The sequence below is a fragment of the Stenotrophomonas sp. YJH_SMC_105-26 genome (assembly GCF_059368915.1).
The window spans coordinates 1-42,121 of sequence record NZ_JCAFSD010000016.1 but is presented as its reverse complement, the minus strand read 5'-3'; the positions used below and the strand labels follow the sequence as shown (position 1 = coordinate 42,121).

The window sequence follows — 42,121 nt, the reverse complement described above, 5'->3', positions numbered from 1 at the left end:
GCGGGAGTGTCCGCGGCATGGATGCCGCGGCCAAGCCCCCATGGGTGAGGGCGCTTTGCTTGCGAAGCACTGCTTCGCAAGCGCCCGAACGCACAGCCGCCAGCGGCTGGGCCGGCCTGGGGGTTTACGGCGTCTCCCGCAGCCGGACCCAACCCGCCACCTCACGGAATGCACGCTGTTGCTGTTGCTGTTGCTTTGGCCTCGGCGGGTGCAGGGCGCAGCCCTGCCAAACCCTACCCCTTGGCCATTGCCTGCCACCACTGCGACAGCAGCTCCGGTCTACGCAGGCGCTCGCGCCACCACCGCAGTGCCGCGCCGTCCTCGCCGGTGCGCCAGGCCAGCCAGAACGTTTCCTCCGGCTTGTGTTCCTCCACCTCGCGGATCACCAACTGGCCACGCGCCACTGCAGCGCGCGCGCACGGCTCGGGCAGGAAGCCGAAGCCCACACCTTCGCATTGCAGCTTCAGTTTGCTGGCCATGTCAGGCACGGTCAGCATCTCCTGCCCCATCAACAGGCCCACCGTGCGCGGCAGCAACCGCCGCGCCGAATCAGAAACGGCGATCGCGCAGTGCTCGACCAGCTGCTCGCGACCGAGCACGCCCGGCACCTTGGCCAACGGATGATCCGGTGCGACCGCGAACACGAACTCCACCGTGCCCAGCGGCTCGACCACGTAACCACCGCCACTGGGCCCCTCGCCCGGCGCCCCGACCAGCAGGTCGGCGCGCCGGTCCAGCAGGGCCTCCCAGGTGCCGGACAGGGCCTCGCCGATCAGCCGCAGCCGGGTCGGCGCCTCCGCCTCACGAAACGCGGCGATGTCCGGGCCCAGCAGCCAGGTCGGGAACACCGAGTCCACCGCCAGGGTCAGTTCGGTCTCCCAGCCCGACGCCACCCGGCGCACCCGCAGCTCCAGCTCGCGGGCCGCACGCAGGAGATGCCGACCCTCGTCCAGCAGGGCGCGTCCGGCCTCGGTCGGTTCGGCACGCGGGCCGACCCGGTCGAACAGCTGAACGCCGAGGTCCTCCTCCAGCTTGGCCACGGTGTAGGAAATGGTCGAGGGCACCTTGTGCAGGGCCTTGCCGGCGCCGGCAAAGGAGCCGCGGCGGTCGATGGCATCCAGGATCTGCAGGGCATCGAGGCTGAGCTTGAGCATTCGAATTTTTCGATGATGGCCGTCAAAACTATCCGTTTTTCAAACCCCGGGCGCAAGCAGATACTTCTCTCCAACGGGGAAACACGGCAACTACCGCCTCACCCCGCCCCATCGAAACCATCGAACAAGGAGATTCCATCATGCTGCAGATCCGCAAGAGCGCTACCCGTGGCCTGGCCGAGCATGGCTGGCTGTCCTCGCGCCATACCTTCTCCTTCGCCAACTACTACGACCCCCGCTACGTCAGCTTCGGCCCGCTGCGGGTGATCAACGAAGACAAGGTGATCGGCGGCCAGGGCTTCGGCACCCATAGCCACAGCAACATGGAGATCGTTTCCTATGTGCTGGGCGGCGCGCTGGAGCACAAGGACTCGATGGGCACCGGCTCGGTGCTGCGCTACGGCGACGTGCAGCGCATGAGTGCCGGCAGTGGTGTCAGCCACAGCGAATTCAACCACTCGGCCGACGAGACCGTGCACTTCCTGCAGATCTGGATCTTCCCGGACCGCGAGAACATCACGCCGTCCTACGACGAGACCCACTTCGCCCCGGAGACCAAGCGCGGCCAGCTGCGCCTGATCGCTTCGCCGGACGGTGCCGACGGTTCGCTGCGCATCCACCAGGATGCCCGCATCTTCGCCACCATCCTCGATGGCGGCCAGAAGCTGCACCACGCGCTCGGCAATGGCCGTGGTGCCTATGTGCAGGTTGCCCGAGGCCAGCTGCAGGTCAATGGCATCACCCTGGAAGCCGGTGATGCACTGCAGGTCAGCGACGAAGCGCAGCTGACCCTGGAAAACGGCAACGACGCCGAAGTGCTGGTGTTCGACCTGCCGCTGTAACCACAACGCCCGCGATGCCGCAAAGCATCGCGGGCGCATTTCCGTAGAGCTGAGCCCACGCTCGGCTGCGGTGTGACAGCCAGCCGAGCGCGGGCTCGGCTCTACAGGACCCGCGTCAGAACCTGTACGTCATCGCCAGCCGCACATTGCGCGGCTCACCCCAGGTGTAGGTGCTGTACCAGCTGAAGATCGTGTAGTAGCGCTTGTCCAGCAGGTTGTTGACGTTGAGCGTGGCCGACAGGCGATCACTGAATTCATAACGCGCCATCGCATCCAGCAACCAATACGGTTGGGTGCGATGTACCACCTTGGCCTGCGTGGCCGGGTTGGTGATCTCGCCGAAGGTGGAATCCTGTCGTGCGGTGCGACGCGCCGCGCGGGCTCAGCCGCCGATGGCGGCGCAGGCCTCCAGGATCAGCGCGGTCACTTCCTTCGGCTGCGAGGCCAGCGAGGCATGGCTGGCATCCAGCTCCAGCAATCGCTTGGGCTGGATGCGCGTGGCCATGGCCTTCTGGTTGTCCGGCGCGATCATGCGGTCTTGGCGGGACAGCTGGTACCAGCTCGGCTTGTGCTTCCAGGCCGGATCGCTGACCGCATCACCGAAGGTGCTCGCCAACGGCGCCTTCTGGGTCACCGCCATCACCCGGCCCTCGTCGGCGCTCAGGTCCTGGCAGAAGCTCTCATGGAACCTGTCCGCACGCAGCCACAGGTAGCCATCGCTGTCGGGTGCCAAGTTCGGCGCTGCCTCCGGCAGGTGCTGCTGGGTGATGCCACCGGGGCTCTCGCCGGCATCAGGCGCGAAGGCAGCGATGTAGACCAGGCCCTTCACGTTGGGCTCGCTACCGGCCTGGCTGATCACCGCGCCGCCGTAGGAGTGGCCGACCAGCAGCACCGGCCCGTCGATCTGCCGGATCATTTTCCGGGTGCGTCCTGCGTCGTCGGCCAGCGAGGTAAGCGGCAGTTCCACCGCCTGCACACGGTCGTGGCCGTTGCGATGCAGTTCCAGGATCACCTTGGCCCAATGTGCGGCCCCGCCCCAGAATCCATGGACAAGGAGGATGGTCGGTGTCGTGCTCATGTACAGGTCTCCGGCAGCGGCCGGCGGAATGCCGACTGTGCAGCCACTGTCCGTGCGTGGCGTTAATCGCTGGTGACGCAATCGGGTCACTGCAATCGTATGCGTCGTTTGATGTCATGCATGGCACTTGCCGACCTGGCCTGATAACGATTTCATGGAGCTCTCCCGGAGCTTCGCATCAAGCATGACGCCTTCATCCCCACGTGCCCAGCAGCACGCCACCCGCGCCGCCTTCTTCATTCCCGGATTCGCCACCGCCGCGTGGGCGCCGATGGTGCCCTACGCAAAGGCCAAGGCCGGGCTGTCCGACGCCAGTCTCGGCGCCGTGCTGCTGTGCCTCGGGCTGGGTTCGTTGCTGGCGATGCCACTGGCAGGTGCGCTGACCGGGCGACTGGGATGCCGTCGGGTGATGGTGATCACCTGCGCGATGATGCTGGGCGCCCTGCCCTTGCTGGTGCTGGCACCCTCGCCCGTGGCGCTGGGCGCAGCGCTGTTCGTGTTCGGCGCCGGCGTCGGTGCATTGGATTGCGCGATGAACATGCAGGCCGTGGCGGTCGAGCGCGACGCCGGACGCGCGATGATGTCCGGCTTCCACGCCTTCTACAGCATCGGTGGATTCGTCGGCGCCGGCTGCATGACCGGGCTGCTGATCCTCGGCACGCCGCTGTGGCTGGCCGCGCTGCTTTCGGTGGCCGCGCTGCTGCTGGTTGCCGTGCTGTCGGCACCGCACTGGCGTCCGCAACGGATCCTGCACGAAGGCCCGCTATTGGCGCTGCCGCACGGCGTGGTCCTGTTCATCGGCGTGCTGGCCTTCGTGGTGTTCCTTGCCGAGGGCTCAATGCTGGACTGGAGTGCGGTGTTCCTGGCGGAAGTGCGGCAGGTACCGCGCGACCAGGCCGGGGCCGGCTTTGCGTTGTTCACCCTGGCGATGACCGCGATGCGCCTGTTCGGCGACGGCATCGTCGAGCGCCTCGGCCGGACCCGCACGCTGATCATCGGCGGCATCACCGCTGCGGCGGGCTTCACCCTGGCCACGCTGGTGCCCTCGTTCCCGGTGGCATTGGCCGGCTACGTACTGGTCGGGCTGGGCTGCGCCAACATCGTGCCGGCGCTGTTCTCGATGGCGGGCCAGCAGCGGGTGATGCCGGAGAGCATCGCCATCACCGCGGTGACCACACTGGGTTACGCCGGCATCCTCGCCGGTCCGGCAGCGATCGGCGCACTGGCGCATGCCACCAGCCTCGGTTTCGCCTTCCTGTGCGTGGCCGCGCTGCTGCTCGGTGTCGCGGCGTCTGCCCGCGCACTGGCACGACGCGTGGCCTGACAGAAAAAGGGGACGGAGGGGATTAAGTCGTTTCCCGCACGCCTGGCCTGGAAACGACTTAATCCCCTCCGTCCCCTTTTTCTCAGCTGCGCGCCAGCCACTCAGCCTGGGCCGGCAGCTGCGGTGCCGGGCACGCGCTCTGCGGATGGTGCTCGTCGCGCGCCATCCAGTCATCGACCACGCCCGCCAGCAGGTCCAGCCGCAGCGGCAGGGTGATGTGGTCCTCGCCGCGCATTTCGATGTAGTGCGCGCGCGGGTTGGCCTGGGCCAATTCGCGGCCCTGGCTGACCGGAATGTGCTGGTCGCCCTGCCCGTGCAGCAACAGCACGCAGGCGCGGGTATCGGCCAACGCACGCGCGACGTCCACGCGGTCCAGATCGACGTCGATGCGGCGGCTGGCGGCGGCGATCACCTGGTTGATGTCCTGGCCGCCGTAGCGCCAGCGCGCGTACGACGCCACCGCCTGCGCCTTCAGGCCTTCCGGCTGCAGCCCCATCAGGTGCGGGATCATGGTGCGGATCGCCACGCCGGCATTGGCGAACGATTCCATCGCCACCACGCCTTCGACCTGGTCACCCAGCTTGTCGGCGGTGAACACCGCCGTGGCCGCACCATAGGACACACCGAACAGGTACAGGGGCCCGGTCACTTCGCCGCGCGCGCGCAGCTCGCCGATCACATCGACCACGTCATCCGACTCATAGGTGCCATAGCCGGACGGGCCGGTGCCGGACTGGCCATGGTTGCGCAGGTCGAGCGTGACCACGCGGTAGCCGGATTCGGCCAGCTGCAGCGACCATGGCAGCATCGAATCACCGTTCATCATCCACCCATGCAGCAGCACCACGGTGCCGCGCGGCGCCTGCGCGCGGAACGGCTGCGGCACGGCCAGGCTCAGGCCGGTATCCAGCGGCAGGCCGTTCTCGTGGCGCTGCGGCAGGTAGCGGTAACGCGCGCCGTAGTCGCCCGGATCGAATACGCGCCAGAAGATCGGCACGCCATCGCGGCCCGCCGCGAAGCCATGGCGGTTGGGCAGTTCGGCGATGGCCGCGGCGATGCGCGGACGATCGAGCAGGGTCGACACGCCGCCCGGCGCGATCAGCTGATCGGCGAGTGAGGTGGACGAGGCGTTGATCGAGGATGAGCATGCGGCCAGCCACAGGCCGGCGCACGCCAGCAACAACAGCAGCAGGCGCTTCATATCACGTCATAGGGGTGAATCAGACAGATTGGGACGGTAACGCCCAATAGACCGGCCATCTATCGCGCACGGATGACGGCTTGATGACAACGCAGGAACGATTCAGTTTGGTGTAAAAGCTGTATCCGTTCAGTCATTGATCCGGATCAATGAACGCGCGCCCGGGAGTGCCCACAGTGCCGCCATGCGCATCTCGTTCAAGCTCGCCATTGCCCTGGCCGCCACGGTGGCCGCCGCCTACGGCATCGCCCGCAGCACGCCCTACTGGTTCGCACCGCGACAGACCGCGCAGGTCGACATCCACGATCCGGCGCTGATCGCGCAGGGGCGCTACCTGTCACGTGCCGCCGACTGCGCGGCCTGCCACACCGCGCCGGGCGGCAAGCCGTTCGCCGGTGGCCTGGGCATGCAGACGCCGATGGGCACGATCTATTCGACCAACATCACCCCCGATCCGGACTCCGGCATTGGTGCCTACGACTACGCCGATTTCGAACGCGCGGTCCGCCGCGGCATCCGCCACGACGGCCAGCCGCTGTATCCGGCGATGCCGTATGCCTCGTACGTGATCGCCAGCGACGCCGAGATCAAGGCGCTGTATGCCTATTTCATGGGCTCGGTGCAGCCGGTGAAGCAAAGCAACGCCGACAGCACGATTCCATGGCCGGCCAACATGCGCTGGCCTTTGGCATGGTGGCAGCTGCTGTTCGCGCGCCCGCGCAGCTTCAACCCGGATCCGTCGCTGGATGTGGGCCAGCAGCGTGGCGCTGAGCTGGTTGAGGGCCTGGCCCACTGCGGCGCCTGTCATACACCACGTGGGCTGGCGTTCCAGGAGAAGGCGATGGCCGACGATGGCAGCCGCCAGTTCCTGTCCGGCTCGGTGCTGGAAGGCTGGTATGCGAAGAACCTGCGCAATGAATCGACCGGCCTGGCCAGCTGGAGCGAGGGCGAGATCGTCGACTTCCTGCGCACCGGGCGCACCGATCGATCGGCAGCCTTCGGTGGCATGGCCGACGTGGTCGAGCACAGCACGCAGTACCTGTCCGACGCTGACCTGCTGGCCATGGCGCGCTACCTGAAGCAGCTGCCGGCGCGTGAGGGACGCAGTGCTCAGTGGTCGCCTGGTACCGACACCACCACCGCCGCGCTGCGTAGTGGCGACTATCGCGTGGCCGGTTCGCTGGCCTATGCCGAGCACTGCCAGGCCTGCCACCGTGCCGACGGGCGCGGCATGCCACGCGTCTATCCGGCCCTGGCCGGCAACTCGATCGTGTTCGCCGACGACCCCAGTTCGCTGGTGCAGGTGACCCTGATCGGGGGTCGCACGCCGCATACCCCGCACGACCGCATGGCCTTCACCATGCCCGGCTTCGAGCAGCTGCCGAACGCGCAGCTGGCACAGATCCTGACCTTCATCCGCAGCAGCTGGGGCAACCAGGCCAGCGCGGTGAGCGAGGTCGAGGTGGCACGCATGCGCCGGGTGGTGCGTGACAAGCCGGTGCACTTCGATCCGCAGGAGGCCGCACGATGAAGCGTTCGCGCAAACGTTCCCGCCTGCTGCTCGGTAGTGCGATCACCGTGGTGCTGCTGGCCGGTGCGGGCACCCTCGCCTATCGTCACCTGCACCCGGGCCTGGATGCCGCCGTAGCCAGTACGATCGATATCCTCGATGCACAGGGCAAGTTGGTCGCCCACTACCACGCGCCCAGTGCCGAGGAGATCGCCGGACTGGGCAATGCCGAATCGGTGATGCTCGGCCGGCGCATCCTCAACGAGACCGCGCGCCTGCTTCCGGACAACGTCGGCAACGATCTGAACTGCAATTCGTGCCACATGGCCGAGGGCAAGCGACCGTTCGGCAACCACTACTTCAATACCGGCGGCGGTGCCTATCCGCGCTACATGCCGCGCCCGGGCAAGGTGATCGGGCTGACCGAGCGCATCAATGGCTGCCTGCAGCGCTCGATGAACGGCAAGCCGCTGCCGAAGGACGCACCGCAGATGCGCGCGATGCTCGACTACATGGCGTGGCTGAGCAGCCCGGTGCCAGAGGGTGCAACAGTGGCCGCGCCCAGTGAGGGCCCCATCGACAGCACGCTGACTCCGGACCCGGTCCGCGGCCAGGCGCTGTATGCCGTGCAGTGCGCCGCCTGCCATGGCGACAACGGCGAAGGCCGACGCGATGCCAGCGGTGACATCGCCTTCCCGCCGCTGTGGGGCGACCACAGCTTCAACATCGGTGCCGGCATGGCGCGCCTGTACAAGGCGGCCGGTTTCATCAAGCACAACATGCCACCGGCAGTGACCCGCGCACCGCCGCTGGGGCAGCAGGTGATGCCGGACCAGGATGCGGTGGACATCGCCGGCTATTTCATCAACCAGCCGCGGCCGGACTTCGCCAACAAGGGCAAGGACTGGCCGCGTGACCCGAAGCCCAAGGACGCACGGTACTGAAGCAGGCGGCGGGTGCCGGCCGTCGCACAACACGATTCCTGCATCGCCACGTCATGCCGATGTCATTGGCGCTGCCGACACTCCGGGGCTTCCCTGCTCTGAAGGTCCGGTCTCGATGCGAACGTCTGCGCGCTTTCCCCGTGTCTCGCTGCTTGCCCTGCTGATCGCTCCCGCACTGGACGCCCTGGCCGAAGCACCGCAGGGCGATGCCGCTGAAGCGCGCAGCAGTGAGGCCCGCACCCTCGACCAGGTGCAGGTGATCGGCCAGGCCACCAGCTATGCCAAGACTTCGGTGCGTGCGGAAACGCTGAACCGGCAGACCGTGATGAGCAGCGTCAACGACGCGCTCAACGAAGTGCCCGGCGTGGTGGTCAGCGAGGCCGATGCCACCGGCTCGTCGGTGTGGGGCACGCAGATCAGCATGCGTGGCTTCGTCACCAACCGTGATACCCAGCAGATCGGCACCACCATCGACGGCCTGCCCAATGGTGGCTCGGGTTACGGCGGCGGCTCGCTGGCCAACCGCTACATCGACACCCTCGACCTGGAAACGGTGGAAGTCAGCCAGGGCACCGCCGATATCTCCTCGCGCTCGAACGAGGCCCTGGGCGGCACCCTCAACTTCCTCACCAGCGATCCGCTGCAGGACAGCCGCCTGCGCTTCGTGGTCGGCGCCGGTGACAACGAGGCGCGCAAGTACTACGTGCGCTACGACACCGGCCTGCTCGGCGGCCACACCCGCGCCTGGGTCAGTGCCTCGTCGGCGCGCGTGCATGACTGGATCGATGGCAGCGGCAAGACCAGCAATGACCACATCGCCGGCAAGTTCATCACCGAACTGGATCGCTGGACCCTGACCGGCTACCTGTCCTACAACGATGCGGACGAGCCGGAGTACACCAGCGTCTCACCGAAGGGCTTCGCGACCAATCCGGATCGCGACAACCTGGTCGGTACCCTCACCGGCATTCCCTACCTGGACCAGAACTACCGTTCCGGCTCGCGTGCGCTGCGCGAGAACACCTTCGGCTACCTGCGCGCGGCCTTCGACGGTGGCAACGGCTTCAAGGCCTCGGTGGCCGCCTACGGGCACCGCATGCAAGGCCGCGGCGACTGGCTGCCACCGTATCTGGCGCAGGTCAGCGATGACGGAGCCGGTCGCCCGGAGTCGGAATACCTCGGTGGCAAGACCGTGTACGGCGGCAGCAACCGTGGCCAGATTTTCTTCGTCAATCCCGATGGCAGTGCCGCGCAGCGCCTGGCCAGCTGCAGCCCGCGCCTGGGCTTCACCGCCGAGTACGATCCGAACTGCTACGCCGGCAACGTGCTGGGCGCGCAGTCGTATCGCCACACCCACTACGACAACGACCGCATGGGCGTGACCGCCGACGGCGAATGGCGCCAGACTTTCGGCGCAGTCGACAACACGATCCGCGGCGGCCTGTGGGTGGAGAAGCTGGACCGTTCGGCACGCCGCGACTGGCATCGCCTGCTCAACGTCGGCCAGGACATCGCCTTCGACCACCAGCCGTACTGGGTACAGTTCGAGGACAAGTACAAGGTCGACGAACAGATGTACTACGTCGAGGACGTGGCCCGCTTCGGCCCGTTCAGCGCGCGCCTCGGCGTGAAGCAGTTCTTCGTGGACCAGTCGCGCCGCCGCGTGATCGGTGCCAGCGAGCACGTCACATCCGACTCCAGGTCCGATCCGCTGCTGTCCACCGGCTTCACCTGGGCGCCCGGCGTGGAAGGCATGGAGCTGTTCGCGGGCTTCTCGCAGAACTTCGCCGCCATCCCCTCCGGCGTGCTCGGCGAGACCGACCCGCAGCGCTTCCGCAACGTCGAGCCGGAGACCGCTGACAACATTGAAGTGGGCATGCGCATCAGCCGCTGGCCCCTGACCGCCTCGGTCACGCTGTACAACATCAAATTCGACAACCGCATCGTCTACCTGCCGGCCGGCTTCGTCAGCGGCATCGACTACCTGGGCGAGACCGACGGCGTCTACGAGAACTTCGGCGGCGTGGAAAGCAACGGCCTGGAAGCGGCGTTCGGTTACGGTTGGGACAACGGCTGGCGCCTCAACGCCGCCTATACCTACAACCGCTCCAAGTACCTGGGCAGTGGCGATGCCGCGCGTGATACCCAGCTGGGCATCGTCGACGGCGCCAAGGTGATCGGCCAACCCGAACAGACCCTCGTACTCTCGGCGGACTGGCAGGGCGAGAACTGGAACTTCGGCCTGTCCGGCCGTTACCTGGGCACCCGCTACCTCGACGCCGCCAACGTCAACAAGCTGCCCTCGGCCACCGTGTTCAACGCGAACATCGGCTTCGACCTGCAGGGCCTGTCGCCGCGCCTGAAGGGCATGGGTGCCAACCTGGTGGTGAGCAACCTCACCGACAAGCGGTATCTTGCGGGGGTGGACGGCCGCGACAACGCCTTCATCGGCGCTCCGCGCACCGTCGGCATCTCCTTCCGTGTGGACCTGTGAGTGAGCCCGTGACCGATATCGGCCGACGCCGGTTGTTGCAGGCCGGCGTTGCCGCCGGCCTTTCCCCGCTGCTGCCCAGCATCGCCCGGGCCGCCGCGATCGCCCCCGCCGCGCAAACCCGCAGCCTGGAAGACCTGCAGCACATCGTGGTGTTCATGCAGGAGAACCGTTCGTTCGACCACTACTTCGGCACGCTGCCGGGTGTGCGGGGTTTCGGCGATCGCTTCGTCGCTCCGGCGCAGGCACTGCAGGCCGGCGCCCGCGCGCGCAACCTGTGGCTGCAGCCCGATGCCAGCGGCAAGCGCGCGATCGCGCCGTTCCCGCTGGATACCGCCGCGCACTTCGGCTACATGCGCGTGGAAGGCACGCCGCACACCTGGCCGGATGCACAGCGGGCCTGGGACCACGGACGCATGGGGCAATGGCCGAAAGCCAAGCAGAACCACTCGATGGGCTACTTCCAGCGCAGCGACCTGCCCTTCCAGTTCGCCCTGGCCGATGCCTTCACCATCTGCGACGCCTACCACTGCGCGATGCAGGCCGGAACCAACCCGAACCGGGTGTTCCTGTGGACCGGCCACAACGATGCTGCCGCCCGCGCCGGCGGCCCGGTGATCGCCAACTCGCACGACAACTTCCCCGAGCACGGCGGGCATCCTGCGTCGTACCGCTGGGCCAGCTATGTCGAACGCCTGCAGAAGGCGGGGGTATCCTGGCAGATCTACCAAGACATGGCCGACAACTTCACCGACAACCCGCTGGCCGGCTTCGAGGCGTTCCGCCAGGCCTACCGCGCTGCGCCGGGGCATGACCCGCAGCTGCGCGCACGCGGGGTCAGCACGCGTGGCCTGGCGCAGCTGCGCCAGGACGTCATCGACGGACGCCTGCCGCAGGTCAGCTTCATCATCGCCGACGCGGCCGGCAGCGAGCATCCCGGCCCCTCCAGCCCGGCCCAGGGCGCGGCCTATACCGCGCCCGTGCTGGATGCACTGACCGCCGATCCGCAGGTGTGGAGCCGCACCGCCCTGCTGCTGATGTTCGACGAGAACGACGGTTTCTTCGACCACATGCCACCACCGGCACCGCCTTCGCCGGTGGACGGTGGCTGGGCAGGTGCGTCCTCGGTCAGCACCGAAGGCGAGTACCACCGTCACCCGGCACCGGGTGACGAGAAGTACGATCTCGCCGAACTGCGTGGTCGCCCGTACGGTCTGGGACCGCGCGTGCCCCTGTACGTGATCTCGCCGTGGAGTCGCGGTGGCTGGGTCGATTCGCAGGTGTACGACCACACCTCGGTCATTCGACTGATCGAACGCCGCTTTGGTGTGTCCGCGCCGGACATCTCGCCGTGGCGCCGCGCGGTCTGCGGCGACCTCAGCACTGCGTTCGACTTTGCCCAGCGCGATACCCGCCCGTTCGTCCGCGGCCTGCCCGACGTGAGCGCGGTGGCCGCACGCGCCGCTGCTTTGCCGGGGCGCACCGTGCCCGCGCTGCCAGAGGGGCTGAAGCCAGCGAAACAGGAAAGCGGTGTACGCCCGGCGCGTGCCCTTCCCTATCGACCGCAGGCATCGATTGCTGCGGTCGACGTCGCGGGCGTTGACCTGGCGTTGTCCTGCGAGGGCGCAGCGGCAGTGCTGCATGTCTACGATCGGCTGCGGCTGGAGGCGGTGCCGCGCCGTTACACGCTGCTGCCGGGCATGCCGCTGCGCGAGCGTTGGCCGCTGGACGCCCAGGGCCGCTATGACCTGTGGCTGCTCGGTCCGAACGGCTTCCACCGCCACTTCCAGGGTGCGGCCAAGGCTCCTGCCGTGCAGGCTTCAATTGATCGCGCGGATGGCCAGCTGCGGCTGCACCTGCGCAATCTGGGTGACAGTGCACAGCAGGTGCGCGTGCATGGCGGCGCCTATGCAGGACACATGCCCGAACAGACATTGGCGCTGCCCGCACATGCGCAGACTTCATTGGCGTGGGATGCAACGCCTACCGCCGGCTGGTATGACCTGCGCATCAGCGCGGGTGGGAGTGTGCTGCGTTTGGCCGGCCGCGCCGAGGATGGTCGCCCCGGCACCAGTGACCCGGCGATGGGCACCGAACCGCTGCGGTTCGAGCACGATTGAAGAATCCCTGTAGTGCCGAGCCCATGCTCGGCAGCTTTCGCCCCGGTCGCATTGCCCCGAAAGAAGCAGCCGAGCGTGGGCTCGGCTCTACAGCGCAGACCGCTAGATTCAGGCCTCCTGCAGCCCCGGCCGGCCGTGCTCCACCGCGTAGCGCTTCCAGCTCTGCACGGTACCGTTCGGCCGCATCACCGTATCCAGCGTCTTCATGTCGCCGATCCACGCATCACGGGTGACATCGCACAGCACATAGCCACGCTTGTCGGTGGTCGCCTTCAGATTGGGGCTGTGCGCAAGCTGGTTGCGGGCGTAAGCGTCCACGCCCTGGCCATCGGCCCCTGAAGTGATCGAAGTGGCAAGGAACTCGCTGGAGACCACGCCCGAATCACGATGGTCCTGCACCAGGTCGCTGGCGTAATGCCGGTGCGCGTCGCCACAGGCGGTCACCACGTTGCCGAAGCCGACCTTCTGGATGTGGTCGAGCAGGCGCCGACGGCTGTCCAGGTAACCCGACCATTGGTCATCGGACGACTGCACCACGCCGTCCTTCTCGCGCATGTAGTTGCCCAGCGCAACCTGGTGGGCGATGGTGTGCCAACGCGGTGCGGCATCAGCCAGGCCATCGAACAGCCAGCGCTCCTGCTTCGCACCGACGATGCTGCGCTCCGGCGATTCCACGTCCTCACGCAGCGCCATGTTCACCTGCTTGCTGCGGTACTGGCGTGTGTCGAGCAGGTGCAGGTCCATCAGCGTTCCGTAGCGTGCGCGCCGGTACAGCTGCATGTGGCCATCGCGCGGGAATGCCGAACGGCGCAGCGGCATGTTCTCGTAGTAGGCCTGGAACGCCTGTGCGCGCCGCAGCAGGAACACTTCGCTGGGCGTATCGTCCTGGTCTTCGGCGCCGGCCCAGTTGTTGTCCACTTCATGGTCATCGAAAGTGACGAACCACGGTGCCGACGCATGCGCGGCCTGCAGGTCGGCATCGCTCTTGTACTGGGCGTAGCGGCGGCGGTAATCATCCAGCGTGTAGGTCTGCGGGCCGACGTGGTTGCGCAGGTTGATGAACGGCTGGCCGTTCATCTTCCGCAGGCCAGGCTGGCTTTCACCTTCGTAGATGTAATCACCGTAGTGGAAGACGAAATCCAGCGGCTCCTCGGCGATGCGCCGCCACGCGGTGTAGTGGCCTTCTTCGTAGTGCTGGCAGCCGGCCACCACAAAGCGCACGCGATCCACCGCTGCCGCGGCTGCCGGCAGCGTGCGGGTACAACCGACTGCACTGACGTGGCCACCCACGGTAAAGCGGTACCAGTAGGGCCGTCCGGGCGCCAATCCTTCCAGTTCCACGTGCACCGCGTGGCCGAGTTCGGGATGCGCGAGCGCCGAACCCTGGCGTACCACCTTGCGCATGCCTTCGTCCGCCGCCAGCTGCCATTCGACCACCATCGGCCGGGTCGGCATGCCACCGCCGAACACCAGCGGCTCGGTCGCCAGCCGCGTCCACAGCACCATGCCGTCGGCCGTGGGATCACCCGAGGCAACGCCCAGGGTGAAGGGCGTGCTGGCAAAGCGCGGCTTGGCCAGCAGGTTGCGCGGGTTCAGCGTGGTGGCATCGGCCTGCGAGGCCAGCGCGCGTGCCGTGCCCATCCAGGCGCCGGCAGCGGACAGGCCGGCCAGGGCCAGGAATCGCCTGCGATTGATCGTCTCCACGGCTGTGCCCTCAGTTGTAGATGATGTGGAAGTAGAAGAAGCGGCCGTAGTCGTCGATCTCGGTACGGAAGCGCCCGTTCGGGCCGGTGCTGTAGGTCGGCTGGGTGTTGAACAGGTTCTTGGCTTCGTACTTCAGCGTCACGTGCCTGCTGACCTTGTGGCTGAAGGCCATGTTGAAGGTCATGTACGGGTCGTAGTACGAGTCCAGCCACTGGGTATCGCCGAAGTCGACCAGCATCCGGCTGCGGTAGGTTCCGGACAGGCGCAGTTGCGAGTTCTTCCACGGCATGCGCCAGATCACCGAACCATTGAGCGACCAGTCCGGCTGGTACAGCAGCCGGTCCAGGCGTCGCTCGGTGCCATCGGTGATGCGGTAGTTGGTCCTGCCTTCCAGCCGCGTGGCGTTGAAGTACATGTCGAAGCGCTGGCGGCCCCATTGCAGGTTGCGGTTGGCCACCGCGAACTCGACGCCGCGCAGCCTGGACTCATCGGTGTTCATCGGTTGGGTCACCCGGTAACGGGTATCGCCCACGTTCTCGAAGGTGGTCAGGGTGTAGATGTCGTCCTTGATTACCTTGTCGAACAACGCCACCGAGACCAGGCCGTTGTTGCCGTTGAAGTACAGGTCCCATGCAAGGTCGATGTTGGTGGAACGGCGCGGCTGCAGGTTCGCATTGCCCTGCTTGATGGTGCAGAAGCCCCTGCCCTCCTCGTCATCGCCACAGCTGGTGCTGGTGGCCTGGGCAATGTTGCTCGGCGTCGGCCGGCCCAGCGTGCGGCTGGCGGAGAAGCGCAGGCGCTGGTCCTCGCTCAGCTTGAACGTCGCATTCAACGAGGGCAACAGGTTGTTGTAGCCACCGCTCGTGTTGCGGAAGGCGGAGGTATAGGTGGTGCCGCCATCATTGCTGAACGGGCTGTAGGCATCGAAGCGGGTGTGGTCATGGCGCAGGCCACCGATCAGCAGCAGCCGGTCCCAGGCGTAGTGCGCGGACACGTACGCATTGGTGATGTCCTCCACGTACCTGTAGTCACTGGTGAAGTTGGCATTCGGATACGCCGCATTGTTGTTGCCCAGTTCCGGTAGCAGTTCCTCGTTCCACTTGCGGTTGTCGATCAGCGGGAAGCCCGGCACGCTGCCCAGCAGCGTCGATCCCGGATACAGGTAATCGTTGAGCGTGGCGCTGCTCTTGAAGTAGTCGAAGTCGATGTCCTGCCAGATCTTCAGGTGGCGGTATTCGGCGCCGGTGGCCAGGCCGAAGCCACGCGCATCGGCGTCGATGTTGTAGCTGAAGTCGGCGCGCAGGTTGTCGATGCTCTCCTTGGCATCGCGCGGGGAGACATAGGCCTGCGCCGGATTGAGCTTGAACGCCGAGCTGGTCAACAGGCTGGAATCGGACACCGCTACCGCGTTGGGGAAACCGTGGCTGTCGTTCTCGTAGTCGACGAACAGGCTGCTTGGGTAGGCGCGCACACCCCAGTAGACCTGGTTGTTGTGGAAAGTCTCTTCGGTATGGCCGCCACGCAGGCTCAGCCGCGAACGGTCGCCGATGTCCCAGTTGAAGCTGGCGATGGCGCCGCGGTTGCTGCGGTCCCATCGGTCGTGTCGGTTCTTGATGTAGATGCTGTTGATCTGGGTGGTGCCGCTGTCCTCGGTCTGGTTGCGGATCGGAAACTTGGCGTTGCCGTACAGGTCGGTCTTGTTCATCGTCGAGTTCTCGTAGAACCGGTACGAGTACAGCAGCAGCGATGCGTAGAACGGATCGTCCGACGGCTTCCATTCCAGCTTGGCCGAGCCGCCGAAGTTGGTGATGAAGTTGGTGTAGGTGCCCGTGCTGAAATTGCCGGGCGCACGCAGCCCGTTCCAACCCTTGGCCTCATCCGGCCCGGTGGTGCCGTCGGTGAGGTACTTGCCGGCGTCGTTGTAGTAGTAGTTCGACTCCACCCAGCGCTTGACGCTGTTGCGCGAACGCTGCTCATAGCGTGCCACCGCAACAATGCCGAACTCCTGCCCGGCGCCGAACTGGTTGGAGAACACCATCTTGGCGCTCTTGCCGAAGTGGCCCAGGGTTTCGTGGTTGCCGCCAGCGCTGCGCTCGACGTTGGTCTCGGCCGTGGAATAGATGCCTGCCACGTCGGCAAACACGTACTTGCCGGACCGGTCGAAGGCACTGCGGCTGATGATGTCGATCACGCCGCCGATCGCATCCGGTGCCTGCTCCGCACTGAAGCTCTTGTAGATGTCGGTACGGGTGCCGATGTCGCTGGGAATCAGCTGCAGGTTGTTCATGCGCTCGCCGGAGCCACTGCCACCCACGCTGGCAATCGCGATGCCATCGATGGTGGTGTAGTTGAGATTGGCCTGTACGCCGCGCACCGTCACGTAACGTGGCTCGCCGGCATCCTCCACCGCACTCAGGCCTGGAGCGGCCATCAGGCTCTCGGCCAGGGTCTCGTCGCCGTAGCTGTCCATTTCGTCGTAGACCACCGAATCCTTGATCACCGGTGAGGTCTTCTTCTGGTCGATCACCTCGTGCGCGGCAATCACCTTCACCGTGTCCAGGGTCGGCGCCACCACCGCCTCGGCCTCGCGCGGCTTCGGTGCGGCGGGCTTCGGCGCTTTGCGTACCGGTGCCGGATCGATGGCGATGACATTGCCATCCACCACGGTGTAGCCCAGGCCGGTACCGGCCAGCAGTGCATCCAGCGCCTGCCTGACGGTGGCACCGCGCGGCACCGCACCGGCCATGCGGGCATCGCCATCGGCCGAGTACAGGAACTGCACCCCGGAACTGCGTGACAACTGCTCCAGTGCACGCGCCAACGGCTGTGCCGCGATCTGCGTGGACACACGCGCCTCCAGGCCATCGGCGGCGGCGGCGAAGGCCAATGGCATGCTGCCGGGAGACAGGGCGAGGATGATCGACAGGTAGAGCGTGTTGCGCATCACGGGTCCTTGGAAGAGAGAAGGCAGCAGGCGCCGCTGCGCGGATCGGCAGCGGCTTCTCCCAAGTAAGAGCCCGCATCCACCAAAGTGGAGAACGCGGATTCAATGAATTTTTTCTGACAGTCCACGGCCACCTCGGCCTCAGCGGCTGCCAACCCGCACTATGTCGCCCTCGCGGCTCACCACGAAGCGCGGGTCACGTTCGAGGAAGGCCTGCAGCGCACCGATGCGATGCGCATCGAGGCTGCCGGACAACCGTGCCGATGCCGCGCCCTCGTCCAGCACGCGCACCTGCACCTGGTTGTGCCGGTTGAAGGCAGCAGCCACTTCGTCCAAGCGCTCGTCAAGGAAGGACACTTTGCGCTGCTGCCAGTCCAGCAGCATCGACAGTGGCATGTCCAATGACTCCACCGCATGGCTGCGCGCGTCGACCTGCACCACCCGGCCCTGCCCCAACTGGGCCAGGCGGCGGGCGCCCGCGCCCTGGCTCCAGACCTCGACCTCGCCGGAAACCACACCGATGCGCGTGCTCTGCAGCCGTCGCGACACGTCGAAGACTGTGCCGATGTCCCGGATCTCCAGGCCGTTCACCTGCACCTCGAAGGGGCGGCGGTCGCGTGCGATGTCGAACGTCGCCTCGCCCTGCAGCAGTTCCGCCTTGCGACTGAACCAGCCCATGCGTACCCGCAGGCGGCTGTCCGCGTTGAGCCGCACCTGTGTCCGGTCAGGCAGCACCAGGTCACGCAGTTCACCGTGGTCGGCGCTGTACAGCTGTTCGGTGGGCATCAGCTGCGGAACCAGGCCCACGCCGAGCAGGGCGATGCAGGCTGCGGCAGCCATCACCCACCCGCGCGTGCGGCGGCGCAGCGGCGCGGCGTGCGGCGCGGCGGGGGCACTATCGAACAGAGGCACCACTTTGGCGGCCGCCTGCCGTGGCGGCGCCGGCGCCTCCTCCGGCAACGGCGATTGCAGTGCCTCGCCGACCTGCCGGTGCAGCGCGAGGGCGTGCATATAGGCGCGCACGTGCTCGGGCGAGCGCTTCATCCAGTCCAGGAACGCAACCCGCTCGGCCTCGTCCAGCGCTCCCTCGCGATTGCGCAGGAACCAGTCCATTGCCTCGCAGGCGAGCGTGTCGTCGGCCATGGGCGATGCGTTTCGGTTCATGCGTGCTCCCTGGCGCCCAGCGCCTTCCTGCAGGCATCCAGACCTTTGCCGATGTGCTTGCGCACCATGTGCACCGACACCTGCAACTGTTGGCTGACTGCCGGGCAGTCCAGCCCGTCGCGGTAATGCAGCTCCATCACCCGTCGCGTGGTCGCCGGCAGACGTGCGATGGTGCTGCGGATATCGTTCCAGCGCTGCGCGCGCTCGAACTCACCCTCGATGTCTTCTTCGCTTTTCAGCACTTCGGCCAGCTGATCCACGTCTTCCAGCGGCGGCAGCGACAAACGCGCGCGCGCGTGCTCGCGTGCCAGGTTGGCCGCGACCGTGAACAGGTAGGCCTCCGGGTTCTCGATCGCTGCGGCATTCTCGCCGGTGGCCCGCAGCAGCCGCAGGTATACCTCCTGCGCCAGGTCCTCGGCGTCTTCGCTGGCAGAACCGCGACGCAGGAAGAAGCCACGCAGCAGCCGTCGGCGCAGCGCGTAGCTCTTCTCCCAGATCCTCACGCTGTTCACGGCCGGCCAACACCCCGAGGCTGGAAAGCCCCGCAGGGTGACGGCCATCGATGACAGTGGCGTTGCAGCAGGCGGCCATGCCAGGCACTCTCCGCCCGGCACATTCGCCCATGATACGGCGCACCGTGCCAACCCTTGCTTGCCAGAGACCCAAGCCGGGCCCGCCTATCGAAGCCGCGGGGCCGGGCCTACGCTTGCCTCCCCGGTGGCCGCGACGGTCGCCCTTCGCGTCACGGCCCCGCCATTGCGACCCCGCTCCAGTGCTGTGCGCCCTGCCGGTGTTGTCGCCCAGGCAGAGCCGGCGCCCTCTGGAGACACTCATGAACCAAGCCCTGACCCCCTTCGATACCGACCCGCTGGAAACGCGGGAGTGGCGGGAATCACTGGAGGCGGTGATGCAGGCCGGTGGCCGGCCACGCGCGCATTACCTGATCGACCAGCTCAGCGAGCTGGATGCGCAGCGGCACGGCGATCTGCATGCGCGCGCGTGGACCGCCTACGTCAACACCATCCCGCCGGAGCGCCAGCCGGCCTACCCGGGCGACCTGGCCATCGAGCGCCGCCTGAACGCGATGATCCGCTGGAATGCGATGGTGATGGTGCTGCGCGCCGGCAAGCACTCCAACGTCGGCGGCCACATCGCCACCTACCAGTCGGCGGCGGTGCTGTACGACGTGGGCTTCGACCACTTCTTCCGTGGCCGTACCGACACCTTCGACGGCGACATGATCTACATCCAGGGCCATTCCGCGCCGGGCATCTATGGCCGTGCGTACGTGGAAGGGCGCATCGATCCGGCACGGATGGACAACTTCCGCCGCGAAGCCGGTCGTGACGGCCTGTCTTCGTATCCACACCCGCGCCTGATGCCGGAGTTCTGGCAGTTCCCCACCGTGTCGATGGGGTTGGGCCCGCTGACCGCCGCCTACCAGGCGCGCTACATGCGTTACCTCGAGTACCGCGGCCTGAAGCAGCACCAGGACCGCAAGGTCTGGGCCTTCCTCGGCGACGGCGAGATGGACCAGCCCGAATCGCTGGCGGCGATTTCGCTGGCCGGCCGCGAGCGGCTGGACAACATCGTGTTCGTGGTCAACTGCAACCTGCAGCGCCTGGACGGTCCGGTGCGCGGCAACGCCAAGGTCATCCAGGAACTGGAAGGCACGTTCCGCGCGGCCGGCTGGAACGTGATCAAGCTGATCTGGGGCAGTGGCTGGGACGACCTGCTGGCCCGCGACCACAGCGGCCTGCTGCGCCAGCGCATGATGGAATGCGTGGATGGCGACTACCAGACCTTCAAGTCGCAGAGCGGTGCTTACGTGCGCGAGCATTTCTTCGGCCGTTACCCCGAGCTGCTGGAGCTGGTCGCGCACATGAGCGACGACGACATCTGGGCGCTGGCACGTGGCGGCCACGATCCGCAGAAGGTGTACGCCGCCTACCAGCAGGCGGTGAACACCCGCGGCCGGCCGACGGTGATCCTGGCCAAGACGGTCAAGGGTTTCGGCATGGGCGAAGCCGGCGAAGGCCAGAACATCAACCACCAGCTGAAGAAGATGAGCGCCGATGCAGTACGCGCCTTCCGCGACCGCTTCAACCTGCCGGTCAGCGACGAGCAGCTGGAGGAGATGCCCTATCTGCGCCCGGAACCGGGCAGCGCCGAGGCCGCCTACTTCGCCGAACGCCGCCGCATCCAGGGTGGGCAGCTGCCGGCGCGCCTGGCCAAGGTGGATCCGCTGCCGCTGCCGCCGCTGTCGATCTTCAACACCCAGCTGCAGGGCAGTGGCGATCGCGGCCAGTCCACCACCATGGGCTTCGTGCGCATCCTCACCAGCCTGCTGAAGGACCCGGATCTGGGCAAGCTGGTGATTCCGATCGTGCCCGATGAATCGCGCACCTTCGGCATGGAAGGCCTGTTCCGCCAGATCGGCATCCACTCCTATCTGGGCCAGCTGTACACGCCGCAGGATGCCGGCCAGCTGAGCTATTACAAGGAAGCCAAGGACGGCCAGATCCTGCAGGAAGGCATCAACGAATCCGGAGCGATCTGCTCGTGGATTGCCGCCGGCACCGCCTACAGCAACCATGGCCTGGCCACGATCCCGTTCTACATCTTCTATTCGATGTTCGGCCTGCAGCGCGTCGGCGACCTGGCCTGGGCCGCTGCCGACGCGCGTACGCGCGGCTTCCTGCTCGGCGCCACGTCGGGCCGCACCACGCTGATGGGCGAAGGCCTGCAGCACGACGACGGCCACAGCCACGTGCTGTCGTCGGTGATCCCCAGCTGCGTGTCCTACGACCCGACCTACAACTACGAGCTGGCGGTGATCATCCACGACGGCCTGCGCCGCATGTATGTCGAGCAGGAAGACATCTACTACTACATCACCGTGCTCAACGAGAACTACCCGCAGCCGGCACTGCCCGAAGGCGCCGAGGCCGGCATCCTGAAGGGCCTGTACCTGCTGCGTCCAGCAGCCACCGACAACGCCTCGCAGCCGCGCGTGCAGCTGATGGGCAGCGGCGCGATCCTGCGCGAGGTGGAAGCCGCGGCCGACCTGCTGCTGCAGGACTTCGGCATCGCCAGCGATGTGTGGAGCGCGACCAGCCTGACCGAACTGCGCCGCGACGGGCTGTCCGCCGAGCGCTGGAACCTGCTGCATCCGGCCGAAGAACCGCGCGTGCCCTACGTGCAGCAATGCCTGCAGGGTCATGAAGGCCCGGTGGTGGTGGCCACCGACTACATGAAGATCGTCGGCGACCAGATCCGTCCCTTCATCAACGACCGCCGCTTCACCGCATTGGGCACCGATGGCTTCGGCCGCTCCGACACGCGTGAATCGCTGCGCACGTTCTTCGAAGTGGATCGCCACTTCATCGTACTGGCGGCCCTGAAGTCGCTGGCCGACGAAGGCCGCATCGAACGCTCGCGGATGCAGGACGCGATCGACAAGTACGGCATCGACACCGGCAAGCGCGATCCGGCCGCCGCCGTGTAGGGCCGTTGCATTCACCACGCCTGCCCTGCGGGCGTGGTGAATGCAGCATCGCTACGGCATGCGCTTGAACAGGTTGGTCTGCAGGATCGGCGTACCGTCACGACCGTAGAACGCCTTGGTCTCGGTCATCGTCGCCTGGTCATCCGCCACGGTGTAGATGCGGGTGGAGGCCGGCGTGCCATGGTCCACCAGCTGCATCACCAGCGTGTTCGGTGCAGGCAGTTTCAGGTTGGCCTTGTCCGCGCCATAGGTGCCGGACAGGGCGCCGGGCGTGCCATCCAGGGCCAGCGTGCCGTCGGATTTCATGGTCTTGCCGTCGTGCAGGACGATGTCCACGTGCGAGCTCCAGCGGCCACCACCGGCGTCCTTGAACTCGAGCACCACGTGCTTCGGGCGCTGCGCTTCGGGTAGCGCAGACGTGGCGATATCCAGCGACCAGCGCCCCAGCAGTGGGGAAGGCGAAGTCTCCACTGCCAGCGCCGGAACGGCGGGGAGTGAAAGCGCAGACAACAACACAGCGGACAACAGCTTCATACGTTGCTCCGTTCCAGTGAAGAAGATTCTGCGTGACGCGTTGTGGGGCGCAGCGCCTCGGATCGTGCACAGCATCGGCGCCCGGCGCAAGGCGGGGCGCTGAACACGCGGCAACCTCATTCGCGCCCCCGCGATTTCGGTCTGGCGGCAAGGTCTCATCCGTCCTTGCCGATACAAAGAGTTACGTTATAACATTTCACTTCGCCTTCACGAGTCCTGCCATGCGTCGCCACCTGCTTGCTGCTGCCATTCTGTTCGCCGTCCACACCGCCCAGGCCGCGGACGAATCCACCCTCCCCACCCTCCAGGTCCAGGCCTCCCAGCCCTCGCGCATCGACAGCCGGGTCACCGTCGACAATCCGCAGGCGCAGAACCGCACCCTCGGCGGCCTGCTCGAACACGTCTCCGGCGTGCAGAACAGTGCTTTCGGGCCGAACGCGGGCGCCCCGGTCATCCGCAGCCTCAGTGGCAACCGCGTGCAGATCCTGCAGGACGGCCAGTCCATCCTCGGCATGAACGCGATCAGCGGCGACATCAACATTCCGTTCGATCCACTGTTCGTGCGCAGCGTCACCGTCAACAAGTCCTCGGACACGGTGCGCTATGGCGGCAATGCGATCGGCGGCAGCGTGGAGATCGATTCGGGCCTGATCTCGCGCAGCATGGAAGACAAGGACCAGTCGATGGAACTGGTCCTGCGCAAGGGCTTCAATGCCGCCGATGCGCAGGGCTTCCGCATGAACTTCAACAACCAGCGCAACCTCTCGACCAACCTGCAGGTCTCGCGCCAGCGCATCTCGCACTACGACATCCCCGGCAACAGCAAGGCCCGTGTCTGCAACACCCGACTGTTCCCGCCGACCGGCGGCGTCAACTCGGCGCTGGCCGACAGCTGCCAGAAGGAAGCACGCGTACAGCAGATCTACAACAAGGCCTCGCAGCCTTACATCGACCAGTTCATGACCGAGAATCCTGACTGGGCCGATGGTGACTTCTCGTTCTACACCAACAATCCGACCTCGGTCTGGCAGCGCCGCACCTATATCAACCCGGTCAATCCTGCCTATGTCGCCGGCACGCCGTCATACGTGCAGAAGCAGATCAACAATGATGTGACGCCCGACTACCATCATCGGCTGGGCAACAGCCATGCGCGCAACGCGCAGGTGGCCTTCGGCTCGACCCTGTTCTTTGACCGCGGCTACGTCGGTGTCAGCGTCGATGCCAAGGACAGCGAGTACGGCGTGCCGGGCTTCTCGATGCAGAACCTGTCGTTCGGTTCCAACCATGCCGATGGCCTGCCGGTGGGCGTGGTGATCAAGCAGCAGCGCTACGCGCTGGAAGCCCTGCTGCGTGATCCGCTGCCGTGGTTCGAGCGCGCGGAACTCCGCGTGTCCAGGCTGGACAACACTTCAGGCGAGCGGCTGGGTACCACCAGGGCAAACGACTACGATTTCGAGAGCACCCAGGCCGAGTTGCTGCTCAGCCATCAACGCGTCGGCCCGCTCAGCGGCCTGATCGGTTTCAGCCACCAGTCGCGTGATGTCAGCGGCAGCGGCTCGCAGCGCTACCTGCCGGACGTGGACACCCGCAGCAATGCGGTATTCCTGAAGGAAACGGTGGACGTCGGCTGGGTTACCTTCGATGCTGGCGTACGCCACGAACGGGTCGACCACGCACTACAGCCCAGCCGCTTCAAGACCGCGCGCAATGCCGCCAACACGAAACTGCAGGACCGCGACTACCGGCTCAACAGCTACAGCCTCGGCTCGTACGTCGAGCTCGGCCCCTTGTTCGCGGCCAAGGTCCGTTACTCATCCTCACAGCGCGCCCCGGAGATCAACGAGCTGTATGCCAGCAACGCGCACTATTCCGTGATGACACAGGAAGAAGGCAACCAGAACCTGGAACCGGAGCGCGCGAAGAACCTGGAACTGACCGGCCTGTTCCACCTCGGCGGTTTCGAGCTGTCCGCCACCGCGTACCGGATGCGGTACGAGAACTACCTCTATCTCGGCTATTCCGGCCTGCAGACCGCCAACCGCCTGCCGCTGAAGTACTGGAAGCAGACCGACACCACGGTGAAGGGCTTCGAGATCGACGCGTCGCAGGCATTGGACCTGGGCCGCTATGGCACGTTGAACGTCTCCGCCTTCGCCGACCTGGTGAAGAACAAGGCCGACCACCCGGATTCGCTGCGCGCCCACAACGACGGCGAGTATCTGCCGAACATGCCGACCAACCGCTACGGCGCCAACCTGCAGTGGCAGCGCGAAGGCTGGAAGGCACAACTGTCCAGCACCTACTACGACGCGCAGAAGTACCTGGGTCGCAATGTCAGTGAGGAAATTCCGCTCGACGCATTCAACCTGGTCGACCTGCAGGTCAGCCGCGAACTTCCAGTGCGCAACAGCTACATCGCAGGCGTGGAAGTGTTCGTCAATGGCAGCAACCTGCTCAATGAAGAAGCGCGGCCGCACAACTCGCCGCTGAAGTACATCGCGCCCCTGCCGGGGCGGGGCTTCCAGGTCGGCGTGACGATACGGCTCTGAAGGCCGGCCATAAAGAAAGACGCCTGCAGATCGAGGATCTGCAAGCGCTTCTTTGTATCTGGCGGAGTGAGAGGGATTCGAACCCTCGATAGAGCTTTTGACCCTATACTCCCTTAGCAGGGGAGCCCCTTCGGCCACTCGGGCATCACTCCGGGGTATTCTCCGCATCTGGTGCGTTGCACCTCAGCGGGGCGTGAATCATAACGTTAATCGAGTGCGAAGGTAAAGCGTTATTCGGCAGAATTTTCGCTACCGGTGCCACCGGCTTCATCACCACGCTGGATGCGCTGGTAGATCTCTTCGCGATGCACAGCGACGTCCTTCGGCGCAGTGATGCCGATACGCACCTGGTTACCCTTGACGCCAAGCACGGTGACGCTCACCGAGTCACCGATCATCAGGGTTTCGCCGACGCGGCGAGTCAGGATCAACATTTTTGTAAGTCTCCATGGAACCGTGTGGAAGGGTATCCCCCACCGGCTTGACGCTCCGTCAAGAAGCGCTACCACGACAAAGGGAAAAGATTCGCAATGGTACCGTCAGCCGTCCCGCTCCTACAAGGAGGGGGACGGCAGGGTTCATCACAGGCGGGGGCTGACCCATTCGACGACTGCAGCCAGCGCAGTGGCAAGGGCGGGCCCGTCCTCGCCACCACCCTGGGCGAGGTCCGGGCGTCCGCCGCCCTTGCCCCCGATCTGACCGGCGATATGGGACAACAGTTCCCCGGCCTTGACTTTGCCCATTGCGCTGCCGTTCACACCCGCGACCAGGGCGGCCTTGCCGTCCTGGGCACCGGCCAGCACGATCACCGCGTCGCCCAGCTGCTGCTTCAGGCGGTCCATGGCGTCACGCAGGGCCTTGGCGTCGAAGCCCTCCAGGCGGGCAGCCAGCACCTTCACGCCGGCGACCTCGACGGCCTGACCGGACAGGTCGGCCGTGGCACCGGCCGCGACCTTGGCCTTCACGGCCTCCAGTTCGCGTTCCAGCTGCTTCTGGCGCTGGCCGAGGGCACGGATCTTCTCGACCACGTCGGCAGCGCTGCCACCGAGCAGTTCAGCGGCCTCGGCCAGGCGGGCCTCTTCGGCGTCCACGTAGTCCAAGGCGCCCTGGCCGGTAACCGCCTCGATGCGGCGCACGCCGGCGGAAACACCGCCCTCGGAGGTGATCTTGAACAGACCGATGTCGCCGGTACGGTTGACGTGGGTGCCACCGCACAGCTCGGTGGAGTAGTCACCCATCTTCAGCACGCGCACGTGCTCACCGTACTTCTCGCCGAACAGGGCCATCGCGCCGAAGTCCAGCGCTTCCTGCATGGCCATGGTGTGCACTTCAGCGGCGTTGTTGGCACGCACCTGCTGGTTGACCTTGCGCTCGATCACCGCCAGCTCTTCCGCGCTGATCGGCTGGAAGTGCGAGAAGTCGAAACGCAGGCGGTCCGGCGCGACCAGCGAGCCCTTCTGCTGCACGTGGGTGCCCAGCACTTCGCGCAGCGCGGCGTGCAGCAGGTGGGTGGCCGAGTGGTTGAGGATGGTGGCGCCACGGCGCTCGCCATCGACCTGGCCGGACAGCACATCGCCGACCTTCAGGCCGCCTTCGGACAAGGTGCCGACGTGGCCATGGAACTGGCCGGCGAACTTCTGGGTGTCCTCCACCGCCAGGCGCACGCCGTTGCCGGCCAGCACGCCGGTGTCACCGACCTGGCCGCCGGATTCGGCATAGAACGGGGTCTGGTTGGTGATGACGATGACCGAATCACCGGCATCGGCCGACTGCACCGGACGACCGTCCTTGAGCAGGGCCAGCACGCTCAGGCCGTCGGCCTGCAGGCGGTCATAGCCCAGGAACAGGGTCGGGCTCAGCGTTGCCACCAGCTCGGCCGGCAGGGTCACGCCGCCGCCGAACTTGCCGGCCGCCCGTGCGGTTTCGCGCTGCTGTTCCATCGCGGCATCGAAGCCGGCGATGTCGACGGTCAGGTCGCGCTCGCGGGCAATGTCCTGGGTCAGGTCGAGCGGGAAGCCATAAGTGTCGTACAGGCGGAACGCGTCAACGCCCGGGATCACGCCATTGCTGGCCTTGCCGGCCACGTCCTCGAAGATCTTCATGCCGGCGTCGAGGGTTTCGGCGAAACGCTCTTCTTCGGCCTGCAGCGCACGGGTGACGGTGTCCACCGCCGCCGGCAGCTCTGGATAGGCCTCGCCCATCTGCTCGACCAGGGTCGGCACCAGCTTGCTGAAGAACGGCTGGCGCACACCCAGCATCCAGCCATGGCGCAGGGCGCGGCGGATGATACGGCGCAGCACGTAACCGCGGCCTTCGTTGGACGGCAGCACGCCATCGACGATCAGGAACGAACAGGCACGGATGTGGTCGGCAATCACGCGCAGCGACTTGTTCTCCAGGTCGGCGGTGCCGGTCAGCTCGGAAGCCTTGCGGATCAGCGCCTGGAACAGGTCGATCTCATAGTTGGTGTGCACGTGCTGCAGGATCGCCGCCAGGCGCTCCAGGCCCATGCCGGTATCCACGCACGGCGCCGGCAGCGGCACCAGGGTGCCGTCGGGCTGGCGGTCGAACTGCATGAACACCAGGTTCCAGATCTCGATGAAACGGTCGCCGTCTTCGTCCGGGGAACCCGGGGGACCACCGGCAATATGATCACCGTGGTCGTAGAAGATCTCGGTGCACGGGCCGCACGGGCCGGTGTCGGCCATCTGCCAGAAGTTATCCGAAGCGAACGGCGCGCCCTTGTTGTCACCGATGCGTACGATGCGCTCTTCCGGAACGCCGACCATGTCGCGCCACAGTTCGTAGGCTTCGTCGTCGGTCTGGTACACGGTGACCAGCAGGCGTTCGGCCGGCAGCTTCCAGACCTGGGTCAGCAGCTCCCAGGCCCAGGCGATCGCGTCCTTCTTGAAGTAGTCGCCGAACGACCAGTTGCCCAGCATTTCGAAGAAGGTGTGGTGGCGCGCGGTGTAGCCGACCTGGTCGAGGTCGTTGTGCTTGCCGCCCGCGCGCAGGCAGCGCTGCACGTCGGCCGCGCGCACGTAGCTGCGCTTTTCCGCGCCAAGGAACACGTCCTTGAACTGCACCATGCCGGAGTTGGTGAACAGCAGGGTCGGATCATTGCCCGGCACCAGCGGCGCCGACGGCACGATGGTGTGGCCTTTACCCTTGAAGAACTCAAGGAAGTCGCTGCGGATCTGGGATGTCGTGAATTTGGCGGATGCGTTCATTGGGGGCTGGCAGTCTGCGGGCCGGCGGACCCGGACCACCGGCCGCGTTGGCCAGGGTCGCGAGGGACCGCCGAAAACCTAAAGGGTATCAGGCCCGGCGCCGCCAGTCTCAGTCATCCGGGTCGTAGCGGGTCGCGCGGCGGATGCTGTCGCCGTCGAAGCCCCGCCGGGCCAGCAGATCGGCAGCCTTGCGCCGCTGCGTCAGGTCCTGCGGGCCGGCCTCGCCAAAGCGTCGGCGGACCAGATCACGGGCGTTTTCCTGCCAGTCGCCTTCGTAGCTGTCCATCGCTGCGGCAATCGCGGCACTGTCCAGGCCATGGGTCCCCAGCTCGGCGCGGACATGGATCGGCCCATAACCGGTGTTGGCGCGCATCCTCACCAGGTTCTCGGCAAAACGGGTGTCGTCCTGCCAGCCGGCCTCGGTCAACTTGGCGACAGCGGCCTGCGCGGCTTCGTCTTCGATGCCACGGGAGGTCAGCTTGCGGGTGAGTTCCTTGCGCGAGTGCTCGCGGCGGACCAGCAGGCCCAACGCCCGTTGCACGGGGGTCTGCTCACGCGGCCGGCGCTTGCGGCCGGTCGGAATGTCTTCGGCGTCGGACATGGGTACTCCAAGGGTGGCGCCATCCGTGGCGCCCAGCCCATCCCTGGGCGATTCAAACCTGCGGGACAGGGCGACGTCACTGACGGCGCCACCCTGCCCCACAGCAAGCCTTATTCGTCTTCGCCTTCGTCGTCGCCTTCCTCGCGGGCCGCTTCGGCCGGCTGGAATTTCTCGCGCAGCTCGGCCTCGAGCTTGGCGGCGACAGTCGGGTTGTCGCGCAGGTAGCCGCGGGCGTTGTCCTTGCCCTGGCCAATGCGTTCTTCACCGTAGCTGTACCAGGCGCCAGCCTTCTCCACCAGCTTGGCATCCACACCCATGTCGATCAGCTCGCCTTCACGGCTGATGCCTTCGCCATACAGGATTTCGGTGATGACCTGCTTGAACGGAGGTGCCAGCTTGTTTTTGACGACCTTGATCTTGGTCTGGTTACCGATGATCTCGTCACCCTTCTTGATCGCGCCGATACGGCGGATGTCCAGGCGGACCGAGGCGTAGAACTTGAGCGCGTTGCCACCGGTGGTGGTTTCCGGGCTCTGGCCCGGCATCATCACGCCGATCTTCATGCGCAGCTGGTTGATGAAGATCACCAGGGTGTTGGAGCGCTTGATGTTGCCGGTCAGCTTGCGCAGCGCCTGGCTCATCAGGCGGGCCTGCAGGCCTGGCAGCTGGTCGCCCATCTCGCCTTCGATTTCGGCCTTCGGGGTCAGCGCGGCAACCGAGTCGATCACCAGGATGTCCACCGAACCCGAACGGACCAGCATGTCGGCGATTTCCAGCGCCTGCTCACCGGTGTCCGGCTGCGACAGCAGCAGGTCGTCCACGTTCACGCCCAGCTTGGCGGCGTAGATCGGGTCCAGCGCGTGCTCGGCGTCGATGAAGGCCGCGGTGCCGCCCATCTTCTGGCATTCGGCGATGGCCTGCAGGGTCAAGGTGGTCTTGCCCGAGGATTCCGGCCCGTAGATCTCAACGACACGGCCCTTTGGCAAACCACCAATGCCCAGCGCGATGTCGAGCATCAGCGAACCGGTCGGGATGGCTTCGACGGGCTCGACCACGCGGTCGCCCATGCGCATCACCGAGCCCTTGCCGAACTGCTTTTCGATCTGGCCCAGAGCTGCAGCGAGGGCGCGCTTCTTGTTCTCGTCCATCGGATTGGTCCTTGCAGAGGTCGTGTCGTTGGAGGTGCTGTCTTTGGGGGTCTTCTTTGCCATGGGCTCACTTTAAGTCGGACGTATCGCACAGGCTGAGATTCTGCCCGGCGCTCTGAAAAGAATTATCGGACATCCGTACCAACCTCAGTGGAACCAGAGAATCGCCACAAAAGACCGCGGGGTAATGCGCTACGGAACGGGTCAACGGTTGGGCCGCAACAGGCCGCAATAGAGGCCCTCGATCGCGAAGTCCTGATCCGGCAGCACCTCGATCGGCTTGTAGTCGGGATTGCGCGGCAGCAGGCGGATGCGATCCTTGGCGATCTTCAGCAGCTTGACCGTGATCTCGTCATCGATGCGGGCCACCACGATCTGCCCGGAATGGGCGTCGCGGGTGCGGTGCACGCCGATCAGGTCACCGTCGAAGATGCCCTCATCGATCATCGAGTCGCCCTGCACCTTCAGCAGGTAGTCCGGCGCCGGCGAGAAGAACACCCGGTCCAGCACCACGAAATCGTCCGAGCCGATGTCGGCACCGATCGGCAGGCCGGCCGCAACCCGGCCCAGCACCGGCAGCCGCAGCACGCTGTCGGCCAGGCCCGGCTCGGCCAGCTTCTCGACCGGCGGTGCCTGCACCAGGCGGATGCCGCGGGCCTGACCCGGGATGCGACGGATCGCACCGGCCTGCTCCAGGGCTTCCAGGTGGTACTGGGCCGCGCGCACGCCCTTGAAGCCGAATGCGCGTGCGATTTCAGTCTGCGACGGCGGTGCGCCTTCGCTCTCGATACGCTCGGCGATCAACTGCAGGATCGCCTGCTGGGTGTCGGTCAGGTCCATGGTTAGTAGTATTACTACTAATATGCGCGACTGCAAGTGCCGGGGCGATCGGGGTGGTGCGGGCTTGTTGGGCCGAGGCATGCTCGGCAGTCGCGCGAATGACGGGGCCGACCCAGGCAAGAGCAGCCGAGCATGGCTCGGCTCTACAGGAATCGCTGCGCGATTCTGCGGTTCCTGTGGAACCGCAACAGGCGCACTTCGTGCACCTGCCTACGTGTGCTTGCCGCTTCTCCATATCGAAACCAGGATCCATACGCCGCAGAAGCCGGCGCCGATGAATCCGCACACGCCCAGCGCCAGCAACCAGCGGCTGGAAACCCCGCCGACGCTGTGCATCACGATCGACGAGCCGATGATCAGCGCGGCCGTGATCACGCCCACCACCAGTCGGTTCGCGGCCCGGTTCACCTGCTCGCCAAAGCCCTGCAGCGCGGTGGTCTCCACCTTCAGCTGGAGGCGCCCACGGCGCGCTGCCTGGACCAGCTTGCGCAGGTCGCGCGGCAACTCGCCGGCGAAGTCGACCAGGCCCAACAGGCTGCGCCGGCCGCGCTTGAGCAGCGCCCTGGGCGCATAACGCTGCAGCACCACACGCTCCAGGAACGGGCGGGCGGCGCTGGCCATGTCGAAATCCGGATCCAGCTGCCGGCCCATGCCTTCCAGGGTCAGGAAGGCCTTGATCATCAGTGCCAGGTCGGCCGGCAGGGTCAGGCTGTAGCTGCGCAGCAGCTGGGTGATGTCGCCCAGCATCAGGCCGATGCGCAGATCCTTCAGCGGCACGCCACGGTACTGGTCGACGAACTGGCTGATGTCGTGCTGCAGCCGGTTCTCGTCCACTTCCACGCCGCCGGCCCAGTCCAGCAGCACGTCCGCCACGCCCTGCGGGTCCTGCTCGACCAGGCCGTGCAGCAGTTGCGCGACCTGGAAGCGGCGCACTTCGGACAGCGCGCCGACCATGCCGAAATCGATCACGCCGATGCGGCCGTCACGCAGGTAGATGATGTTGCCGGGGTGTGGATCGGCGTGGAAGCTGCCGTCCTCCAGCACCATCTTCAGTACGATGCCGGCGCCACGCCGCGCCAGCTCGCGCCGGTCCAGGCCCGCCGCATCGACGCCGGCCAGATCGCGGCCGGGAATGCCGTCGACGAAGTCCTGCACGTTCAGGCTCTCGCAGGTCCACTGCCAGTGCACCTTCGGAATCAGTATGTCGTCACGGCCGCTGAAGTTGCGGGCGATGCGTTCGGCATTGCGGCATTCGGCGGCAAAATCCAGCTCACGGCGCAGCGATACGGTGAACTGCTGCACGACCTCGGCCGGGCGATAGCGACGCAGGTCCGGCAACCGGGCCTCGACGATCTCGGCCAGCCGCGCCAGCAGCCGCAGGTCGGCCTCGACCACGTCGCGGATGCCGGGACGCCGCACCTTCAGCACCACCTCACGACCATCATGCAGCCGGGCGCGATGGGCCTGCGCCAGCGAGGCGGCGGCCATCGGGGTTTCGTCAAGGAAGGCGAATACCTCCGCCGGCGACGCGCCCAGGTCGGCTTCGAGCTGCCCGCGGATCTCGGCGTACGGCAGGGCCGGCACCGCGTTCTGCAGTTCGGACAGCTCGGCAATCCACTCCGGCGGCAACAGGTCGACGCGTGTTGCCAGCACCTGGCCAAGCTTGACGAAGGTCGGGCCAAGATCCTGCATCGCACTGCGCACGCGCACCGGTGCGGTCATCCGCAGCAGCTCCTGCCGGTCCTCGTTCCAGTGCAACAGGCGCCCTGCCCGCTCCAGCGTGCTGGCCAGGCCGATGCGCCGAACCACGTCGCCGAAGCCGTAGCGGATCAGGACAACGGCGATTTCCTGCAGTCGGCCCAGGTCACGGACCGTGCCCAGCGTTTCCCACATCATGCGTGCTCCGGACGGTTACCGGAGCAGCATGTCACAGCTGGGCGTCGATACCGCGCAATGCCGCCGCCACGGTTTGCCGGCGGATGGCTTCGCGGTCGCCATCGAACTGGAACAGCTCGGCGCGGGCGTAGCCACCGCGGCGCTTCCAGCCGATCCAGACACTGCCGACTGGCTTGTCCGGACTGCCACCGCCGGGGCCGGCGATACCGGTCACCGCCACGGCGATGCCGGCACCGGAATTGACCAGCGCACCGGACACCATCTCCAGAACGGTTTCGCGACTGACCGCGCCGAACTGTTCCAGCGTCTGCGCACGCACGCCCAGCAGGCGCTGCTTGGCTTCATAGCTGTAGACCACCATGCCGCAGTCGAAGAACGCCGAAGAACCGGCGATGTCGGTCATGCACTTGGCGATCCAGCCGCCACTGCAGCTTTCGGCCGTGACCAGCTGCAGCGAGGCCTGTTGCAGGCGCTGCCCGAGCGCGGCGGACTGGGCATTGAGATCGGCGTCGGTGGGGATGGACATCGGCATGACGGTGGGGTGAAGAACCCCGTTGTACCGCAGATGACAGCCGGATGTCGCGCCCCTCCGGCACGATTGCGTTGCCGGCCAGCGGCCGGCACTACCAGCCATGGGCCGCTAGCTCACCACTCCGGCAGTTTCTCCGGCAACAGCGCCCGGATCGGCGCGCCATCGGCACTGGCGGCCAGCTTCTCGGCTTCGGCAATCGGCAGGTCCACCTGCAGCAGCCAGCCCTCTTCATCGGCCTGTTCGCTGCGGATCACTTCCAGCTGGTGCAGGCGCGCACGCAGGCGGCCGGCATCCGGCGGCAGGCGCAATTCACCGGTCACGTGCTGCAGGCCCAGGCGCTTGCCCAGCACTGCCTGCAGCAGCTCAAGGCCCTGCCCGTCACGCGCGGAAATCCAGACACGTTCACGACGCGACTCGTCGGGCACGCCATCCTGGCCATCGTGGCGGACGTCGGCACCGTCGATGCGGTCGATCTTGTTGAACACCAGCAGCTGCGGCAGGTCACCGGCACCGACCGCGGTCAGCACCTCGTCCACCTGGGCGATGCGCTCCTCGCGGTGCGGATCGGCGGCGTCGACCACATGCAGCAGGAAATCGGCCTCGCGTGCCTCGGACAGCGTCGAGCGGAACGCGGCGACCAGATCATGCGGCAGGTCGCGGACGAAACCGACGGTGTCGGCCAGCACCACGCTGCCGCCCGGGACCGCGATGCGGCGCACGGTCGGGTCCAGCGTGGCGAACAGCTGGTCGGCGGCATAGGCCTCGGCGCCGGTCATGGCGTTGAACAGGGTCGATTTGCCGGCGTTGGTGTAGCCCACCAGGGCCACGCGCGGCAGCTCGCTGCGCACACGCGCACGGCGCATCTGGGTGCGCTGCACTTCAACCTTCTCCAGGCGCTTCTGCAGCTGCTCGACCCGCTTCTGCAACAGGCGGCGGTCGGTTTCCAGCTGGGTTTCACCCGGGCCACGCAGGCCGATCGAACCGCCGCGCTGGCGCTCCAGGTGGGTCCAGCCGCGAACCAATCGCGTAGCCAGGTGACGCAGCTGCGCCAGCTCGACCTGCAGCTTGCCCTCGTGGCTGTGTGCACGCTGGGCAAAGATGTCCAGGATCAGACCGGTGCGGTCGATCACCCGGCGCTCGAGGAAGCGTTCCAGGTTGCGCTCCTGACCCGGGCTCAGCGCATGGTTGACCAGGATCAGGTCGGCGCCACTGGCATCGGCCGCGGCCTTGATCTCGTCCAGCTTGCCGCTGCCGATCAGGGTTGACGGATTCGGACGGTCCAGGCGCGCGGTGATCGTCGCGGCGATGCTGGCCCCAGCCGAGCGGGCCAGATCACCGAACTCTTCCAGCACATCGTCTTCCAGCTTGCCGAAATGGGGCTGGATCAACAGGGCGTGTTCGCCCTTTTTCGAGCGGTCAAACATTCACCGCTCCGGTATTACTCGTCTGCTTCATCACCTGCCTGACCACCTTCACCCGACTGCACGTAACCACCGCCCGGACCGACCTTCACGTTGCGTGCCGGAACCACCGTGGAAATGGCGTGCTTGTAGACCATCTGACTGACCGTGTTGCGCAGCAGGACCACGAACTGGTCGAACGACTCGATCGTGCCCTGCAGCTTGATGCCGTTCACCAGGTACACCGAAACCGGCACGCGCTCGCGCCGCAGTGCGTTCAAGAAAGGATCCTGCAGCGATTGCCCCTTGGACATTGCACACTCCTGATTATTGTTCTTATTGGGTTGCCGACGGTTGCCACGGCCCCCGAGCCGCCCGCCGACCGATGATGTTACACGGCTGGCGGGGGTTCAGCGTGCGACGAAGGCCGACACCGCGCCGGCAAGGCGCTCCTGGTCGATATGGGGGTCGAACCAGCGCGCATCAAGCTCGCCGCGCAGCCACGTCAGCTGGCGCTTGGCCAGCTGGCGGGTGGCGAAGATCGCCTTGTCACGGAAACGGGCGGCATCACCCTCCCCGTCCAGGTACTCCCAGGCCTGGCGATAGCCGACCGCACGCACCGCCGGCAGGTCCAACGGGGCCTCCACGGCGGCCATTTCCGGCATCGCGCGCAGTGCCCGCACTTCGTCCAGGAAGCCCTGCGCCAGCATGGTGTCGAAGCGCGCCTCGATGCGCTGGTGCAGTACCGCGCGGTCACGCGGGGCCAGGATCAGCTTGAGGGTGCGCACCGGCAGCGGCGCCACGCCCGGACGGCGCTGCCATTCAGTGATGGGCGTGCCGGTCAGGCGATAGACCTCCAGTGCCCGCTGGATGCGTTGCGGGTCGGTGGCATGGATGCGTGCGGCGGCGGCCGGATCGACCTCGGCCAGCTCTGCGTGCAATGCCGCCCAGCCCCGCTCGGCCGCCTCGGTGCTGAGTGCTTCGCGCATCACCGGGTCGGCCTCCGGCATCGGCGACAGGCCCTGCAGCAGGGCCCGGAAGTACAGCCCCGTGCCACCTGCCAGGATCGGCGTTTTGCCGCGTGCCACGATGTCGGCCACGACCCGGCCGGCATCGGCGGCGAACTCGGCCGCCGAATAGGTCTGCCAGGGATCGCGCAGGTCCAGCAGATGGTGCGGCGCCTGTGCACGCTCGGCCGCATCAGGCTTGGCCGAGCCGATGTCCAGGTGGCGGTATACCAGCGCCGAATCGACGCTGACGATTTCGCCGTCCAGTTGCTGTGCCAAAGCGATTGCGGTGGCGGTCTTGCCACTGGCGGTCGGCCCCATCACGGCGATCGCCAGCGGCCGCCGATCGACGCCCATCAGTCTTCGTCCGGCCAGAGGATCGTCGGCGCAGCGTCGGCACGCGGCGTCGGCACGGCCTCCACTGCCTGCCAGATCTTCAGCGCATCGACGGTGGCCGCCACGTCATGCACGCGCACGATGCGCGCGCCACGTTGGACCGCGATCAGGTGCGCGGCCACCGAAGCCGCCACGCGTTCGGAGGGCGTGTCGCGGCCAGTGAGTTCTCCCAGGCTGCGCTTGCGTGACAGGCCGGCCAGCACCGGCACCCCCAGTTCCAGGAAGCGCTCCGAACGCGCCAGCAGGGTCATGTTGTGGGCGGTGCTCTTGCCGAAGCCAAAACCAAGGTCGATCAGCAGGTTCTTCTTCGCGATGCCCGCCATCTCGGCAGCGAACAGGCGCTGCACCAGGAAACCATGCACCTCGGCGACCACGTCGTCGTAGTGCGGATCGGCCTGCATGTGGCCCGGCTCGCCCTGCATGTGCATCAGCACCACCGGCACGCCGGTTTCAGCGGCGGCGTCCAGCGCCCCCTCCTGACGCAGGCCGAAGATGTCGTTGATCATGCCGGCGCCAGCGGCCACCGCCGCGCGCATCACCTCCGGTTTGAAGGTGTCGATGCTGATCGGCACCCGGGTGCGTGCGGCCAGCTGCTCGATCACCGGAATCACCCGGCGCAGCTCCTCCTCGACCGATACCGGCGCAGCGCCCGGCCGGGTCGATTCGCCGCCGATGTCCAGCAGGTCCGCGCCCTCCTCGACCAGCTTGAGGCCATGTGCGACCGCGGCCTCGGTGGTGTCGTGCGCACCGCCATCGGAGAAGGAGTCCGGGGTGACGTTGACGATGCCCATGACCCGGGCACGGTCGAGGCGCAGGATGCGGCCGGCGCAATCGAGCTGGGGCGAGGTATCGAACATGGGCAATCCTGCAGGGACGACGGCGGGTAGTTTAGTTCGGCAGGGCGGCGCCCTGCACCCGCAGAGGCCCGGGCTACAGCAACAGCCGAAGCAACAGCCGAAGCAACAGCAGGTGTACTGAGGGATGGCGGGGTGGGTCCGGTTACGGGAGACGCCGTAAACCCGTCCTTGGGGGCTTGGCCGCGGCATCCATGCCGCGGACACTCCCGCAACCGGACCCACCCCGCCTTCGACAGTTTCTCGCGATCTGTCGGAATAGCGTGGGGTCAGATCCGTTTTCCTACGGAAAACGGATCTGACCCCGAATTGATTCGATATCTGACAGAGATTCATCCACGCATGGCGTGGATCTACCGTGTTGACCAAGGTCGACACCTGCCAACAGCAGCAGGAATCTGTCAGAGGTGGGGCGGTGTCGGAGGGCGGGGTGTCAGCCGCATGGATGCGGCTGCCAAGTCCCCATGGATGGGTTCACGGCGTCCCCGCCCTCCGACACCGCCCCACCAAATCGCGGAATGCAGCTGTTGCTGTTGCTGCTGAGGTTGCCGGCCAGCGGCCGGCACTACCGCGGGTGCAGGGCGCAGCCCTGCGGACACCCCTCAACGGCGGCGGCGCTTGCGGTCCACGTACAGGGTTCTGGCGATGCTCAGCACGATGCCGACACCGATACCCACCACGCAGCCCAGCAGCAGGTTGTCGGCGCCCAGCCCTACGCCCACGCCGACCACGGTGGCGATGATCATTTCGGCGGTGTGGGAAATCGGTTCGGGCTTCGGGGCGGACATGCAGGCTCCAGCATCAGTTCGGTTCGGAAGGGGCCGAAGGCCCGGAAACGACAAGGCCGGGTTTCCCCGGCCTCGTCTGGTGTTACGTGCAGCGGGCCGTCAATGCGATTCGGCCGGGCCTGCGATCGGCGGCAGCGGGCGGGCGTCGCCGCCCTTGTCGTTGCCACCGTCCTTGTTCGACTTGCTCCAGCCCGCCGGCGGCGGCGGATCGCGGCCTTCCATGATGGCGTCGATCTGCGGTGCGTCGATGGTCTCGTACTGCAGCAGCAACTGCGACATCGCATGCAGCTTGTCGATGTTCTCGGTCAACAGCTGGGTGGTGCGGGCATAGGCCTTGTCGAGGATGTTGCGCACTTCCTCGTCGATCCGGCGCGCCGTGTCGTTGGACACGCTCTTGTGCTGGGTGACCGAACGCCCCAGGAACACCTCGTCGTCCTCTTCGCCATAGGCGATCGGGCCGAGCTGCTCCGACAGGCCCCACTTGGTGACCATGTTGCGGGCCATCTTGGTTGCGCGCTCGATGTCGTTGGAGGCGCCGGTGGTGACCTTGTCCTCGCCGAAGATGAGCTCTTCGGCGACACGGCCGCCGTACAGGGAGCACAGCTGCGACTGGATCGCCACGCGGTTCATCGAGTACTTGTCGCCTTCCGGCAGGTACATCGTCACGCCCAGCGCACGGCCGCGCGGAATGATGGTGACCTTGTAGACCGGATCGTGCTCGGGCACCAGGCGGCCGACGATGGCGTGACCCGCTTCGTGGTACGCGGTCAGGGTCTTCTCGTCCTCGCTCATGGCCATCGAGCGGCGCTCGGCACCCATCAGGATCTTGTCGCGGGCACGGTCGAAGTGGTCCATGCGGACTTCCTTCTCGTTGCCGCGCGCGGCGAACAGGGCCGCCTCGTTGCAGAGGTTGGCCAGGTCGGCGCCGGAGAAGCCCGGGGTACCACGTGCGATCACCATCGGCTCGACATCGTCGGCCAGCGGCAGCTTGCGCATGTGGACCTTCAGGATGTGCTCGCGGCCCTTCACGTCCGGCAGGCCGACCACCACCTGGCGGTCGAAACGGCCCGGACGCAGCAGCGCCGGATCCAGCACGTCCGGACGGTTGGTCGCGGCGATCACGATCACGCCTTCGCCGCCTTCAAAACCGTCCATCTCGACCAGCAGCTGGTTCAGGGTCTGCTCGCGCTCGTCATGACCGCCGCCCAGGCCGGCGCCACGATGGCGACCGACGGCGTCGATTTCGTCGATGAAGATGATGCACGGGGCGTGCTTCTTGGCCTGCTCGAACATGTCACGCACGCGGCTGGCGCCCACGCCGACGAACATTTCCACGAAGTCCGAACCGGAGATCGAGAAGAACGGCACCTTGGCTTCGCCGGCAATGGCCTTGGCCAGCAGCGTCTTGCCGGTACCCGGCGGGCCCACCATCAGCACGCCGCGCGGAATCTTGCCGCCCAGCTTGGTGAACTTGGACGGGTCGCGCAGGAAGTCGACCAGCTCGCCCACTTCTTCCTTGGCCTCGTCGCAGCCGGCGACGTCGGCGAAGGTGACCTTGATCTGGTCCTCGCCCTGCAGCTTGGCGCGCGACTTGCCGAAGGACATCGCGCCCTTGGCACCGCCGCCACCGCCCTGCATCTGGCGCATGATGAACAACCAGAAGCCGATGATCAGGATGACCGGCAGGAAATTCATCAGGATCGCGCCCAGGGAGATGCCGCTGGACGGCTCCTCCTGCACGATCTCCACGTTCTTGGTGCGCAGCACGTTGATCAGGTCACGATCGAACGGCGCGGTGATGGTGGACGACTGCCCACCGCGGGTGGTGTAGGTCAGCTGGCTGGTGCCGCCGCGCATGTCGCCGCCGAAGGCGACCTTCTGCACGTTGCCGCTGTCCACCTGGTCCAGGAACTGCGAGTACGACGCGCCCTGCGCGCCGGCCCCGGAGGACTTCGGCGAGAAGCTCTGGAAGACCACCATCAGCACGACGGCGACGACCACCCATAGCAGGAGGTTCTTGGTCAAGTCGTTCATCCTCATTGGCTCCGGTGTTCCTCTCAGTGCTGGCGTTGCGTTGGGGTCGAACTTGCGTACGTTGCGAGCTTACTTCATGTGGGCGCGTTTTCCCTGACCCAAGGCATACACCTCGGGAGAGCGCTTGCGCGACGCCTCAGGCTTGCGGATGGAGACCTTGTCGTACCGGCGGCGCATGTCGCGCACGTAGTCGTCAAAGCCCTCACCCTGGAACAGCTTGATCAGGAACGCCCCACCGGTCTTCAGGTGGTTGTCGGCAAAATCCAGGGCCAGCTCCGCCAGGTGCATCATCCGCGGCTGGTCGACCGCACCTACACCACTCTTATTGGGGGCCATGTCCGACAGCACAAGGTCTACCGGCTGATCCCCGAGCATGGCTTCAAACTGCGATAGGACGGCTTCTTCCCTGAAGTCACCATGAAGGAACTCCACGCCGGCCAGCGGCGGCATGTCCAGGATGTCCAGCGCCAGCACACGACCGGTGTCCCCGATCTGTCTCCGAACCTGCTGAGACCAGCCGCCGGGGGCCGCGCCAAGGTCGACCACCACCATGTGCGGCTTCAGCAGGCGGTCACGTTCGAGCAGTTCCTCGAGCTTGTAGGCGGCGCGCGAGCGCATGCCCTCAGCCTGCGCCTTCTTCACGAAGGGGTCGGAGAAGTGTTCCTTGAGCCAGCGCTGGCTGCTTTTGCTGCGGGTAGCCATTGAAAATAGGGGCTGATGGGGTCCTCATGATACCCTGATCGTCCCATTCAACCGTGTTTTCCTGCATGTCCATCGCCCTGACCGCCTCCCAGACCCGTTTCCTGCGCGGCCAAGCCCACGACCTGAAGGCCCTGCTGCAGACCGGCGGCAAGGGTGTGACCCCAGCCTTCATCGCTGAGCTGAACGAAGTGCTGGAGCGCCACGAACTGGTCAAGGTGAAGGTCGCCGCAGAGGATCGCGACGCCCGTGATGTGATGATCGGCGAGATCGCCGAAGCCACCGAAAGCGCGCTGGTGCAGCGCATCGGCCACGTCGCCGTGCTGTACCGCCCGAGCAAGGAACAGCGCCAGATCGTGCTGCCGCGCGGCTGATCGCCCTACCGTCATGCAGCTGAACCACGAACCGCCGGATTACGCCTACAGCCTGCGTGCCGCAGATGGCCGCTCGGCCAAGGTGAATGAGCAGGTGCTGGGCGGCAGTTTCTTCCTCACCCCGGACCAACTGGTCACGCACTGGCCGGTGGCAAGTGCCGCCGCGCTGCAGTTGGCGGACCTGGAGCCGATCCTGGCGCTGAATCCGGCGCTGATCGTGCTCGGCACGGGAGACCGTCAGGTATTCCCGCCCGCGGTGGTGATGGCCGCCTGTCTGTCGCGTGGCATCGGCCTGGAGGTGATGAACAATCCGGCCGCCGCGCGCACCTTCAACATTCTGGCCGGCGAAGGCCGCAAGGTCGCGGCCGCCTTCATCCTGGAAGGCTGAGTTCGAGCCGCCGGGTGCGCCCGGGCACTAGCTGCCCGAAGGTGTGCAGCGGAACGCGGAGAACGCCTGCAGCCGACCGATCAGGTTGCCACCCTGCCCCCAGCGGATATCCATGACTTTCCAGTCCGGGCCCTGCCGCTGCAGCAGGACCCGGTCGGTCCAGCGATAGTCGCCCACGGCCATGTCGACATGGACCCAGGTGGCGTCACCGCTCGATCCGGGCGCTCCCACCGTTATCGTCTCCGGCCGGTCCGGCGCCAACAGATACGGGCTCTGGTCGAGCATGTGCGGCTTCTCGTCGGGCGCGGCCAGTGCGGTGCAGGCCTGTTCATATGCACGCTGCGCATCGATGGCTGAGCGGAGGGCATCACCCAGCAGCGGAGCAATCGCCGTTTCGTTCGACTGCGGCGCCTGGATGGCGTCGTAGAGGCGGGTGACCACGTCACGTGAATCGCTGGCGGCGGTCGCCAACGGCGCGACGATGAGCAGCGCGAAAAGGGCTATTGGGCGAGACATGCGGCACCGGATCGGGAGGCTGGTTCCGTTGAAGCATGCCGCCTCCCTGGCTTGTCTGGAAGCTTGAGATGTGCCACTCAAGGTCGCAAACGGCCACCCACGGCGGCCAGCGTACAGTGAGTCGAGCACGGCTCGACGCTACAGGTCGGGAACGCCGAGCATTGCCCGGCGCCACCCGTCCCACTACCTCAACGCGCCGGCAGGTACTGCTGCGGGTCGACCGGCTTGCCGTTGTAGCGGGTGAGCCGGCGGTGTTTGCGGCCCATGGGCCGCACCGTCGGCGAACGCCCGGCGCGCTGCGCCGGGCCGGGGATCCGCCCGGATTATGAATCGACGATCAGCGCGCCG

Annotated in this window: 33 protein-coding genes, 1 tRNA gene and 1 pseudogene; 10 read left to right on the top strand and 25 right to left on the bottom strand. The window is 66.4% G+C overall.

The window, feature by feature from the left end; all coding sequences use genetic code 11:
• Positions 1-233: 233 nt before the first annotated feature.
• Complete coding sequence (locus AC5P7F_RS21085) at positions 234-1,154, bottom strand: LysR family transcriptional regulator (protein WP_046429929.1); 921 nt, start codon at positions 1,152-1,154, stop codon at positions 234-236.
• A gap of 140 nt (positions 1,155-1,294) precedes the next feature.
• On the opposite strand from AC5P7F_RS21085, the gene AC5P7F_RS21080 reads away from it, so the two are divergent.
• Positions 1,295-1,996, top strand: coding sequence for a pirin family protein (locus tag AC5P7F_RS21080; protein WP_164077759.1), 702 nt, complete (start codon positions 1,295-1,297; stop codon positions 1,994-1,996).
• Between the two features lie 115 nt (positions 1,997-2,111).
• On the opposite strand, the pseudogene AC5P7F_RS21075 reads toward AC5P7F_RS21080, so the two are convergent.
• Positions 2,112-2,354 (bottom strand): annotated as a pseudogene (locus AC5P7F_RS21075) (TonB-dependent receptor domain-containing protein); the annotation flags it as partial.
• Positions 2,355-2,378: 24 nt separating this feature from the next.
• A complete protein-coding gene (locus tag AC5P7F_RS21070) occupies positions 2,379-3,074 on the bottom strand; it encodes an alpha/beta hydrolase (RefSeq protein ID WP_014646735.1) in 696 nt (231 codons plus the stop codon).
• Between the two features lie 184 nt (positions 3,075-3,258).
• On the opposite strand from AC5P7F_RS21070, the gene AC5P7F_RS21065 reads away from it, so the two are divergent.
• Positions 3,259-4,398 carry an MFS transporter gene (locus tag AC5P7F_RS21065; protein ID WP_164077758.1) on the top strand — a complete coding sequence of 380 codons (1,140 nt, stop codon included), beginning with the start codon at positions 3,259-3,261 and terminating at the stop codon, positions 4,396-4,398.
• Between the two features lie 82 nt (positions 4,399-4,480).
• Here AC5P7F_RS21065 and AC5P7F_RS21060 read toward each other — a convergent pair whose 3' ends face one another.
• On the bottom strand, positions 4,481-5,599 hold the full coding sequence (locus tag AC5P7F_RS21060; protein WP_014646733.1) for an alpha/beta fold hydrolase: 1,119 nt from the start codon (positions 5,597-5,599) through the stop codon (positions 4,481-4,483).
• 184 nt (positions 5,600-5,783) lie between these two features.
• Here AC5P7F_RS21060 and AC5P7F_RS21055 point away from each other — a divergent pair, with 184 nt between their 5' ends.
• The 4 genes from AC5P7F_RS21055 to AC5P7F_RS21040 all read left to right on the top strand — a co-directional run bounded on the left by AC5P7F_RS21055 (position 5,784) and on the right by AC5P7F_RS21040 (position 12,664).
• Positions 5,784-7,130: a c-type cytochrome gene (locus AC5P7F_RS21055; RefSeq protein WP_481462500.1), complete on the top strand. Its 1,347-nt coding sequence runs from the start codon at positions 5,784-5,786 to the stop codon at positions 7,128-7,130.
• A complete protein-coding gene (locus tag AC5P7F_RS21050) occupies positions 7,127-8,053 on the top strand; it encodes a c-type cytochrome (RefSeq protein WP_075076268.1) in 927 nt (308 codons plus the stop codon). Before AC5P7F_RS21055 ends, AC5P7F_RS21050 begins: the two co-directional genes overlap by 4 nt.
• A gap of 115 nt (positions 8,054-8,168) precedes the next feature.
• Complete coding sequence (locus AC5P7F_RS21045) at positions 8,169-10,547, top strand: TonB-dependent receptor domain-containing protein (RefSeq protein ID WP_164077757.1); 2,379 nt, start codon at positions 8,169-8,171, stop codon at positions 10,545-10,547.
• Between the two features lie 8 nt (positions 10,548-10,555).
• Complete coding sequence (locus AC5P7F_RS21040; protein WP_481462499.1) at positions 10,556-12,664, top strand: phosphocholine-specific phospholipase C; 2,109 nt, start codon at positions 10,556-10,558, stop codon at positions 12,662-12,664.
• Positions 12,665-12,772: 108 nt separating this feature from the next.
• Here AC5P7F_RS21040 and AC5P7F_RS21035 read toward each other — a convergent pair whose 3' ends face one another.
• From AC5P7F_RS21035 to AC5P7F_RS21020, 4 genes are all read right to left on the bottom strand, one after another.
• Positions 12,773-14,368 carry an alkaline phosphatase D family protein gene (locus AC5P7F_RS21035; protein ID WP_164077755.1) on the bottom strand — a complete coding sequence of 532 codons (1,596 nt, stop codon included), beginning with the start codon at positions 14,366-14,368 and terminating at the stop codon, positions 12,773-12,775.
• Between the two features lie 10 nt (positions 14,369-14,378).
• Positions 14,379-17,312, bottom strand: a complete 2,934-nt coding sequence (locus tag AC5P7F_RS21030; RefSeq protein ID WP_164077754.1) for a TonB-dependent receptor — start codon at positions 17,310-17,312, stop codon at positions 14,379-14,381.
• A gap of 141 nt (positions 17,313-17,453) precedes the next feature.
• Positions 17,454-18,476 (bottom strand): FecR family protein, encoded by a 1,023-nt coding sequence (locus AC5P7F_RS21025; protein ID WP_164077753.1) that lies wholly within the window; start codon positions 18,474-18,476, stop codon positions 17,454-17,456.
• Positions 18,473-18,988, bottom strand: coding sequence for a sigma-70 family RNA polymerase sigma factor (locus AC5P7F_RS21020; RefSeq protein ID WP_164077752.1), 516 nt, complete (start codon positions 18,986-18,988; stop codon positions 18,473-18,475). The genes AC5P7F_RS21025 and AC5P7F_RS21020 overlap by 4 nt, the downstream gene beginning before the upstream one ends.
• Before the next feature lie 320 nt (positions 18,989-19,308).
• Between AC5P7F_RS21020 and aceE the strand changes: the two genes are divergently transcribed.
• Positions 19,309-21,984, top strand: a complete 2,676-nt coding sequence (gene aceE / locus AC5P7F_RS21015) for a pyruvate dehydrogenase (acetyl-transferring), homodimeric type (protein WP_164077751.1) — start codon at positions 19,309-19,311, stop codon at positions 21,982-21,984.
• Positions 21,985-22,035: 51 nt separating this feature from the next.
• Here aceE and AC5P7F_RS21010 read toward each other — a convergent pair whose 3' ends face one another.
• The gene (locus AC5P7F_RS21010) at positions 22,036-22,518 is read right to left on the bottom strand and encodes a LuxR family transcriptional regulator (RefSeq protein WP_164077750.1); all 483 of its coding nucleotides are present in this window, start codon (positions 22,516-22,518) and stop codon (positions 22,036-22,038) included.
• A gap of 221 nt (positions 22,519-22,739) precedes the next feature.
• Between AC5P7F_RS21010 and AC5P7F_RS21005 the strand changes: the two genes are divergently transcribed.
• Positions 22,740-25,070: a TonB-dependent receptor domain-containing protein gene (locus AC5P7F_RS21005; protein WP_164077749.1), complete on the top strand. Its 2,331-nt coding sequence runs from the start codon at positions 22,740-22,742 to the stop codon at positions 25,068-25,070.
• Positions 25,071-25,129: 59 nt separating this feature from the next.
• Here the strand turns inward: AC5P7F_RS21005 and AC5P7F_RS21000 are convergent.
• From AC5P7F_RS21000 to rlmE, 15 genes are all read right to left on the bottom strand, one after another.
• A tRNA-Ser gene (locus AC5P7F_RS21000) sits at positions 25,130-25,222 on the bottom strand.
• A 78-nt stretch (positions 25,223-25,300) separates the two neighbouring features.
• Positions 25,301-25,504: a carbon storage regulator CsrA gene (gene csrA, locus AC5P7F_RS20995; RefSeq protein WP_004152909.1), complete on the bottom strand. Its 204-nt coding sequence runs from the start codon at positions 25,502-25,504 to the stop codon at positions 25,301-25,303.
• Positions 25,505-25,651: 147 nt separating this feature from the next.
• Positions 25,652-28,300: an alanine--tRNA ligase gene (gene alaS, locus AC5P7F_RS20990; protein WP_014646721.1), complete on the bottom strand. Its 2,649-nt coding sequence runs from the start codon at positions 28,298-28,300 to the stop codon at positions 25,652-25,654.
• 109 nt (positions 28,301-28,409) lie between these two features.
• Positions 28,410-28,901, bottom strand: coding sequence for a recombination regulator RecX (gene recX, locus AC5P7F_RS20985; RefSeq protein WP_046429917.1), 492 nt, complete (start codon positions 28,899-28,901; stop codon positions 28,410-28,412).
• A gap of 110 nt (positions 28,902-29,011) precedes the next feature.
• The gene (gene recA, locus AC5P7F_RS20980) at positions 29,012-30,049 is read right to left on the bottom strand and encodes a recombinase RecA (RefSeq protein WP_005412937.1); all 1,038 of its coding nucleotides are present in this window, start codon (positions 30,047-30,049) and stop codon (positions 29,012-29,014) included.
• A gap of 204 nt (positions 30,050-30,253) precedes the next feature.
• Entirely contained in the window at positions 30,254-30,889 is a 636-nt protein-coding gene (gene lexA / locus AC5P7F_RS20975; protein ID WP_032962190.1) for a transcriptional repressor LexA, read from the bottom strand.
• A gap of 210 nt (positions 30,890-31,099) precedes the next feature.
• The gene (gene ubiB, locus AC5P7F_RS20970; RefSeq protein WP_032962195.1) at positions 31,100-32,782 is read right to left on the bottom strand and encodes a 2-polyprenylphenol 6-hydroxylase; all 1,683 of its coding nucleotides are present in this window, start codon (positions 32,780-32,782) and stop codon (positions 31,100-31,102) included.
• A 34-nt stretch (positions 32,783-32,816) separates the two neighbouring features.
• Positions 32,817-33,311, bottom strand: a complete 495-nt coding sequence (locus AC5P7F_RS20965; protein WP_005409020.1) for a CinA family protein — start codon at positions 33,309-33,311, stop codon at positions 32,817-32,819.
• 119 nt (positions 33,312-33,430) lie between these two features.
• Complete coding sequence (gene hflX, locus AC5P7F_RS20960; RefSeq protein WP_049405705.1) at positions 33,431-34,741, bottom strand: ribosome rescue GTPase HflX; 1,311 nt, start codon at positions 34,739-34,741, stop codon at positions 33,431-33,433.
• 14 nt (positions 34,742-34,755) lie between these two features.
• Positions 34,756-35,031 carry an RNA chaperone Hfq gene (gene hfq, locus AC5P7F_RS20955; RefSeq protein WP_004152891.1) on the bottom strand — a complete coding sequence of 92 codons (276 nt, stop codon included), beginning with the start codon at positions 35,029-35,031 and terminating at the stop codon, positions 34,756-34,758.
• A 96-nt stretch (positions 35,032-35,127) separates the two neighbouring features.
• Entirely contained in the window at positions 35,128-36,081 is a 954-nt protein-coding gene (gene miaA / locus AC5P7F_RS20950) for a tRNA (adenosine(37)-N6)-dimethylallyltransferase MiaA (protein ID WP_014646715.1), read from the bottom strand.
• Positions 36,081-36,977 carry a dihydropteroate synthase gene (folP, locus tag AC5P7F_RS20945; RefSeq protein WP_164077748.1) on the bottom strand — a complete coding sequence of 299 codons (897 nt, stop codon included), beginning with the start codon at positions 36,975-36,977 and terminating at the stop codon, positions 36,081-36,083. Before folP ends, miaA begins: the two co-directional genes overlap by 1 nt.
• Positions 36,978-37,576: 599 nt before the next feature.
• Positions 37,577-37,762 carry a hypothetical protein gene (locus tag AC5P7F_RS20940; protein ID WP_014646713.1) on the bottom strand — a complete coding sequence of 62 codons (186 nt, stop codon included), beginning with the start codon at positions 37,760-37,762 and terminating at the stop codon, positions 37,577-37,579.
• 99 nt (positions 37,763-37,861) lie between these two features.
• Positions 37,862-39,796 (bottom strand): ATP-dependent zinc metalloprotease FtsH, encoded by a 1,935-nt coding sequence (gene ftsH / locus AC5P7F_RS20935; RefSeq protein WP_005409015.1) that lies wholly within the window; start codon positions 39,794-39,796, stop codon positions 37,862-37,864.
• Positions 39,797-39,865: 69 nt separating this feature from the next.
• Positions 39,866-40,498: a 23S rRNA (uridine(2552)-2'-O)-methyltransferase RlmE gene (gene rlmE / locus AC5P7F_RS20930; protein WP_005409014.1), complete on the bottom strand. Its 633-nt coding sequence runs from the start codon at positions 40,496-40,498 to the stop codon at positions 39,866-39,868.
• A 65-nt stretch (positions 40,499-40,563) separates the two neighbouring features.
• On the opposite strand from rlmE, the gene yhbY reads away from it, so the two are divergent.
• A complete protein-coding gene (gene yhbY, locus AC5P7F_RS20925; protein WP_481462536.1) occupies positions 40,564-40,869 on the top strand; it encodes a ribosome assembly RNA-binding protein YhbY in 306 nt (101 codons plus the stop codon).
• A 13-nt stretch (positions 40,870-40,882) separates the two neighbouring features.
• Positions 40,883-41,257: an Mth938-like domain-containing protein gene (locus tag AC5P7F_RS20920; protein WP_111205683.1), complete on the top strand. Its 375-nt coding sequence runs from the start codon at positions 40,883-40,885 to the stop codon at positions 41,255-41,257.
• 27 nt (positions 41,258-41,284) lie between these two features.
• Here the strand turns inward: AC5P7F_RS20920 and AC5P7F_RS20915 are convergent, their stop codons facing one another.
• Entirely contained in the window at positions 41,285-41,773 is a 489-nt protein-coding gene (locus AC5P7F_RS20915) for a hypothetical protein (protein WP_164077620.1), read from the bottom strand.
• Positions 41,774-42,121 lie beyond the last annotated feature (348 nt).

What these genes read in the sequence shown, in the direction of transcription:
- AC5P7F_RS21055 (WP_481462500.1), top strand. Translation starts at nt 5,784, where the DNA reads ATGCGCATCTCGTTCAAGCTCGCCATTGCCCTGGCCGCCACGGTGGCC.
- AC5P7F_RS21060 (WP_014646733.1), bottom strand. Translation starts at nt 5,599, where the DNA reads ATGAAGCGCCTGCTGCTGTTGTTGCTGGCGTGCGCCGGCCTGTGGCTG.
- recX (WP_046429917.1), bottom strand. Translation starts at nt 28,901, where the DNA reads ATGTCCGACGCCGAAGACATTCCGACCGGCCGCAAGCGCCGGCCGCGT.
- AC5P7F_RS21030 (WP_164077754.1), bottom strand. Translation starts at nt 17,312, where the DNA reads ATGCGCAACACGCTCTACCTGTCGATCATCCTCGCCCTGTCTCCCGGC.
- recA (WP_005412937.1), bottom strand. Translation starts at nt 30,049, where the DNA reads ATGGACGAGAACAAGAAGCGCGCCCTCGCTGCAGCTCTGGGCCAGATC.
- AC5P7F_RS20940 (WP_014646713.1), bottom strand. Translation starts at nt 37,762, where the DNA reads ATGTCCGCCCCGAAGCCCGAACCGATTTCCCACACCGCCGAAATGATC.
- AC5P7F_RS20920 (WP_111205683.1), top strand. Translation starts at nt 40,883, where the DNA reads ATGCAGCTGAACCACGAACCGCCGGATTACGCCTACAGCCTGCGTGCC.
- AC5P7F_RS21050 (WP_075076268.1), top strand. Translation starts at nt 7,127, where the DNA reads ATGAAGCGTTCGCGCAAACGTTCCCGCCTGCTGCTCGGTAGTGCGATC.
- AC5P7F_RS21025 (WP_164077753.1), bottom strand. Translation starts at nt 18,476, where the DNA reads ATGAACCGAAACGCATCGCCCATGGCCGACGACACGCTCGCCTGCGAG.
- hflX (WP_049405705.1), bottom strand. Translation starts at nt 34,741, where the DNA reads ATGTTTGACCGCTCGAAAAAGGGCGAACACGCCCTGTTGATCCAGCCC.
- aceE (WP_164077751.1), top strand. Translation starts at nt 19,309, where the DNA reads ATGAACCAAGCCCTGACCCCCTTCGATACCGACCCGCTGGAAACGCGG.
- AC5P7F_RS21065 (WP_164077758.1), top strand. Translation starts at nt 3,259, where the DNA reads ATGACGCCTTCATCCCCACGTGCCCAGCAGCACGCCACCCGCGCCGCC.
- AC5P7F_RS21005 (WP_164077749.1), top strand. Translation starts at nt 22,740, where the DNA reads ATGCGTCGCCACCTGCTTGCTGCTGCCATTCTGTTCGCCGTCCACACC.
- hfq (WP_004152891.1), bottom strand. Translation starts at nt 35,031, where the DNA reads ATGTCCAAGGGGCAATCGCTGCAGGATCCTTTCTTGAACGCACTGCGG.
- folP (WP_164077748.1), bottom strand. Translation starts at nt 36,977, where the DNA reads ATGTTCGATACCTCGCCCCAGCTCGATTGCGCCGGCCGCATCCTGCGC.
- csrA (WP_004152909.1), bottom strand. Translation starts at nt 25,504, where the DNA reads ATGTTGATCCTGACTCGCCGCGTCGGCGAAACCCTGATGATCGGTGAC.
- alaS (WP_014646721.1), bottom strand. Translation starts at nt 28,300, where the DNA reads ATGAACGCATCCGCCAAATTCACGACATCCCAGATCCGCAGCGACTTC.
- AC5P7F_RS21085 (WP_046429929.1), bottom strand. Translation starts at nt 1,154, where the DNA reads ATGCTCAAGCTCAGCCTCGATGCCCTGCAGATCCTGGATGCCATCGAC.
- yhbY (WP_481462536.1), top strand. Translation starts at nt 40,564, where the DNA reads ATGTCCATCGCCCTGACCGCCTCCCAGACCCGTTTCCTGCGCGGCCAA.
- lexA (WP_032962190.1), bottom strand. Translation starts at nt 30,889, where the DNA reads ATGGACCTGACCGACACCCAGCAGGCGATCCTGCAGTTGATCGCCGAG.
- AC5P7F_RS21010 (WP_164077750.1), bottom strand. Translation starts at nt 22,518, where the DNA reads ATGAAGCTGTTGTCCGCTGTGTTGTTGTCTGCGCTTTCACTCCCCGCC.
- AC5P7F_RS20915 (WP_164077620.1), bottom strand. Translation starts at nt 41,773, where the DNA reads ATGTCTCGCCCAATAGCCCTTTTCGCGCTGCTCATCGTCGCGCCGTTG.
- AC5P7F_RS21080 (WP_164077759.1), top strand. Translation starts at nt 1,295, where the DNA reads ATGCTGCAGATCCGCAAGAGCGCTACCCGTGGCCTGGCCGAGCATGGC.
- miaA (WP_014646715.1), bottom strand. Translation starts at nt 36,081, where the DNA reads ATGGGCGTCGATCGGCGGCCGCTGGCGATCGCCGTGATGGGGCCGACC.
- AC5P7F_RS21070 (WP_014646735.1), bottom strand. Translation starts at nt 3,074, where the DNA reads ATGAGCACGACACCGACCATCCTCCTTGTCCATGGATTCTGGGGCGGG.
- rlmE (WP_005409014.1), bottom strand. Translation starts at nt 40,498, where the DNA reads ATGGCTACCCGCAGCAAAAGCAGCCAGCGCTGGCTCAAGGAACACTTC.
- AC5P7F_RS20965 (WP_005409020.1), bottom strand. Translation starts at nt 33,311, where the DNA reads ATGTCCATCCCCACCGACGCCGATCTCAATGCCCAGTCCGCCGCGCTC.
- AC5P7F_RS21045 (WP_164077757.1), top strand. Translation starts at nt 8,169, where the DNA reads ATGCGAACGTCTGCGCGCTTTCCCCGTGTCTCGCTGCTTGCCCTGCTG.
- ftsH (WP_005409015.1), bottom strand. Translation starts at nt 39,796, where the DNA reads ATGAACGACTTGACCAAGAACCTCCTGCTATGGGTGGTCGTCGCCGTC.
- ubiB (WP_032962195.1), bottom strand. Translation starts at nt 32,782, where the DNA reads ATGTGGGAAACGCTGGGCACGGTCCGTGACCTGGGCCGACTGCAGGAA.